Source organism: Pseudomonas sp. Pse1 (assembly GCF_024519635.1).
In the GTDB taxonomy this organism is placed as follows: Bacteria; Pseudomonadota; Gammaproteobacteria; order Pseudomonadales; family Pseudomonadaceae; genus Aquipseudomonas.
Genome location: NZ_JALJRO010000019.1, coordinates 1 through 57,241 on the forward strand (window position 1 = coordinate 1; position 57,241 = coordinate 57,241).

Here is a 57,241-nt window from a genome sequence, read left to right on the forward strand (position 1 = left end):
TGGTGGGTGTGCAGGTGATCAGCCTGGATCAGGCGCCTGAGGGGTATGGCGAGTTCGATGCCGGCGTGCCGAAGAAGTTTGTGATTGATCCGCATAAGATGTTTAGTGCGGCGTAACGCTCAGGCGTAACCGAAAAGGGTGACTTCAAGTCACCCTTTTTGCGTTTTGCGACTTTACTGCGAGGGGCTGGCTTGCAAGCGGCGGCCGATAACGTTGAGCAGGTCACAGCCGTCGCGCAGGGTCACGGCCAGCAATTGGGCGAAGTCGCGGGGGACGATCGTATCGTTGCTGCGATGCGGGTCCGCGGCGAGGTGTTCCAGCCATTGGGTGACGGTGCGGATGCGCTGGGCGGCGTTTTCGTGGAGGACGTCGAGGGGCGCCTGGGTATCGATCAGCAGGGCGGCGGGGGTGCAGTCGATGCTGGTGGTGGGTTGGTAGCGATGCATGGATAAATTCTCCGGTATGGGTCCATTGCAAAAGTGCATGGAGCCTTCTCCGTTGTTTTTCCGAGTCGCCAAACCCGAGTCGCCATGTGGGCGACGGCGGGACTATAGGCGCCCTTGCAGCCAGCAACAATAAGCAGCGGCGCCAAAACCTGTCAGACAAACGCTGAACTCTGTAGGAGCGAGCCTGCTCGCGAAGAACCTGAGGCCGCCGCGTGCATTCAGGATGACCGGGTTATCGTTTTTCGCGAGCAGGCTCGCTCCCACAGAGAAGCGGACATCTGCCTCCAATGACCACCCGGCAGAAATCCTACGTCAATTGCGGAACAATCCCCGCTGTTTTTGAGTCAAAATGCCAGCTTTGCGCCCGTTCCAGGGCATTTTCAGGTTCAGGAGTTTTTGATGAAAATTGCACGCGGTTTTGTTCTGGCTTCGCTGATGACCGTGGCGGCCGGCCCGGTGTTTGCCGGCTTCAGCCTCAACGACGTGGCGGGCGCGGTCGCCGGTATGCAAGGTGGCGACAAGGCGGCAGCCGCTGCACCGACGCCGCAGACCGCCGAACTGTTGGGCGCCCTGACTGCGCTGAACGTCAAGCCGGAACAAGCCATCGGTGGCACCAGCGCGATGCTCGGCCTGGCAAAAAACAAGTTGAGCGCCAATGACTACGCCGAATTGGCGAAGAGCGTACCAGGCATCGACAAGCTCTCCGGTGGTGCCGGCAATCTTGGCGCGCTGGCCGGTATGCTCGGATCGTCGGGCAAGGCCGCCGGCCTGGAAAATGCTCTGGGCAACGTCAAGGATACCAATGACCTGAACACCGCTTTCAGCGCCCTGGGCATGGACAGCGGCATGGTCGGTCAGTTTGCCCCGATCCTCCTGCAATACCTGGGTAACCAAGGCGTCGCCGGCAACCTGTTGACCAGCCTGGGCAGCATCTGGGGCGTGTAATTCGCCTCAGTCACGCTCGGCGCGCAAGGCGTCGATGCGTGCGTCTTTCTCGCTCCAGAGCTGGTTGACCCAGTTCTGGAGGCGCTGGCGAAATGCCGGATCGTTTTCGTAGTTGCCCTGCCACAGCGCCGGGTCCAGCTCACGGGTCTTGATGTCGATGATCACCCGTGGCACCGCGCCGCTGATCAAATCCCAAAACCCCGGAATCTTCGCCTGTGGATAGACCACGGTGACGTCGAGCATGGCGTCCAGTTGTTCACCCATCGCCGCCAACACAAACGCCACGCCACCGGCCTTGGGTTTGAGCAAATGCTTGAACGGCGACTGCTGCTGGTCGCGTTTAGCCAGGGTAAAGCGGGTGCCTTCGAGGTAGTTGACCACGGTCACCGGCTGGCGCTTGAACAGTTCGCAGGCAGCTTTGGTGATTTCCAGGTCCTTGCCTTGCAAGTGCGGGTGCTTTTGCAGGAAGGCCTTGCTGTAGCGCTTCATGAACGGGTAATCCAGCGCCCACCAGGCGAGGCCGAGGAACGGCACCCAGATCAGTTCCTTTTTCAGGAAGAACTTGAAGAACGGCGTGCGCCGGTTGAGGGTCTGGATCAGCGCCGGAATGTCGACCCATGACTGGTGGTTGCTGACCACCAGGTATGAGGTGTCGACCTGCAGGCCTTCGCCGCCACGGATGTCCCATTGGGTGGGGATGCACAGGGCGAAAATCAGCTTGTCGATTTCCGCCCAGGTTTCGGCGATCCACATCACCGCGCCGCTGGCGACATCGCGGCCACGCCCGGGCAGGACCAGTTTGAGTAGGGCAAACAGTAACAGCGGGCCAATCAGGACCAGGGTGTTGAGCAACAGCAGGAGGGTGACGAAACAGCCGGTGAGCAGGCGGCGCATAGGGAACTCTTGCAAGCGGGTGGACGGGGCATGATAAGCAGCTTCGGCGATTAGGCCAAATCAGCGGGCTGACGAATGTTTCACAGGGGCGGGGGTATGTTGGGGTGATGCCATCCAAAGAACGAACCAATCCATTTCAGACGGTCTAAAATCCCGCTGTCCTACTTTCAGGGAATCCACCACGTGAAATCCGTTCTCGCACTGTTATCCCTCCTGGCCCTCCCGGTGATGGCCGCCGAGCCGACCCTGTATGGCCGCTACGAATACATCAAGTTGCCGGAAATCGGCGGCGAGGTGCTTAAGGCCAAGATGGACACCGGCGCCCTGACCGCCTCGCTGTCAGCCAAGGACATCGAAACCTTCACCCGCGATGGCGAGGATTGGGTGCGCTTCCGCCTGGCCACCAAAGATGCGAGCAACAAGGTCTACGAACATAAGATCGCGCGAATCAGCAAGATCAAGACTCGCTCCGAAGAAGACGAGGACGAAGACGTGGCCGCACCGAGCAAACGTCCGGTGGTCGATCTGGAACTGTGCCTGGGCGATGTCAAGCGCACGGTCGAGGTTAATCTCACCGACCGCAGCAGCTTCAACTACCCGCTGTTGATTGGCGCCAAGGCGCTGCGTGAGTTTGGTGCGGCGGTGAATCCGGCTCGGCGGTTTACGGCGGATAAGCCGGATTGTTGATGGGTGTTTTTTCAGCTCAAAAGTTTAATAGTGGCGAATTGTTTTAGAACTATTAATTTTTTTCGGTGCAGATATAGGAATTGCTGGATTAATCGGCCCGTTAGAGAGAAGGCTTTGCGCATATTTAACATCTCTATTGAAGTTAACTGCTTTGGCTAGATCTATGGCGTGCCGATGCTTTGCTACGGGCATTATTTGGCTATGAGTTAATATTTTGTGGTTTGATGTTAGCTCGCGTAGCTGGTTGGATAATGGGGGGCTTACGCTGTCGAAGTTTTGCTTGATGAAGTCGTAGATTGGGCTGCTGTCCGCGTTAATTGTTCCAGTGTATTTGATTATTTTACTGTCGGAGAGTTTTGCCAGGTTAATCGGATTTAGAACGTCGGCGGTCAGCCCCGTTACGAGCGTTTCATTTTTGTAGTTCAGCTGCGCGCCGTCTAAAATACGCTTAATATTCTGTTGATGGAATTTTCCTGGCTTTCTCACTCCGCTAAGATTTTTAATTCCTTTGAATATGCTTCTTACAACGCTGTGTCCTGTGGGATCAGCTCGATTTATCGGTTCACCCTCGCAATACCCATACGCATTCAACCCTCCCCCCCCAAACGGACTCCAACCATCCGGGCTGTTAAACCGCATCAACACCGGATTGAACTGCCGATAGCCATTGCCCAAATGATAATGCCCGGTCATCGGGTCGGGCCGTTCGCCGTTGAACCCGAGCAAACTCAACAAACCGCTATGCGCAGGATGATGACCGTAGGGTGTGTAGGCGAGGGGATGGAGTCGTGCGGTGTCGAGGGCATGGAGCACCGAGCGTTGTTGATCGGTGGCGAGCAAAGTGGTGGTCGAGTGTTCGCCGAGATGAGTGTGCTGGGCCAGCAATTGGTCGTCGTGCTGCAAGAGACTCCACCGTGCAGCTCCCTGGATTTCAGTGGCCAGGTGGTCCTTGCACAGAAAGCGCTGGAGGGCCGGTTGCTGAGCTATCGTGCAGCCGCTCTGGCGATCCAGGGAGTCGTACTGATAGCGGCACAGTGGTGTTTTCGCTGAATTGGGCATGGCAACGCTCTGCGCTGGGAAAGTCCGCAAGGTGTCCAGCATCGGCGCTTTATCAGCCTTTGCCTACTATCAGAACTGCTAGGTATTACAGACCGAGCCACCATTTGAGATTTGTCCGATTGACGCCACCTGCCACCTGGGGCACCGTTCGCCCACCTCACCACCGGGCCCGGATGCCATGCCTCATATCCTGATTGTCGAAGACGAAGCAGCGATTGCCGACACCCTGATTTTCGCTTTGCAGGGCGAAGGCTTTACCACCACCTGGGTCAGCCTGGGCTTGGCGGCGCTTGACCTGCAGCGGGAGACACCGGCTGATTTGATCATCCTCGACATCGGCCTGCCGGACATCAGCGGTTTTGAAACCTGCCGCCAGTTGCGCCGCTTCAGTGAAGTGCCGGTGCTGTTCCTGAGTGCCCGCGATGCCGAGATCGACCGGGTGGTGGGCCTGGAAATCGGTGCCGACGATTACGTGGTCAAGCCCTTCAGCCCACGGGAAGTCGCGGCGCGGGTGCGGGCGATTCTCAAGCGCATGGTGCCGCGTGCGGGGATCGAGTCCAGCAGTGCTTTGTTCGTTATCGACAGCGACCGGGTGCTGATCACCTATCGCGGCCAGTCGCTGAACCTGACCCGTCACGAATTTCGCCTGTTGCAGTGCTTGCTCGAGCAACCCGAACGGGTGTTCAGCCGCGAGCAATTGCTCGATGCGCTGGGGGTCGCCCGCGATGCCGGGTATGAACGCAGCATCGACAGTCACATCAAGAGCGTGCGCGCCAAGCTTCGGTTGGTGGCGGCCACTGCGGAGCCGATCCAGACCCATCGCGGCCTCGGCTACAGCCACAGTCCGAGCCACAGCTGATGCCCCTGGCGATCCGGATTTTTCTGGTCTACCTGCTGTTCGTTGGCCTCACCGGTTACTTCGTGCTGAACACGGTGATGGAAGAAATCCGCCCCGGCGTGCGCCAGTCCACCGAGGAAACCCTGGTGGACACCGCCAACCTGATGGCGGAAATCCTGCGGGACGATTTCAAGACCGGCACCCTTAACCAGAATCGCTGGCCGGAACTGCTCAAGGCTTACGGCGAGCGCCAGCCGGCGGCGAGTATCTGGGGCCTGGCGAAAAACCAGGTTAACCATCGGATCTACGTCACTGACGCCCAGGGCATCGTGGTGCTGGATTCCAGCGCAGCGGCCGTGGGCCAGGATTACTCGCGCTGGAATGATGTGTACCTGACCTTGCGTGGCGAATACGGCGCGCGCTCGACCCGCAGCGATCCTGATGACCCGGCTTCCTCGGTGATGCACGTCGGTGCGCCGATTCGCGACAACGGGCAGATCATTGGTGTCGTCACCGTGGCCAAACCCAACAGCTCGTTGCAGCCCTATGTCGACCGCACCGAGCGGCGCTTGCTGGGCTACGGTGCTGGGTTGATTGGCCTAGGTTTGTTGTTCGGCGCGCTGTTGTCCTGGTGGCTGAGCCGGGCATTACGTCGCTTGACCGCCTACGCCCAGGCGGTCAGTGAGGGCCGTCGCGCCGAGCTGCCGCATTATCGCGGCGGCGAGTTGGAGCAACTGGCGACGGCGGTGGAGCACATGCGCACTCAGCTGGAAGGCAAGGCGTACGTCGAGCGCTACGTGCACACCCTGACCCACGAATTGAAAAGCCCGCTGGCAGCGATTCGCGGTGCTGCCGAATTGCTGCAGGACGAAATGCCGGCTACCCAGCGCCAGCGTTTCGTCAGCAATATCGACAGCGAAAGCGCGCGCATGCAGCAGCTGATCGAACGCCTGCTGAACCTCGCCCAGGTCGAGCAACGTCAGGGTCTGGAAGAGCGAGTGACGGTGCCGCTGGCGGCCCTGGTGGATGAGTTGCTCGACACTCAACATGCGCGCATCGAGCGTAAACAATTGCGCATCGAGCGGCAGATTGCCCCCGACCTCAACTTGCTGGGCGAAGCCTTTCTGCTGCGCCAGGCGCTGGGCAATCTGCTGGAAAACGCCCTGGATTTCAGCCCACCCCATGGTGTGTTGCGCCTCAGTGCGCAGCGGCAGGGCGCGCAGATCGAGTTCAGTCTGTTCAATCAGGCCGAGCCGATTCCCGACTACGCCCTGGCGCGCTTGAGCGAACGCTTCTACTCGCTGCCGCGCCCGGACAGTGGACGCAAAAGCACCGGCCTGGGGCTGAATTTTGTCGAGGAGGTGCTGCAACTGCACGGCGGTAGCTTGCAGATCGGCAACGTCGCAGGCGGCGTCGAAGTGACGCTGCGCCTGCCGGCCTGAGGCTTCTCCACAGACTCTGCACACTGTCTGCATAAAGCCTCCACACAGACCGCCCAGACTCTCCCTCATTCGAACAGGGAGAGCCCACATGAACCGCAGCCTGGCTATAAAACTCGGGGCCATTGCCCTATTGATTCTGTTGTTGCTGATCCCGCTGTTGATGATCGGCGGGGTGATCAGCGACCGGCAGCAACTGCGCGATGGCGTGCTCGACGACATCGCCCGCAGCTCCAGCTACAGCCAGCAACTGAGCGGGCCGTTGCTGGTGGTGCCGTATCGCAAGACCGTGCGTATCTGGAAACTCAACGGAAAAACCAACGAGCGCTATCAGGAGTCGAGCGAGGAAACCGGGCGGCTGTACTTTCTGCCGGAGCGCTTCGAACTCAATGGCAACGTCAGCACCGAACTGCGCGCCCGGGGCATTTATGAGGCGCGGCTGTTCCATGCCGAGAACCGCATCAGTGGGCATTTCATGCTGCCGGAGCGCTTGGGGATCAAGCAGGATTTTGCCGATTACCAATTCGAGCAGCCCTATCTGGCGGTTGGCATCAGCGATATTCGTGGCATCGAAAATGCCTTGCAGCTTGAACTCGGGACCCAGCGTCTGGACTTCGTGCCGGGCAGTCAGGTGGGTTGGCTGGGGGAAGGGGTACACGTCACGTTGCCGGCGCTGGATGCGAGCAAGGTCACAGAATTGCCGTTTGCCTTCGACCTGCGGCTGCAGGGCACCGGGCAATTGCAGGTGACTCCGGTGGGCAAAACCAGCCAGGTAAAGTTGGCCGCCAACTGGCCGCATCCGAGCTTTATCGGCAACTACTTGCCGGCCCAGCGCGAAATCACCGCCGAGGGTTTTAATGCGCAATGGCAGACCTCGTTTTTCTCTACCAACCTGCAAGAGGCGCTGGATAATTGCGTGGCCTTCGCCCGCTGTGAAGCATTCAAGGGCCGCAGTTTTGGCGTGAGCTTTATCGACCCGGTGGACCAGTACCTCAAGAGCGACCGGGCGATCAAATACGCGCTGCTGTTTATCGTCCTGACCTTTGCCGGCTTCTTCCTCTTCGAAGTGCTGAAAAACCTGGCGGTGCACTCGGTGCAATACGCTTTGGTCGGCGTGGCGCTGGCGTTCTTCTACCTGCTGTTGTTGTCGCTGTCCGAGCACTTGGGTTTCGCTCTGGCTTACCTGTTGTCGGCCAGTGCCTGCGTGTCGCTGATCGGCTTTTACGTCTGCCACGTACTGCGCAGCGTGACCCATGGCCTGGGTTTTTCGGCGGGATTGGCGGCGTTGTACGGGCTGTTGTATGGGCTGCTGAGTGCCGAGGATTACGCGCTGTTGATGGGTTCGTTGTTGCTGTTCGGGTTGCTCGGCGTATTCATGGTGCTGACCCGTCGGCTGGATTGGTATGGGGTAGGTAAAACGAGCAAGACGCAGGTGGCGGCATGAGCCGGTCGCTGGGCTTGCGTGAGGAGCGGGTGCAGGTAGCGCGATTGCTGCTGCACATCAGTGGATGGTTGGTGGCGCAGCGCGGCGTGCCGTTGCCCGACACGTCGCGCTGCGACCGGAGAGTTACACCTTCGGTACCGTCGCCAGCATCGACGGGCGCTGGCTGACTTCGAAATACCAAGCCGCCAGTTGCGGTTGGGCGTCGCGCCAGTGCAGGTCGGGGTGGCGCAGGTCGAGGTAGCCCAGGGCGCAGGCGACGCTGATGGCGGCGACGTCAAAGTGGCAGGTCAGTTCGGCGATGGCGTCGGCTTCGAGCACCGCGAGGGCGCGGCGGATTTTTTCGCGCTGGGCGTCGAGCCATTCCGGCCAGTGTTTTTCCGGGGCGCGCAGGGCCAATTCGTAGCGCACCATTACCGCCGCATCCATGATCCCGTCGGCCAGTGCCGCCAGGGTCAGACGCCGCCAGCGGGCTGTGCCTTCGGCGGGGATCAGCGGATTGCCGACGTGTTGCTGGTCGAGGTAGTCGAGGATCACACGGCTGTCGTACAGCACGTTGCCGTCGGCCAGGCGCAGCGCCGGGATCTTGCCCAGCGGGTTGTCCTGGTTCAATACCGGGTCGGGGCTGACCGGGCTCAGTTGGCTGAGCTGCAGCGCGACGCGGTCGGTCTGCCCGGTCTCGTGCAACAGCACCATCACTTTGCGCACGAAGGGCGAGGCGGGGTTGTGGAACAGGGTCATGCTGGGCGTGGACATGGCATTCCTCGGCGGTCATCGGGGAGCAGAGGGGTAGGGTAAACAGTTGCGGGTTGGCTGGCGAGGGGGCGTTCGATCGCGATCAACATTGTAGGGGCGATGGTGGGCCAGGTGGACCTTGGTGTCCGCTTCGCTGGCAAGCCAGCTCCCACAGATCACCTGCGCCGCAACAATCCGCGCAGCCCCAGCATCGCTGGCACGCCCAGGCCCAACCAACTCAGGCCATCCCAAATGCCGTCGCCCAGCAGCGCTGAAAACAGCCCGGCGGCGCTGAGGAGGGCGATTACCAGTGGGGTGGTGAAGACTTTCCAGAAGTTCGACTGGCGCGGTCTCATGCCGGGGCCTGCGCTTTTATCGGCAGCGGTTTCGCCGCCTTGCGCCGCACGATCCACAGGTACAGGCCACTGCCGAGAACAATGATGGTCAGCACATCCAGTGCCGCCCAGAGGATCTTCATCGGCATGCCGCCGTAGTCGCCAAAATGCAGGGGTTGCGACATGCCCATGGCGTCCATGTACCAAGGCCGTTCAGCGATGGCGGTGACGTTGAGGGTGCTGGCGTCGATCAGCACCGGGGTCAGCAGGTGCGAGGTCAGGTGGGTGCTGCCTTTCATGAACACCGCGTAGTGGTGCTCGCTGGAGAAACGGGTGCCGGGGAAGGCGATGAAGTCCGGTGTCATCTCCGGCGTGGCACGCTTGGCGATGTCGAGCAGTTGGCTGGCGGGGGCCAATTGGGTCAGCGTTGGCGCGTCGCGATAGGGTTCGATCATCGCGCTCAGGGCTTCGTTGCGCCAGGCGGCGATCAGCAGGTCGGCGCAGGCGCTGATGACTCCGGTGACGCCCACCACCAAGGCCCAGGTCAGCGTTACCACGCCGATCAGGTTGTGCAGGTCGAGCCAGCGCACGCGGGTGGATTTGTCCTGACGCACGGTGCCGAAGTTCAGGCGGCGCATGAACGGCAGGTACAGCACCGTCCCCGAGATTATCGCGATGACGAACAACAGGCCCATGAACGCCAGCAGCAACTTGCCGGGCAGGCCGGCGAACATGTCGACGTGCAGACGCAGCATGACCATCATCAGGCCGCCATTGGCCGAGGGCATTTCCACGGCCTCGCCGGTGCGCGCGTCGAGCATGAACGTGTGGGACAGATTGGGCTCGGTGCCGGCGGTTTTGGCCATGATCGCGATCACGCCATTGGGGTCTTCCTCATCCCAGCCAAAGTACTGCATGACCTCGCCGGGACGATGAGTCTCGGCCTTGGCCACCAGTTGCTGCAGGTCGAGGTGCGGGGTGTCGGCGGGCATTTGCCGAAGCTCAGGAGCATCGCCGAGCAGGTGATCGATCTCGTGATGAAAGATCAGCGGCAGGCCGGTCAGGGCCAGCAGCAACAGGAACAGAGTGCAGATCAGGCTGGTCCAGGTGTGGATCAGGGACCAGCAGCGGATGGTTTTGCTTTTCATCTCATGGCCTTTGAAAAGACCAAAGCCGCCTAGGGAAGGCGGCTCGGTCGTGACGCTGATGACGTCAGTGGATTACCACTTGTAGGTGGCGCTGGCGACGACGCTGCGCTCGTCACCGTAGTAGCAATAGAAGCTGTCGCAGGTGGAGATGTAGTCCTTGTCGAACACGTTGGTGGCGTTGAGCGCGACCGAGGCACCTTTGAGGCTGTTGTCCAGGCGACCGAGGTCGAAGTGCACGGCGGCATCGAACACGGTGTAGGCGTCGGCCTTGCCCAGCCAGGTGTTGGCCTGGTCGCCGTAGGTGTTGCCGGTGTAGCGCGCACCGCCGCCGACGCCGAAACCGTCGAGCACGCCGCTGTGCCAGGTGTAGTCAGTCCACAACGAGGCTTGCTGGTTCGGCATCAGTTGCAGGCGATTGCCTTTGTAGATGCCCTCTTGGACTTCGGATTTGGCCAGGGTGTAGGCGGCAATCACTTTGAGGTTTTCGGTGACGTCGGAGACCGCTTCCAGCTCCAGGCCCTTCACTTTCACTTCACCGGTCTGGCTGGTGATGTTGACGCCGCCGACGTTGGTGGTGACGTCGACGTTTTTCTGGGTCAGGTCATACACCGCCGCGCTCAGCAGGGTGTTGGTGCCCGGTGGCTGGTACTTGATGCCCAGTTCCCATTGCTTGCCTTCGGTGGGTTTGAACGAGTCGTCCGGCGAAGTGCTGGCGTTGCTCGCCGGCTGGAACGATTCGGCGTAGGACAGGTACGGCACAAAACCATTGTCAAAGACGTAGCTGATCGCCGCGTTGCCGCTGAAGTTCTTGTTGCGATCGGTGTTGGTCGCGTCGTTTTTGTTGAAGTACTTGGTGCCGGTGTGGACCCAGTCTTCACGCCCGCCGAGGGTCAGGCGCCATTGGTCGAGGGCCATCTGGTCCTGGACGTAGAGGCCGGTCTGGTAGGTCTTCTGGTCGTAGTCATAGAACGCACTGGAGCGCGGCGGCCGGGTGATCGGCAGGCCGTGGGCCGGGTCGTTGACGTTGATCGGCGGCGCGCTGCCGAAGATCGAGGTGTAGTTGGTATTGGTGCGCTGGTGGTCGAGGCCGAGCAGCACGGTATGGCGGATTTCGCCGGTGTCGAAGTCGGCCTGGAAGTTGTTGTCGACGGCGAACTGGCTGATGTCTTCGTCAGTGCTGGTGGTGGTGCGCCCGACGTTGCCTGCGTCATCCACCTCGGTGAACGGGTAGGAACCGACAGTGATGGCCTGGAAGGAAAGATCCGACTTGGTGTAGCGCAGGTTCTGACGGAACTGCCAGACGTCGTTCAGGCGGTGCTCGAAGGCATAACCCAGGGCGTAGTAGGTCCGGTCGTAGTATTCCCACTCCGGATCGCCGAGGTTTTTACTGTGGGAGATATCGCCGAACGGCATGTCGATCTTGGTGCCCTGGATCGGCAGAAACTGGCTAGTGATCCCGGTGTCGTCGCGGGTGAACTGCGAGAGGAAGGTCAGCTTGGTGTCGGGGTCGATGTTCCAGGTCAGGCTCGGCGCGATGTTGTAGCGTTTGTCGGGAACGTCGTCGATCTGGGTGTCACTGTCGCGCACCACGCCGCTGAAACCGTAGAGGAACTGACCCTCTTCGTCGATCTTGCCGGTGCTGGCGAAATTGATCTGGCGATGGTTGTCGCTGCCGTACTGGACCTGCACTTCACTGCTGGCTTCTTCACTGGGGCGCCGGCTGACCATGTCCAGCAGGCCGCCCGGTGGGGTCTGGCCGTATACCGAGGAGGCCGGGCCGCGCAGCAGGGCGATGCGGTCGAGGTTCCAGGTTTCCATTTTCGGATTGGCGTAGACGCCCTTGGGCAGCGGCAGGCCGTCGAGGAATTGGGTCGGCTCGAAGCCACGCACACGCAGCCAGTCGGCACGGGTGTCGCTTCCGTAGCTGCTGGCGACGATACCGGGCATGTAGCGCACGGCGTCGTCGAGGTTTTGTACGGCACGATCGTCCATTTGCTGGCGCGTTGCTACAGAGATCGAGCGCGGTGCTTCGAGCAGCGACGTGTCGGTTTTGGTGCCAGCGGCGGTGCGAGTTGCGAGGTAACCGTCGACCGGGCCCCAGGCCGTTTCGCTGTTCTCGACACCAATCACCGCCGTTTCCGGCAACGCCAGCACACCCTCGGGCACCGCCACCAGGCTGTAGGTGCCGGCGCTGCTTTGTTCCAGCTGCAGACCGGTGCCGCGCAGGGCCTGGCTGAGGGCGCCAGCCGCGTCGTACTGGCCATTGACCGGGGCCGAGGTTTTACCGGCCGCCAGCGACGGGTTGAGGCTCAGCGCGAGTCCGGCCTGGCTGGCGATCTGGTTGAGGGTGGTGGCCAAGGGCGCGGCGGGCAGGTTGTAGGCACGCACACTGGACGTCTGCTCGGCGGCCAGCAGCAAGGTGCTGGTCAGCGGGGTACCGAAGGCAATGGCCAGGGCCAGCAGACTGGGGCGTAACAAGGTGTTTAGCGAGCGTGGCATACGGCGGCTCCTGAATGGAAATATTTCTCAATTGCCTGTGTGCCGAACGAAACTGAAAAAGTGATAGGGCAGGATGAAAATAATTTTTATTTCGCAAATAAGAGGCAGCAGATGCGGCGTGGCTGATGGCCTAAGCCGGCTCCTACAGTTCGCTAGCCCGAGCACCGACCGTCACCCACCACGCCGTATGTTTTTCGATCTGCACCGGCAAGGTCGGCAGCAGGGCGGTCAATGCCAAGTCGGTGTTGTGCAGCGGGAAGCTGCCGGTGATGCGCAGGTTGGCGACTTCCGGGGCGACGCCCAGGTGGCCGGGGCGGTAGCGGGCGAGTTCGGCGACCAGGTCTTCCAGGCGTGCGTTGTCCACCACCAGCATGCCGCGGGTCCAGGCGTCCGCGCCTGGGTTAATCGCCAGCAGCGGGCCGAGGCCGTCGGCGTGCATGAGCACTTGCTGCCCTTGTTTGAGAATCTGCTCGTCAGATCGGGTTTCGGGACGCGCAGCCACCGCTGACTGCAACACGCTCAAGCGCGTGCCTTGGTCTTCACGCTTGACCAGGAAGCGGGTGCCGAGGGCGCGCATGTGCCCGTCGCGGGTCTCGACGATGAACGGTCGGGCATCGTTATGCCCGGTTTCGATGAGTATTTCGCCTTCCTGGAGGACGATCCGCCGCTCTTTCTCATCAAAGCGCACGTCCAGTGCGCTGTGCGTATTCAGATTGATCAGCGTGCCGTCCGTCAGGCGCAGGGTGCGCTGTTCACCCGTGGCGGTGCGCTGGTCGGCCAACCAATAGCCGATCGGCAGATAACGCTCGCCGGCGAACAGCGCCACACCCAGCGCCAGCATCACGCTGGCCGCGCCACTGCCGATTTTTCGTACGCGACGTCGGATACTTTCGCGCGATTGCAACAGGGCGACCCGGGCCGGACCGCTGGCCACGCTGAAGCGCTGGTCGAGCATCCCCAGTTGGCGCCAGGCGCGGGCGTGTTCTTCGTGGCTGGCGTACCACTTGGCGAACTCCTCACGCTCCACCGGACTGGCGCTGCCGCCATCGAGGGTCAATTGCCAGGCGATGGCGGCGTCGAGCACCGCGGCCGAGACCGGCCGGGAACTGACCGGGCTCATGTCGGCTCGCCGTACAGCGCCACGTAGCACTGGCGAATGCCCTGGGCCAGATATTGGCGCACGCGGGGCACCGAGACGCCCAGGCGCTCGGCGATTTCACCATGGCTCAGGCCGTCGAGACGGTTATAGAGGAAGGCGGCGCGGGCCTTGCTCGACAGTTTGCCGAGCAGTCGGTCGATGGCCTTGAGGTCTTCGAGGATCATCTGCTGTTCTTCCACCGAGGGGTGTTCCGTTTCGGGGATCAGCATCAATTCATTGAGGTAGGCCTGTTCCAGGGCGGCGCGACGGAAATGGTCGAACAGCAGGCCCTTGGCGATCGCCACCAGGAAGGCCCTGGGTTCGCGAGGAACGGTCACTGCCTCGCGGCCGAGCAGGCGGACGAAAGTGTCCTGGCTCAGGTCCTCGGCTTTGGAAGGGCACGCCACATTGCGCCGCAGCCAGGCCAATAGCCACGTGCGATGGTCGCGATACAACGCACCCACCAACTCACTCTGAGGGCTTGGGACTGACGACACGGCGCATTACCGATTGGGAAGGTTTAACTAACGAGAATAGTTCGCGATTGTCTCAGAGGCGGGGTGTGTAAGCAATTGGCGTTGGTCGGGTAGTTTGGAGGGGCGCTCCTACAAGGAAATTTAGAACGACGGCGCTTGCTGCCGCCTTTTCCACTGGCCAACGCGCTGCTGCAGGTTCAACGGGCTGTGAATCTGCTGGGCTTGGGCGCGGCTGAACAGGATCAAAGCCAGCTCGGCGGTGGCCATGGCGTCGGCGCTGGCGTTGTGGCGTTCGCTGACTTGCAGCTTGAACCAGTCGATCCAGTCATCCAGACCGGCCTCGCGGATATGCGCCTGGGGGCAGACCAGTGGGGCGATCTCGGCAACATCGAGAAACGTATGTTGCAGGCGATACCCCAAGCTGTCTTTCAAGGCGCGTCCGAGCATGTGCTGGTCGAACGCGGCGTGGAACGCCAGCAGCGGGCTGTCACCGACAAACTCCATGAAATCGAGCAAAGCCTCGGCCGGGTCGCAACCGGCGGCAATCGCGCTGGGTCCCAAGCCATGAATCAGCACACTGGGGGCGAGCTTGTGTTCGCGGCGATGCAAGGTGCGTTCGAACTGCTGGCTGAAATCGATCGCTCCGTCTTCGATGACCACGGCGCCGATCGACAGCACCTGATCCTTGTTCAAATTGAGGCCGCTGGTTTCCAGGTCCACCACCACCCAGCGTTGTTCGCGCAGGCTGCAATCGGACAATGGCGCGGTGTCGGGCAATTGCACCAGGCGCTGTTGTTGCTCGACGTTCAGGGTCGGGCAGGGGGCAGGACGCAGCCACGAAAATAGCTTCATAGCTGATACCGCAGGGCCAGGCTGGCTTGCAGGCGCTGGGCCTGGCGCAGGGATTCGCGCAGGATGCGCCGGTCCAAGTGATTCAGGCTGTCCGGATCGACGCGGTTGGAGTAGGGCAGGTTTTCGCGGGTTTGCCGTTGATGTTGCTGCATGCGCGTCTGCTGGATGAAATGGTAGGCCTCTTCATAGGCGGCACCGTCCAGGGGATCGATGACTTCCCTGGCCACCAGTTGGCGAAAACGTTCCAGGGTGTTGTTGCTCTCGATGCCGTTGGCCAGGGCCAGCAGGCGGGCGCCGTCGACAAAGGGGGTGAGGCCCTGGACTTTGAGATCGAGGGTGGCTTTTTCACCGTTTTTCTTTGCCAGCACAAACTCGCGGAAGCGACCCACGGGCGGCCGCTGACGCAAGGCATTCTCGGCCAGCATGCGCTGGAACAGTCGGTTGTCGGCCACTTGGTCGAGGATCGCCCGGCGCAGTTGCTCGCAGCCCTGCTCGTCACCCCAGACCACCCGTAGGTCGAAATAGATACTCGAACCCAGCAAGTTCTCAGGCGTCGCCTCGCGGATAAACGCAGCGAAGCGGCGGGCCCACTCGGCACGGGACAGGCATAGCTCGGGGTTGCCGGCCATGATATTGCCTTTGCACAGGGTGAAGCCGCATAGCGCCAGGCTGTGGTTGATCTGTTGCGCAATGGGCAGCAGCCGGCCGCGGATCTCGGCGGCGTGCGCGGCATCGCGGGCCTCGAACAGCAGGCCATTGTCCTGATCGGTGTGCAGGGTCTGTTCGCGGCGGCCTTCGCTGCCGAAACACAGCCAACTGAAGGGAATCCCCGGGTTGCCTTTTTCCTGCAGGGTCAGTTCGATCACCCGACACACCGTGTGATCGTTGAGCAGGGTGATGATCTGGGTGATCTGGGTCGAGGAGGCGCCGTGGGCCAGCATGCGCTCGACCAGTTGGCCAATCTCGCCGCGAATCGCTACCAGACTGTCGACCCGTGGCGCATTGCGGATGGTCCGTGCCAGGTGCACCAGGTCGACCCGTTGCAGGGAAAACAGATCGCGCTCCGAAACCACGCCGCACAAGCGCTGGTCCTTGACCAGGCAAACGTGGGCGATGTGCCGCTCGGTCATGGCAATCGCAGCGTCGAACGCGCTGTGGTCGGGACTCAAGTAAAACGGCGCCTGAGTCATGTGCCCTGCGATCGGTTGATCGAGGTCGCGGGCGCCGTCGGCCACCACCTGACGCAGGTCGCGCAGGGTGAAAATGCCGACCGGCGCCTTCAGATCATCAACCACCACAATGCTGCCCACCTGTTGTTCATGCATCAGGGTCACGGCATCGCGCAAGGGTGTGGTCGGGCCACAGGTCACCGGGTGGCGCATGGCCAATTCACCGAGCCGGGTATTGAGTGAGTACTGAGTGCCGAGGGTTTCCACGGCTTTTTGCTGGACCTGCTGATTCACCTGATCCAGCAGGCTGCTGACGCCGCGCAGGGCGAAGTCGCGGAAGGTGCTGGACAGCGCAAACAGCTTGATGAAGGCGAGTTTGTTCAGTTGCAGGCAGAAGGTGTCTTCAGCGGCCAGGTGCTCGGTGCGGGTGGCGCGTTCGCCGAGCAGTGCTGCCAGTGGAAAACATTCGCCGGTGGTGATCTCGAAGGTGGTCTCGGTGCCGCCCTTGGCCGTGTGCGGACGCTCGCCGACCACCCGACCCTGCTTGACGATATAGAAGTGCTGCACGGCGCCGTCGGCGGGTTTGATGATGCTCTCGCCAGGCCCGTAGAAACGCAGTTGGCACTGCTCCACCAGATAGGCCAGGTGTCCGTGCTCCATCTGATTGAACGGCGGAAACCGCTGCAGGAATTGCAGGGTGCCCTGGATGTTTTGCAGCACCGCAGTTTTCCCTGCCTGGGTGAAGGCGTCCGTCTTGCTCATGACCGTTTTTCGATTTTGTTGTTGTGGGTAGCGGCCATGGTCGTCCCACGCAGGCAGGGTGCCCATTGGACGTAAGTCTAGGTCGGTGGATATCCACAGGCGTTTCAGTGCCATTGAAGGGGAGAAAACCTTTTCTGCGCCCTATTGGAAAAGTATCCGACGAAGCGCACATTTAAGCTCTGCCCAGCGATGTCTGACTTTTGTGCCAAGGGAACGAATCGAACCTTTAGAGAGAGCCATGTCCGACCACGATATTTTGAGCGACGCCGAGCGTGAAGCGCTGAGTGCGGTTATGCAGGAGTCGGATCTGCCGCCACAACTGCAACGGGTGCTGATTGTCGATGATGACCAGGACGCCCGAGAGTTGCTCGCGGAGGTCCTGGCCCTTGAGGGCATCCATTGTCTGACGGCGGAAAGTGGCGAGCGTGCGTTGAATCTACTGGAAATCACTCCCTCAATCGGGCTGCTGATCACGGATTTGCGCATGGGCCATGTCGATGGTCTGGATCTGATCCGGCAGATTCGTGAGTCAGTTAGGGCCGCGCTGCCCGTGATCATCGTTTCCGGCGATGCCAATGTTAAGGACGCCATTGCGGCAATGCATTTGAGCGTGGTGGATTTTCTGCTTAAACCCTTCGATACCGGCAAGTTGCTGGAGTTAGTCCGGCATGAGCTTGGGTTGACGCCGGCGCCATGAAAAAAGGCCCTGATCGAAAGATCAGGGCCTTTTGCTTACCGCATCAGCGTTGGATCAGAGGCCGTTGGCCGCCTTGAACTCGCGACGACGACGGTGCAGGACCGGCTCAGTGTAGCCGTTGGGCTGTTTGGTGCCTTCGATCACCAGTTCAACCGCGGCCTGGAAGGCGATGTTGCTGTCGAAGTTCGGCGCCAATGGACGGTACAGCGGGTCGTTGGCGTTCTGGCGGTCAACCACCGGCGCCATGCGCTTGAGGCTTTCCATGACCTGCTCTTCAGTGACGATGCCGTGGCGCAGCCAGTTGGCGATGTGCTGGCTGGAAATACGCAGCGTGGCACGGTCTTCCATCAGGCCGACGTCGTTGATGTCCGGCACTTTCGAGCAGCCGACACCCTGGTCGATCCAGCGCACCACATAACCGAGAATGCCCTGGGCGTTGTTGTCCAGTTCGTTCTTGATCTGCTCGGCGCTCCACTGCGGGTTGACCGCCAGCGGGATGGTCAGGATGTCGTCGACCGAGGCGCGCGCACGCTTGGCCAGTTCGGCCTGGCGAGCGAACACGTCGACCTTGTGGTAGTGCAGCGCGTGCAGGGCGGCTGCGGTTGGCGACGGGACCCAGGCGGTGTTGGCGCCAGCCAGTGGGTGAGCGACTTTCTGCTCGAGCATGGCGGCCATCAGGTCAGGCATTGCCCACATCCCTTTGCCGATTTGCGCGCGACCTTGCAGGCCGGTGCTCAGACCGATGTCGACGTTCCAGTTCTCGTAGGCGCCGATCCATTTCTCGGCTTTCATGTCAGCCTTGCGCACCATCGGCCCGGCTTCCATGGAGGTGTGGATTTCGTCGCCGGTGCGGTCGAGGAAGCCGGTGTTGATGAACACCACACGCTCGCTGGCGGCCTTGATGCAGGCCTTGAGGTTGATCGTGGTACGACGCTCCTCGTCCATGATCCCGACTTTGAGGGTGTTGCGTGGCAACTGCAGAACGTCTTCGATGCGGCCGAACAGTTCATTGGTGAACGCCGCTTCTTCCGGGCCGTGCATTTTCGGTTTAACGATGTAGACCGACCCGGTACGGCTGTTCTTGCGCGTCGTGTTGCCGTTCAGGCTGTGGATCGCCGCGAGGTTGGTCACCAGACCGTCGAGGATGCCTTCAGGGACTTCATTGCCGTCCTTGTCGAGGATCGCATCGATGGTCATCAGGTGCCCGACGTTACGCACGAACAGCAACGACCGACCGTGCAGGCTCAGCTCGCTGCCATCCGGCGCGGTGTAGGTGCGGTCGGGGTTCATGGTGCGGGTGAACGACTGGCCGCCCTTGCTGACTTCTTCCGACAGATCGCCCTTCATCAGGCCGAGCCAGTTACGGTAGATCACCACCTTGTCATCGGCATCGACAGCGGCGACCGAGTCTTCGCAGTCCATGATGGTGGTCAGTGCGGCTTCCATCAGCAGGTCTTTGACGCCGGCTGCGTCGGTCTGGCCGACCGGGGTGCTGGCGTCGATCTGGATTTCGAAGTGCAGGCCGTTGTGCTTGAGCAGCACGGCAGTCGGTGCCTTGGCAGTGCCGTGGAAGCCGATCAGTTGTGCGTCGTTGCGCAGGCCGCTGTTGCTGCCGCCTTTGAGCGCGACTACCAGTTTGCCATCAACGATGCTGTAGCCGGTGGAGTCGACATGGGAGCCGGCAGCCAGTGGCGCGGCTTCGTCGAGGAAGGCACGGGCGAAGGCGATGACTTTGTCGCCACGCACCTTGTTGTAGCCTTTGCCTTTTTCCGCGCCATCGGCTTCGCTGATGGCGTCGGTGCCGTAGAGCGCGTCGTACAACGAACCCCAGCGGGCGTTCGAGGCATTGAGAGCGAAGCGGGCGTTCATCACCGGGACCACCAGTTGTGGGCCGGCCATGCGGGCGATTTCTTCATCGACGTTTTGCGTCGTAGCCTGGAAATCGGCCGCTTCTGGCAGCAGATAACCGATGTCTTGCAGGAAGGCTTTGTAGGCCACGGCGTCGTGCGCCTGGCCTGCACGCTCCTGGTGCCAGGCGTCGATACGGGCCTGGAAATCATCGCGTTTGGCGAGTAGGGCTTTGTTCTTCGGCGCCAGGTCATGAATGACCTTGTCGGCACCGGCCCAGAATTGTTCGGCGGTGAGGCCGGTTCCGGGAATGGCTTCGTTGTTCACGAAGTCGAACAGGACTTTGGCGACCTGCAGGCCACCGACTTGAACGTGTTCAGTCATTGCTTGCCTCACTCTGCTCAGCTATTTCGCTTTTCAGCTCTTCAATTTTGACCATCAAGCCCCTGGCCATTTAAACCACAAACCCGTCTACCAGTACATGCCATTGCGGGCGGCTGGGGTTGGCTCGATCAACGGCTTGGAGGCCTTGCTGACAGGGCTTTCAGGGTTGCGATCAGGCCCGCGGCAGGCATCGATCGAGGATTATGTAGTGCGCGCTGCGGCATACTACATGATGAACTGCGGTTGTGAAAATTAGACTAATTACGTCGTTCTGCGACCCCATGACGCATTGCAGTCACGACGGGGCACAGGATGTTCTCAAAAAACCAGTGGATTGTTCCAGTTAAATATAAAAAGTTGTACACGATTTGTGCTTCGCCCGGATCGGCGGTGTCGCCATCGCGAGCAGGCTCGCTCCTACACGGGGAGTACAATTCCCCTGTAGGAGCGAGCCTGCTCGCGATGGGGCCTTCTCATTCAACGCAGCAATCCCTGTTGCCTATACTTGCCTCTCGACCAAAAAAAATCATGACCAGAGGGCTGCGCCATGGATCATCTCGTACTCACCGTATTCGCCCCGGACAAAGCCGGTCAGGTCGAGCGCATCGCCCAATGCATTGCCGAGCATGGCGGCAACTGGCTGGAAAGCCGCATGTCGCGGATGGCCGGGCAATTCGCCGGGATTCTGCGGGTGGGGGTTCCGGCCGAGGCTTACGACGAATTGGTGGATGCGCTGCAGGCGTTATCCAGCCAGGGGATCCGGGTGCTGATTGCCGAAAGCGGCATTGAACAGGCCTGTACCTGGAAGCCAATCGCCATGGAGTTGGTGGGCAACGATCGGCCAGGGATTGTGCGTGACATCACGCGTCTACTCAGTGAGCAGGGAGTGAGTCTGGAACGTCTGGTCACCGAAGTACGGCCGGCGCCGATGAGCAGTGAGCCGCTGTTTCATGCCGAGGCCATTCTGGCGGTGCCCTTGACCCTGTCGCTGGATGTCTTGCAGTCACGCCTGGAGACCCTGGCAGACGATTTGATGGTGGAACTGGTGCTGCGCAGCGACCCTTGAGCGTTATCCAAGGAAATCCTGCACCTGCCTGTGGATAAGCTGTAGAGACCGCTCTGCAGCCCCGGCGGGCCGGGCCTCTGCGGAAGTTGATCAAAAAACCAGCAATTTCAAGCGCTTGTGCACAAACGGCGGGGATCACGCTGTGGATAACCTTGGGAAGGATGCTTGCAGGCCATGGTTGCCATGGCCTGCAAGGCTTTGTGCAGTTTTTGATCAGCGACGTCGACGCAAACTCAGCCATGCATCGACGCTGTACACCGCCAGGCCTGCCCAGATAAACATGAAGGCGATCAGGGTACTGGACGAGAGGTGCTCGCCAAACAGCAGCACCGCCTGCAACAGCACCAGGGTCGGCGCCAGGTATTGCAGGAAGCCCAGGGTGGTGTAGGGCAGGTCGCGCGCGGCGGCGTTGAAGCAGACCAGCGGCACCAGGGTGACCGGCCCGGCGGCGATCAGCCACCAGGCTTCGCTGGTCGTCCAGAACTCGGGTTGGGCGGTCATTGCGGTTTGGTTGAACAACAGCCAGGCGATGGCCAGCGGCACCAGCATCCAGGTTTCCACCACCAGGCCGGGCAGCGCCTTGACGGGGGCCTGCTTGCGGATCAAGCCGTAGAAGCCGAACGTCAACGCCAGCACCAGCGATACCCATGGCAAGCTGCCGACTTGCCACACCTGCTGCGCCACACCGACCGCCGCCAGTCCCACGGCAACCCACTGCATGCGCCGCAACCGTTCGCCGAGGATCAGCATGCCCAGCAACACGTTGACCAGCGGGTTGATGTAATAACCCAGGCTGGCTTCGAGCATGCGCCCGTTGTTCACCGACCAGACGTAGGTCAGCCAGTTGGCGGCGATCAGCGTGCCGCTCAGGGCGAGGATCGCCAGGCGTTTGGGGTTGTCTCTCAATTCCCGCCACCAGCCGGGATGCTTCCAGACCATGAGCAACAGGCCACCGAACAGCGCTGACCAGATCGCCCGGTGAATGATGATCTCCACGGCGGGCACGCTGGCGATGGCTTTGAAATAGAGCGGGAACAAGCCCCAGATGATGTAGGCGGTCAGGCCCAGAACGTAACCGCGACGCAGGTTGGCGGCTGGCATGCAGAATCCTTGCTTAGGTAGCTAACAAAGCAAGGATTGTAAGGAGATTTGTCTGCAAATGTCCTGCTGTATTGGTTGGGTATTTGTGAACAACAGAACCTGTAGGAGCAGCCCGGGCGGCGTTCCTACAGTGATTAGTTTTCCACAGTGGAATTCGGGGTGATTCAAAACAACTTCAACGGTTCTTCATTCAGCGCCGCCAACTGCTCACGCAGGGCCAGTACCTGATCGCCCCAGTACCGTTCGCTGCCAAACCACGGGAAGCTGCGCGGGAACGCCGGGTCGTCCCAGCGGCGTGCCAGCCAGGCGCTGTAGTGCATCAGGCGCAAGGCGCGCAGGGGTTCGATCAAGGCCAGTTCGCGAGGGTTGAAGTCGTGGAATTCGCTGTAGCCGTCCATCAGCTCCGAGAGTTGGCCCAGACAATCCTGGCGATCGCCGGCGAGCATCATCCACAAGTCCTGCACCGCCGGGCCCATGCGGCAGTCATCGAGGTCGACGATGTGGAACATCTCGTCGCGGCACATCATGTTGCCCGGGTGGCAATCGCCGTGCATGCGGATGTTCTGGTGCGGGGTGTCGTTGTAGACCTCTTGCACACGCTTGAGCAGGTCGCGGGCCACCGATTCGTAGGCCGGCAGCAGGCTGCGCGGTACGAAATTGCCTTCGAGCAAGGTGTTCAGTGAATCTTCGCCGAAGTTTTTCACTCCCAGCGCTTCGCGGTGCTCGAACGGGCGGGTCGAGCCCACGGCGTGCAAGCGCCCGAGCAACTGGCCGAGGCGATACAGCTGGTCGAGATTGCCAGGCTCCGGCGCCCGTCCGCCACGACGAGGAAACAGGGTGAAGCGAAAGCCGTTGTGTTCGTGCAGGGTTTCGCCGTTGTGAATCAGCGGTGCGACCACCGGCACCTCGACCTCGGCCAGCTCGAAAGTGAACCGGTGCTCTTCGAGGATCGCTTCGTTGCTCCAGCGCTGCGGGCGATAGAACTTGGCGATCAGCGGTTCGCTGTCTTCGATGCCGACTTGATAGACGCGGTTCTCGTAGCTGTTGAGCGCCAGGATGCGCGCGTCGCTGAGAAAACCGATGCTTTCAACGGCATCGAGTACGAGGTCTGGGGTAAGGGTTTCAAACGGGTGGGCCATGCTGACTCCTGCGCGCAGCAGGCTGCTGCGTCCGGCCAGACATGGTAGCGCAGACAATGCGGTTGTAGGAACGAGCGCCCGCTTGCGGCCTGCTCGCGATGGCGGCCTTGAACCTTGCGATATCAGTGCCTGGGCCATCGCGGGCAAGCCCCGGGCGGCGTTCCTACGATGATGGCGCGATCAGGCGCCGACGATCCCGCCATCTTCACGCCGAATCGCCATCACCGACGAGCGCGGCTTGCCATTGGGTAAATGCTCGGGGAAGGTCGAACCGCCGTTTTCACCAGGATGCTGAATCCCGACGAACAGGGTTTTCTGGTCAGGAGAGAAGCTGATCCCGGTCACTTCACAGCCGACCGGACCGACCATGAAACGGCGGATTTCACCGCTGGCCGGGTCGGCGCAGAGCATCTGGTTGTTGCCCATGCCGGCGAAGTCGCCGCTGTTGCTGGAGTCGCCATCAGTGAGGATCCACAGGCGCCCGGCCTTGTCGAAACCCAGGCCATCAGGACTGTTGAACAAATTCTGCGGAGTGATGTTCGCGGAGCCCGCCTTGGCCGTGCCCGCATGCACCGTCGGGTTGCCGGCGACCACGAACAGGTCCCAGGCGAAGGTCATGGATGCATGATCGTCGCCAGCGGTGTGCCAGCGCAGAATCTGCCCGTAGACGTTCTTCTCCCGTGGGTTGGGGCCGCCCACCGGCTGCCCGTCTTCGCCACGTTTGACGTTGTTGGTCAGGGTGCAATAGACCTGGCCATCGGTAGGGCTGACAACAATCCATTCCGGGCGGTCCATGCGCGTGGCGCCGACCACAGTGGCCGCCAGTCGCGCATGAATCAGCACTTCGGCCTGGTCGGCGAAACCGCTGCTGGCGTCGATGCCGTTTTTGCCATGGCTCAACTCGATCCACTGGCCCTGGCCCTTGGGGCGATCAGGATTGCTGTCGCCAGCGTCGAAGCGGGCGACGTACAGGGTGCCGTGGTCGAGCAGATTGTGATTGGCCTTGGGGTTCTTGTGGTCGATCTTGTCGCGGCTGACGAACTTGTAGATGAACTCACCGCGTTCGTCGTCGCCCATGTAGACCACGGCGCGGCCGTCATGGGTTTCGGCAAGGGCGGCGTTTTCGTGCTTGAAACGGCCCAGGGCGGTGCGCTTGACCGGCGTCGATTGCGGGTCGAACGGATCGATTTCCACCACCCAGCCATGGCGGTTGAGTTCGTTGGGGTTCTTTGCCATGTCAAAGCGCGGGTCGTGAGGGTGCCAGTTGATTTCCTTGCTGGCGGCCACCACGCCGTAGCGTTTTTGCGCGGCGTCGAACTTCTGCTCCGGGTTGCTGCTGCCGAAACAGTCGGTGAAATTCTCTTCGCACGTCAGATAAGTGCCCCACGGGGTCTTGCCGTTGGCGCAGTTCTGGAACGTGCCCAGTACCCGTTCACCCTTGGGGTCGGCAGCGGTCTTGAGCAGCGCGTGACCGGCGGCCGGACCACCGACGCGGATCGGCGCATTGCCGTGGATGCGGCGGTTGTAGCGCGAGCCCTGGACGAAGTGCCACTGGCCGTCCTTGCGCTGCACTTCGATCACCGACACCCCTTCGCACGCCTGGGCCTTGTGCACTTCTTCCGCCGACTGCGGCATGCCGCCATGGGGGTAGAGGTAGCGGTAGTTGGTGTATTCGTTGTTGATGGCCATCAGCGCACGGTTGTCGTCACCGGGAAACGGGAACAGGCTCATGCCGTCATTGTTGTCGCCGAACTGGACTTCCTGCTGCAGCGCCGTGCCGTTGCCCGAAGGGTCGAACGCAGGGCCGTCTTTCTGCAGGGGCTGGCCCCAGCTGATCAGCACCGAGGCGGTGTAGCCGGTCGGCAGGCTGAGGGTGTCGCTGGTGGCGGCGGCAATGCTTTCAAAGCCGAGCAGTTTGCTCGAAGCGGCGCTGACGCTGGCAGCCAATACGCTGCGACTGAGCAGGTTGCCGCCCAGGAACAAGGCCGCTGCACTGAGTGCGCCGGCACTGATAAAGCCGCGGCGGCTGAGGCCAACGATCTGTTCGAGGTCGGTGGCTTGGTTTTCTTCTAATAGGCTCACATCAGGCTCCCTGCTGGTTTTGGCAGTCACCTTAATGTCGAATCATGACGTAATTGTTTCAGTCGGCCCGTTAGAGCGGCGTGCCGATCAGCACATTGGACGGCGAGAATTGCACCTGCACCGGTTGGCCGGGCAAAAGACCCTTGGTGCGCAGGTACATGGGCTCGGCCAGCGCGCAGAGGGTCTGGCCGTTAGCCAGGCTGATGCGCACTTCGCTGGGGCCATCGTCTGCGTCGAGGATTTGTTCAAGCGTCCCGGTCAAGTGGTTGTAGCCCGGGGTTGGCGCTTGGTCGAGGGGCAGCAACTCCAGCCAGCCGGCCTTGATCAGCGCCACCACTTCGGTGCCGGTTTGCAGGTCCAGGCGCTGGGTGCTGTCGTGGGTAATTTGTGCATGCAATGTCAGACCTTCGGCCAGGATCAAGGTGATCAGGTCGTTGCGGCCTTGGGCCTCGATGCCCGCGACGGTGCCGTGCAACTGGTTGCGCGCGCTGGTGCGCAGCATCAGGCGTCCGAGCAGGTCGAGATCGCTGGCATCTTCGGCGGCTTCCAGAACTTGCGCCTGCAAGGTTTGCAAGCGCTGGTACAGGCGCAGCACTCGCTCACCTTCACGGGAAAGTCGCGCACCGCCGCCGCCCTTGCCGCCGACGCTGCGCTCCACCAGTGGCTTTTGCGCCAGGTTGTTCATTTCATCGATGGCATCCCACGCCGCCTTATAGCTGAGCCCGGCGCTTTTCGCGGCGCGGGTGATCGAACCCTGTTCAGCAATGTGCTGCAGCAGCGCTATGCGTTGCGGGCGACGGACGATGTGTTGGGACAACAAGCTGGGTAGGGACATGAATTGGACTACGGGCGCGGGTAATAAGACAGGACGTTGGCCGCTCGACGCCTCGCCGTCAAGCCGGATCGCCGGGTTTCGCGGTGCGCGCCAGGCAATACACATCGACCCGGCTGGCGCCGGCGTCCATCAATAACCGCGCCAGAGTGCGTGCGGTGGCGCCTGTGGTCAGGACGTCGTCGACCAACGCCAGGTGTCGCCCGCGAATCGTCGCCTGCGGGTGCAGGGCAAAGGCTCTGCGCAAGTTGTGCTGGCGGGCCTTGGCGTTCAGGTCCTGCTGGGCGCTGGTGTCCTGGGTGCGAATGACCAGTTGCTCATCACAGGCGATCTCAAGGTTGTCACTGAGCCATCGAGCCAGCATCGCGGCCTGGTTGAACCCTCGTCGACGCAAGCGCTTGCGTGACAGCGGCACGGGGATCAGCGCGCAAGGACGTGGTAGATCCTCAGAGAAGCGAAAATGCAGTGATTGAACGAAAAGTTCGGCCAACAGGTGGCCATAGGGCCAGTTGGCGGAGTGCTTGAAGCGGGTGATCAGGCTGTCGATGGGAAACCCGTAAGTCCAGGGTGCCACGACCTGGGTAAAGGCCGGCGGGACCTTTAGGCATTGGCCGCAGGTGAGGCCATTTATCGGCAAGGGCAGGGCACAGATTTGGCAGGCGTCGCCCAGCCAAGGCAATTCGCTTTCGCACGGCGTACAAATGGGAAGTTGGGTGTCGGAAGCTTCGCCGCATAGCAAACAGAGCTGATTGTTTTTTAGCCAGATGTAAACCTGTCCTTTGTGATGAGGTTGACAGTGCATGACTCTTCCTTAAATATGCTGAAACATCCGTGTTGTGTCTGTGGGTTTCGTCTTGTTGCCCGGACACGTTTCAAGCATCAAGCATAAGAAAGGAAATGAACCGATGAGCGCCAGCATCACCGCCAAATTGCGTCACGATTGGTCCTTGGCCGAAGTCAAAGCGCTGTTCGTTCAGCCTTTCAATGACTTGTTGTTCCAGGCGCAGACGGTGCACCGCGCGCATTTCGATGCCAACCGCGTCCAGGTTTCGACCCTGTTGTCGATCAAGACCGGTGCCTGCCCGGAAGATTGCAAATACTGTCCGCAGTCCGGTCACTACAACACCGGCCTGGAAAAAGAAAAACTGATGGAAGTGCAGAAGGTCCTCGAAGAGGCCGCTCGCGCCAAGGCCATTGGCTCTACCCGTTTCTGCATGGGTGCGGCGTGGAAGCATCCGTCGGCCAAGGACATGCCGTACGTGTTGAAAATGGTCGAAGGCGTCAAGGCCATGGGCCTGGAAACCTGCATGACCCTCGGCCGTCTCGATCAGGAGCAGACCGCTGCCCTTGCCAAGGCCGGTCTCGACTACTACAACCACAACCTCGACACCTCGCCGGATTTCTACACCAGCATCATCACCACCCGTACCTACAGCGAGCGCCTGCAAACCCTGGCGTACGTGCGTGATTCGGGGATGAAGATCTGCTCCGGCGGGATTCTCGGCATGGGCGAGTCGCTGGATGACCGCGCCAATCTGCTGATCCAGTTGGCCAACCTGCCTGAGCATCCGGAGTCGGTGCCGATCAACATGTTGGTGAAGGTGGCCGGTACGCCGCTGGAAAACGCGGACGACGTCGACCCGTTCGATTTCATTCGCATGCTCGCCGTGGCCCGCATCCTGATGCCGCAATCCCATGTGCGGTTGTCGGCCGGTCGTGAAGCGATGAACGAGCAGATGCAGGCCCTGGCATTCCTTGCCGGCGCCAACTCGATTTTCTACGGCGACAAATTGCTGACCACCGCCAACCCGCAAGCCGACAAGGACATGCAACTGTTCTCACGCCTGGGCATCCTCCCCGAAGCCCGCGAAGAGCACGCCGACGAGGTGCACCAGGCGGCCATCGAACAGGCGCTGGTGGAGCAGAAGAGCAGCGAGCAGTTTTATAACGCTGCGGTTTGACCGGGCCTGACCGACCCCTTGTAGGAGCGAGCCTGCTCGCGATTGCGGACTGACATTCAAAAAAGATGTCGGCTGATCCATTGCCATCGCGAGCAGGCTCGCTCCTACAGGGGCTGCGTCCGTTCTGATTCATGTGATTCAACTGTCGAGGCCTGCATGTCTTTCGATCTCGCCGCACGCCTGGCTGCCCGTCGCGCGGACAATCTTTATCGCCAGCGTCCACTGCTTGAATCCCCCCAGGGGCCGCAGGTAGTGGTCGATGGCCAGCCTTTGTTGGCCTTCTGCAACAACGACTACCTGGGCCTGGCCAATCACCCGCAGGTGATCGAAGCCTGGCGTGCCGGAGCCGAACGCTGGGGCGTGGGCGGCGGCGCGTCGCATCTGGTGATCGGTCACAGCACCCCGCATCACGCCCTCGAAGAAGCCTTGGCCGATTTGACCGGACGTCCGCGGGCGCTGCTGTTTACCACCGGTTACATGGCCAACCTCGGCGCGGTCACCGCGTTGGTGGGACAGGGCGATACGGTGCTGGAGGATCGCCTCAACCATGCCTCGCTGCTGGACGCGGGACTGTTGTCTGGTGCGCGTTTCAACCGCTATCTGCACAACGACGCCGACAGCCTGGCCAAACGCCTGGAAAAGGCCACCGGCAACACCCTGGTGGTCACCGATGGCGTGTTCAGCATGGATGGCGATATTGCCGATCTGCCAGCGCTGGTCCGAGAAACCCGGGCCAAGGGCGCGTGGCTGATGGTCGACGACGCCCACGGTTTTGGTCCTTTGGGTGCCAATGGCGGCGGCATTGTCGAGCATTTCGGCTTGAGCCAGGAGGATGTGCCGGTGCTGGTCGGTACCCTCGGCAAGGCGTTCGGCACGGCGGGTGCGTTTGTCGCGGGCAGTGAAGAGCTGATCGAAAGTCTGATCCAGTTCGCCCGGCCCTACATCTACACCACCAGTCAGCCGCCGGCGCTGGCCTGCGCGACCCTCAAGAGCCTCGAGCTTCTGCGCAGCGAGCATTGGCGGCGTGAGCATCTGCAGGTATTGATCAAACAGTTCCGCCGGGGTGCCGAGCAGATCGGATTGCAACTGATGGACAGTGCGACGCCGATCCAGCCGATCATGATTGGTGATGCCGGACGGGCGATGCTTTTTTCGCAACTGCTGCGTCAACGCGGATTGCTGGTCACGGCAATTCGTCCACCGACCGTGCCCGCCGGCAGTGCGCGCTTGCGCGTGACCCTGACCGCCGCCCACAGCGAAGCCCAGGTCGAGCTATTGTTACAAGGTCTTGCCGATTGTGTTGAGCAACTGGGAGCGACCTCGGACTATGCGTGATCGACTGATTCTGTTGCCCGGTTGGGGCCTCGGTATCTCCCCGATGGAGCCGCTGGCGGCTGCCCTGCAGGGATTGGACGAACACCTGCGAGTGGAGATTGAGCCGCTGCCGGAGCTGGACGCCAGCGATCTTGAGGAATGGCTGGAGGAACTCGATGCCAGCGTGCCACAGGATGCCTGGCTGGGTGGCTGGTCGCTGGGCGGCATGCTCGCCAGTGAGTTGGCGGCGCGCCGTGGCGACCGCTGTTGCGGCCTGCTGACCCTGGCGAGCAATCCGGCGTTTGTCGCCCATGAGCGATGGCCGACCGCGATGCCCGGTGAAACCTTCGATCAGTTTCTCGCTGGCTGCAGCGCCGATCCGCGCAGCACCCTCAAGCGCTTCAGCCTGCTGTGTGTCCAGGGCGCCGAAGATCCTCGCGGTCTGTCGCGGCTGCTGTCGGGCGGCGCACCGAGCACCTCGGGCACGGTGTTGATGGCCGGGCTGGAGTTGTTGGCGCAACTGGACACGCGTAAGGCGCTGCAGGCCTTTCGCGGGCCGCAGTTGCATCTGTTTGCCGGGCTCGATGGGCTGGTCCCGGCCGAGGCGGCCAGCGCGTTGTTGGCGCTACTTCCGGATGTCGAAATTGGTCTGATTGAACAGGCCAGTCACGCGTTCCTTCTGGAGGATCCCCACGGAGTGGCGGGGGCGATCCTGGCCTTTTTGCATGAGAGCGGTGATGACTGATTTGGCTTTCCCCAAACTGCCCGGTGGCCTGCCCGACAAACGTCAGGTGGCTGCGTCCTTTTCCCGCGCCGCGGCCAGTTATGACAGCGTCGCCGAGTTGCAGCGCGACGTTGGCAGTGAATTGCTCAGGCGCCTGCCCACCGATCACGCTCCGCAGCGGTGGTTGGACCTGGGCTGCGGCACCGGTTACTTCAGCCGCGCACTGGCCGAGCGCTTCAGCCTGGGAGAAGGGCTGGCGCTGGACATCGCCGAAGGCATGCTCAATCACGCCCGGCCGCTGGGTGGCGCGCAGTATTTCATTGCTGGCGATGCCGAGCGCCTGCCCCTGCAGGACGCCAGTTGCGACCTCGTGTTCTCCAGCCTGGCGGTGCAGTGGTGCGCCGATTTCGCGGCGGTGCTGAACGAGGCGTATCGGGTGCTCAAGCCGGGCGGTGTGTTGGCCTTTGCCAGCCTGTGTGTCGGCACCTTGTACGAATTGCGCGACAGCTGGCGTCAGGTGGATGGCATGGTCCACGTCAACCGTTTCCGTGAGTTCAGTCGCTATCAGCAAATGTGTGCCGACAGCAGTTTTAGCCTGCTGAGCCTGCAAAGTTGCCCACATGTGCTGCACTACCCCGATGTGCGCAGCCTGACCCATGAACTCAAGGCCCTGGGCGCGCATAATCTCAATCCCGGGCGACCGGGCGGACTGACCGGAAGGGCGCGGATCAGTGGCTTGATTGGCGCCTACGAGCACTTTCGTCAGGCGCAAGGACTGCCCGCGACCTATCAGGTGGTTTACGCCGTACTGGAGAAACCTCGATGAGCGCTGCCTATTTCATCACCGGCACCGACACCGATGTCGGCAAAACCACCGTCGCCGCCGGCTTGCTGCACGCTGCACGCCAGGCTGGCTTGAGCACGGCGGCGGGCAAACCGGTGGCCTCCGGCTGCGAGGTGACCCCCAAAGGCCTGCGCAATGCCGATGCCTTGGCGTTACTGGCAGAATGCTCGTTGCCGCTGACCTACGCCGAAGTCAATCCGTTGGCCTTCGAACCGGCCATCGCTCCGCACCTGGCAGCCCGCGAGGCAGGCGTGGCATTGACGGTGCAGGCGCTGAAGGCGCCGATGCGGCACATCCTCGAGAAACAAGCCGACTTCACCCTGATCGAGGGCGCGGGAGGCTGGCGGGTGCCCTTGGCTGGCCAGGACAATTTGTCGGACCTGGCCATGGCTCTGGACCTGCCGGTGATCCTCGTGGTCGGGGTGCGCCTGGGCTGCATCAGCCATGCCCTGCTGACCGCCGAGGCGATTGCCAATGATGGCCTGCAACTGGCGGGCTGGGTGGCGAATATCATCGATGCGAAGACTTCTCGGCTTGAAGAAAACCTCGCCACCCTAGCCGAGCGCCTGCCCGCGCCATGCCTGGGGCGGGTGCCGAAGCTCAAGGTAGTGACGGCAGAAGCGGTAGCGCAACACCTGCAACTGGACCTGCTGGACTAGTTTCGGCCTATCGCAAGGCACTTTGCCATTAGTGTTTTTGTCGGGCGTTTCCCGCCCGGCTCTGCTTCAATGATGGTTGGTTTGAAGATGGAGTAATCCCATGGACATTTCGGGAAGCACGGCTTATTACCCTGGCCTGAGCGCGATCAGCGCAGGCCAGAACCGCGTCGATCAGGCCGCCAGCCAGATCGCCACCACCTACGTTGAACGGGCTGCCGGCAGCCAGTCTTCGGAGGCCCAGGTCGACCGCCTGCGTGGGGTGGACCGCAGTCAGCAGTCTGACGTCGCCAGCCAGCGCGTGGAAATGGCCCAAGGTAAATTGCAGGTGGAACTGGGCGTCAACGTGGCCAAGGCCGCGGATGAAATGCTTGGCACATTGATCGATACCTACGCTTGATTCCTTTCTGATCCCTACCCGGCGACGCCATTCTCCCGGCAGTCGCTCGGGCGTCTCCCTCGCGTTCAACTAATCTTTCCTACAGTCTCTGCCGCGATCTACAGCGGTTGCGCGGCTGTGTGCCCGTGCATTTGAGGAAGTGGATGACAGACGGCAAAAGATCGACGCTTGACAAGATTTCGGCGTAAACGTATGTTTCAAACAACTGTTTGACCGTCACAACAAATCATCGCGGTCGTTCATTCCCGGTTACATCAGCAGAGGTTTATCGCTATGCCTGACTACAAGGCCCCCTTGCGTGATATTCGCTTCGTTCGTGACGAGCTGCTCGGCTACGAGGCGCACTATCAGAGCCTTCCGGCTTGCCAGGACGCTACCCCGGACATGGTTAACGCCATTCTCGAGGAAGGCGCCAAGTTTTGTGAGCAGGTGCTGGCGCCGCTGAACCGCGTGGGTGACACCGAAGGCTGCACCTGGAGCGAGTCGGGCGTGAAGACGCCGACTGGTTTCAAGGAAGCCTACAAGCAATTCGTAGAAGGCGGCTGGCCGAGCCTGGCGCATGACGTCGAGCACGGCGGTCAGGGCCTGCCGGAGTCGCTGGGTCTGGCAGTCAGTGAAATGGTCGGCGAGTCCAACTGGTCGTGGGGCATGTACCCAGGCCTGTCCCATGGCGCGATGAACACCATTTCCGAGCACGGTACGCCAGAGCAGCAAGAGGCTTACCTGACCAAGCTGGTGTCCGGCGAATGGACCGGCACCATGTGCCTGACCGAACCGCACTGCGGCACCGACCTGGGCATGCTGCGCACCAAGGCCGAACCTCAGGCCGACGGTTCCTACAAAGTTTCCGGCACCAAGATCTTCATCTCGGCCGGTGAACACGACATGGCCGACAACATCGTCCACATCGTCCTGGCGCGCCTGCCGGATGCACCGGCTGGCACCAAAGGCATTTCGCTGTTTATCGTGCCGAAATTCCTGCCTAACGCCGACGGCACCGTGGGTGCGCGCAACGCGGTGTCCTGTGGTTCCCTGGAACACAAAATGGGTATCCACGGCAACGCTACCTGCGTGATGAACTTCGACGAGGCCACCGGTTTCCTGATCGGCCCGGCGAACAAAGGCCTGAACTGCATGTTCACCTTCATGAACACCGCTCGCCTGGGCACCGCGTTGCAAGGCCTGGCCCACGCCGAAATCGGTTTCCAGGGCGGCCTGAAGTACGCTCGCGATCGCCTGCAAATGCGCTCCCTGACTGGCCCGAAAGCGCCAGACAAAGCTGCTGATCCGATCATCGTGCACCCTGATGTACGCCGCATGTTGTTGACCATGAAGGCATTCGCCGAAGGCAACCGCGCCATGGTGTACTTCACCGCCAAGCAAGTGGACATCGTCAAATACGGTGTCGACGAAGAAGAGAAAAAGAAAGCCGACGCCCTGCTGGCTTTCATGACGCCGATCGCCAAGGCCTTCATGACCGAAGTCGGCTTCGAGTCGGCCAACCACGGCGTACAGATCTATGGTGGCCACGGTTTCATCGCCGAGTGGGGCATGGAGCAGAACGTTCGCGACAGCCGTATTTCCATGCTGTACGAAGGCACCACTGGCATCCAGGCACTCGACCTGCTGGGCCGTAAAGTGCTGATGACTCAAGGCGAAGCCCTCAAAGGCTTCACCAAGATCGTGCACAAGTTCTGCCAGACCAACGAAGGCAACGAAGCAGTCAAAGAGTTCGTCGCACCACTGGCAGCACTGAACAAGGAGTGGGGTGAGTTGACCATGAAGGTCGGCATGGCCGCCATGAAGGACCGCGAAGAAGTCGGCGCGGCTTCCGTGGACTACCTGATGTACTCCGGTTATGCCTGCCTGGCTTACTTCTGGGCCGACATGGCGCGCCTGGCTGCCGAGAAACTGGCTGCCGGCACCACCGATGAGGCGTTCTACACCGCCAAGTTGCAGACTGCGCGTTTCTACTTCCAGCGCATCCTGCCGCGGACCCGCACTCACGTTGCAACCATGCTGTCGGGCGCCAACAACCTGATGGACATGAAAGAAGAAGACTTCGCCCTGGGTTACTAAGCCCTACGCAGTCCTTCGACAAGCCGCTGCTTCTTCGGGAGCAGCGGCTTTTTTTTACCTGAAATAACGCGATACAGATCTGCGGGTAAAACCCTTCAATCCCGGGTTCGGTCGGCCGCTAAACAAAAGTGACATCACTTTCATGTACTGTCGTGCCAAGAATGACGGCATAATGCCACTATTCGATTTGCCGGGCCGGAGCTTTACCTTTGCCGCGTTCCTCTGCTGTACGTTTCAGTCACTTTCTGCCCTCGGTGCTGTTACTGCTGGCGGGGCTGGCGGCGGCTTACGTCAGGGACCTCAACGTATTCTTTACGTCGCTGTTCAATGTCCTGCCGACCCTGGTGCTGTTGCTCGGCGGTGCCTACTGCGCGGTGTATCGGCGCCAGCGGGAGTTGTTCCTGATGGTCACGGTGTATATCGCCTACTTCCTGCTCGACACCCAGACCGATTACTACCGTGACTTCGGTCAGGTGCGGGTGGATGCGGCGGTGGTGTTTCATCTCTGCTGCCTGCTCTTGCCCTTGATGTACGGCACTTTCGCTGCGTGGCAGGAGCGCACTCACTTGTTCCAGGACATGGTGGCGCGTTTCGCCGTGCTGTTTGCCGTCGGCGGTGTGGCTCTGGGGTTGGAGCAAAGTTATCCCCAGGCGCTGCAAAGCTGGCTCGCCGAAATCCGCTGGCCGGCGCTGCACGGTGCCTGGATGAGTCTGATCCAGCTGTCGTATCCGGCGTTCATCGCCGCCTTCCTGTTGCTGGCATTCCAGTACTGGCGCCATCCACGGCCGCTGCACGCGGCGCAACTGGTGGGCTTGCTCGGGTTGTTCTGGATGCTGCCCAAGACCTTCATCCTGCCCTTCACCCTGAACATCATGTGCAGCCAGGTGATGCTGATGATCGCTGCGGCGGTTGCGCATGAGGCTTATCAGATGGCGTTTCGCGATGAGCTGACCGGCTTGCCCGGACGGCGGGCGCTGAATGAACGTTTGCAGCGCCTGGGCCGTAACTATGTATTGGCCATGAGCGACGTCGATCACTTCAAGAAATTCAACGACACCCACGGCCACGACGTCGGTGACCAGGTCCTGCGCCTGGTGGCCAGCAAGCTGTCGAAAATTGGTGGCGGCGGCCGTGCCTATCGTTATGGCGGGGGAGAGTTTGCTCTGGTGTTCGCGGCGCGTTCGCTCGAAGAATGCCTGCCGCACCTGGAGGAAATCCGCGAGTCGATTGCCAGCTACCAGATGCACCTGCGCAATCAGGACAGTCGCCCCAAGGACGATCAGCAGGGTCGCCAGCGGCGCTCCGGTGCCAGCGCCTCGGTGGTCTCGGTGACGGTCAGCATTGGCGTGGCCGAACGCCTCGAGCAGCGCACGCCGGACCAGGTGCTGAAAAGCGCCGACCAGGCGCTCTACAGTGCCAAGGGCGCGGGGCGAAATTGTGTCATGGCCTTCGGTCAGAACCGCCGTGGCGCGGTGCGCAGCGCCGAGGCTGTGGATTGAGTGATGATGACGCATTCAGCGTCTGCACGGTGATTGTCCAGGGTGATGCGGGGCAGTAGTTTGGTCTGATCTGCTGACTGAGGAATGACCATGCCTGAGTACAAAGCTCCCCTGCGTGACATGCGTTTTCTGATCGACCACGTGTTTGATTTCCACGCCAACTACGCTGCGCTGGGCGCCGTTGACGCCAGCCCGGACATGATCAGCGCGATTCTCGAGGAGGGCGCGCGGTTCTGCGAAAACGTGCTGGCGCCGTTGAATCGCTCGGGTGACGAAGAGGGCTGTCATTTCGACAATGGCGTGGTGACCACGCCCAAGGGTTTCAAGCAGGCCTTCGCCCAGTATGTCGAAGGTGGCTGGCACGGTCTGGCGGCGGATCCGGTCTATGGCGGCCAGGGCTTGCCGAGTTCGCTGGGGCTGGTGATCAGTGAAATGGTCGGCTCCAGCAACACCTCCTGGGGCATGTACCCGGGGCTGACCCACGGTGCGATGTCGGCGATCCACGCTCACGGCACCGAGCAGCAGAAAAGCATCTACCTGAGCAAACTCACGGCCGGGCAATGGACCGGCACCATGTGCCTGACCGAGGCCCATTGCGGCACCGACCTGGGCATTATCAAAACCCGCGCGGTACCACAGGCCGACGGCAGTTACGCGATCTCCGGCAGCAAGATTTTCATCTCTGCCGGCGAGCACGACATGAGCGACAACATCATTCATCTGGTGCTGGCCAAGTTGCCGGATGCACCGGCCGGGACCAAGGGCATCTCGCTGTTTATCGTGCCTAAGTTTTTGCCCGATGCAGCGGGTGAGGCCGGAGTGCGTAACGGCGTGTCCTGTGGCTCGATTGAACACAAGATGGGCATCAAGGCGTCGGCCACTTGCGTGCTGAACTTCGATGGCGCCACCGGGTTCCTGATTGGCGAGGCGAACAAGGGCCTCAATTGCATGTTCACCATGATGAACCACGCTCGGCTCGGCACCGGCATGCAGGGCTTGTGTCTGGGTGAAGCGAGCTTCCAGGGGGCGATCAAATACGCCAACGAGCGCCTGCAGATGCGCGCGTTGACCGGACCCAAGGCGCCGGAAAAGGCCGCCGATCCGATCATCGTCCACCCCGATGTGCGACGCATGCTGTTGACCATGAAAGCCTTCAACGAAGGCAATCGGGCGCTGACCTATTTCACCGCACAACTGCTCGATGCCGCGCATCTGTCGGCCGACCCCGGCCAGCGCCAGGACGCCGAGGACCTGTTGGCGTTCCTCACGCCGATCTGCAAAGCGTTCATGACCGAGACCGGCCTGGAGGTGACCAACCATGGCATGCAGGTGTTTGGCGGCCACGGGTTTATCCGCGAGTGGGGCATGGAACAGCTTGTGCGCGACTGCCGCATTGCACCGATCTATGAGGGCACCAACGGCATTCAGGCACTGGATCTGCTGGGGCGCAAAGTGCTGGGCAGCCAGGGCAAGCTGCTGCGGGGCTTTACTAAGATTGTCCACAAATTCTGCGAAGCCAACGCCGAGCATCCACAACTCAAGGCATATGTGGCACAGCTCGATGGACTCAATCGGCAGTGGGGCGAGTTGACCACGCAGGTCGGCATGGCGGCGATGAAGAATCCCGACGAGGTCGGTGCTGCCGCGCTGGATTACCTGATGTACAGCGGTTACATCGTCCTGGCTTACCTGTGGTTGCGCATGGCCCTGGTGGCCCAGGCGCAATTGCAGGAAGGCGAGGGTGATGAAGAGCTTTGCCAGGGCAAGCTGGCCGCCTGTGAGTTCTACTTCAAGCGTCTGCTGCCGCGCACTGCCACCCATCGCGCCGCCGTGGAGGCGGGCAGCGATTGCCTGATGAAGTTGCCGGCCGAGTTGTTCGCGCTCTAAAAGCAGCGGCGAATCGCCAAGGCCGCCGTCTGCAGTAAACCTGCCGCTATGCTGGTAGTCGTTGCTGCGGGCGGCGGCTTTTTTGTTGATGACTAAAAATTACAAACAAGTCACGAGTTGACCCTATGTGTCGCAAAAGTTGTTCGGGTACACTCGGGGACTTGTTTGAATCCCGATCCTGGGACTCACTTTTCATGTTCTTGCGAGGTTTGCCATGGCTGACTACAAAGCGCCCCTGCGCGATATGCGCTTCGTCCTCAATGAAGTGTTCGAGGTCGCCAAGCTGTGGGCTGAACTCCCGGCGCTGGCCGACACCGTCGATGCTGAAACCGTCGAGGCGATCCTCGAGGAAGCCGGCAAAGTCACCAGCAAAAGTATCGCGCCGCTGAGCCGTTCTGCTGACGAAGAAGGTTGCCACTGGAGCGACGGTGCCGTGACCACTCCGGCCGGTTTCCCACAGGCCTATCAGACTTATGCTGAAGGTGGTTGGGTCGGCGTCGGCGGTGATCCTGCCTTCGGTGGCATGGGCATGCCCAAGGCGGTCTCGGCCCAAGTCGAGGAAATGGTCAACTCCGCCAGCCTGTCATTCGGCCTGTATCCGATGCTCACCGCCGGCGCTTGCCTGTCGATCAATGCCCACGCCAGCGAAGAGCTGAAAGCCGCTTACCTGCCGAACATGTACGCCGGAGTCTGGGCCGGCTCCATGTGCCTGACCGAGCCCCACGCCGGTACCGACCTGGGGATCATCCGCACCAAGGCCGAACCGCAGGCCGATGGTTCGTACAAGGTCAGCGGCACCAAGATTTTCATCACCGGCGGTGAGCACGACCTGACCGAAAACATCATTCACCTGGTGTTGGCCAAACTGCCGGATGCGCCGGCGGGGCCGAAAGGCATTTCGCTGTTCCTGGTGCCGAAATTCATGGTCAACGCCGATGGCAGCCTGGGTGCGCGCAACCCGGCCAACTGCGGTTCGATTGAACACAAGATGGGCATCCAGGCGTCCGCCACCTGTGTCATGAACTTTGACGAAGCCGTTGGTTACCTGGTCGGCGAGCCGAACAAAGGGCTGGCGGCGATGTTCACCATGATGAACTACGAGCGCCTGGGTGTCGGCATTCAGGGCCTGGCTACGGGCGAGCGGTCGTACCAGAACGCCGTCGAGTACGCCCGTGATCGTCTGCAAAGCCGTGCGCCAACCGGCGCGCAGAACAAGGACAAGGTCGCCGACCCGATCATCGTCCATCCGGACGTACGCCGCATGCTGTTGACCATGAAAGCCTCGAACGAAGGCGGTCGCGCGTTCTCCACCTATGTCGCCATGCAACTCGACACCGCCAAGTTCAGCGAAGACGCGGCCACCCGCAAGCGCGCCGAGGACCTGGTGGCGTTGCTGACGCCTGTGGCTAAGGCTTTCCTCACCGACCTCGGCCTGGAAACCACGGTGCACGGCCAGCAAGTGTTCGGCGGCCATGGCTACATCCGCGAGTGGGGCCAGGAGCAACTGGTGCGCGACGTGCGTATCACCCAGATCTACGAAGGCACCAACGGTATTCAGGCGCTGGACCTGGTGGGGCGCAAGGTGGTCGGCAGCGGCGGTGCTTTCTATAAGTTGTTTGCCGATGAAATCCGTCACTTCACTGCAGCCGCCAATGCTGACCTCAGCGAATTCATCCAGCCGTTGAACGCGGCAGTGGACACTCTCGACGAGTTGACGGCGTGGTTGCTGGATCGGGTAAAAAACAACCCGAACGAAATCGGTGCGGCCTCGGTCGAATACTTGCAGGTGTTCGGTTATGTCGCTTATGCCTACATGTGGGCGCTGATGGCCAAGGCCGCTTTCGGAAAGGAGACAGAGGACGATTTCTATGCCAGCAAACTGGGCACCGCACGCTTCTACTTTGCCCGCCTGCTACCACGGATTCACTCGCTGAGCGCCTCGGTCAAGGCCGGTAGCGAGTCGTTGTACCTGCTGGATGCAGGGCAATTCTGAGGTATGTAACCGCATGTAAGCATTTGCTTACGTGACGTGCTGCTGTTCTCCCCTGTTCGCAGATTGGATCCGAAGCTAATCTAGCTCACATGGACGTCGCGCAGGAAGCGCAAAGCAACAACACGGACACGTAGGATTCTGCCAGGACGGCGGAGTGAAATGGATGTCAGGGAAACAGTCTGCAAAGCCCCGCTTCGGCGGGGTTTTCTTTGGTCTCAAGAAAAGTTGCCTTCGTTTTTCACCCCTGTACGTCGAGCACGCCAGGGTTCGCCAAGCGCCCGTCCGGGCCATGCATCACCTCCTCCAGCAGATTGCGTAACAACTCCAGCGTCGCTTGCTGGCGTTGCACATCGCGACAGACCAGGCCGATCTTCAGCGGCACTCGCGGCTCACTCAAAGGTTTCCACAGCAGCGCCCGATTGGCGTGTTCCTGTTGCGAACGCCCGGGTAGGACGGTTGCCAACCGGGTGTGCGGCAAGCTGTCGAGAATCCCCGCCATATTGTTCAGTTCGGCCTGCACTTGCGGGCGGCGTCCGAGGCTGGCCAGTTGCCCCTGCCAGATCTGGCGGATCTGGAATTCTTCGCCCAACAGCAGCATCGGCAGTTCGGCCGCCTGACTCATGGAGACTTTCTTGAATTCCCGCAGTGGATGGTCGTTGGGGATGACCAGGGTCAGTTCATCTTCGTACAGCAACACCCCATGCAGACCCGGCTGGCGCGGCGGCAGATAGCTGATGCCAATGTCCAGCGAGCCGTTGAGCAGGCGCCTTTCGATTTCCAGCCCGGTCAATTCGTAGATCTGCACCACCAGATGAGGTTGCGCGGTGCGCACCCGTTCGAGCATTTTCGGCACCAGGCTGGTATGCACGGTCTGCAGCACGCCGATGGCCAGGGTGCGCAGGGCTTGGCCCTTGAAATTGCCCAACGCCTCGCGGGCCCGCTGCAAGCCGTCAAGCAGGGGCAGGGCGTGGTTGTACAGGGTGTGCGCGGCCAGGGTCGGTAGCAGGCGTTTGCTGCTGCGCTCGAACAGACTGACGTCGAGGTTCTGTTCCAGTTGGCGGATCTGCTGCGAAAGCGCCGGCTGGGAGATCGACAGGCGTTCGGCGGCCCGCCCGACATGGCCTTCTTCGTACACCGCGACGAAATAACGCAGTTGTTTAAAATCCATAAGTATTTCTTATCGATAAAGCTGGGAAATCGAAATGGCTCAGTGCCTTGCAGAAGTCTAGTCTAACCGTATTCACAAGGCTTACAGGTCCAGATAGGGCGATGAATACCGTTTACGTTGATGGTGTTTACATAGGCAAGGCAAAAAATCTTGGTCAGGGTTTGATCAGCGATACCGACAAACAGCTGATTGCCAATCGACTCTGGTTGTGGCCACAGGGCCTGGGCAGCGACGAGCACGGCGATCCGCGCTTTCACACCGGGCCTGAGCGCGCACTGCACCACTACCCGGCCGAGCACTACGCCTATTGGCGCAGACGTTATCCACAGATCGATTGGTGCGCCCCGGCGTTCGGCGAAAACCTTTCGACCCACGGCCTGACCGAAGAGCATGTGTGCCTGGGCGATTTGTTTCGCTGGGGCGGCGCCTTGTTACAGGTGAGCCAGCCGCGCTCGCCGTGCTATCGCCTGAGCCATCGCTGGGGTCTGCCGATCCTGCCGCAACTGGCCCAGGACACCGGGCGTTGTGGCTGGTTCTACCGTGTGCTCAAGCCTGGCTTCGTCAGCGCCGAGCAACCTTTTGAACTGATCCAGCGCAGTTATCCCGGCCTGAGCGTGGCCGCGGCGTTGCGAAGTTTCTATCGCGAACCGCTGGAGCATGGCGGCTTGAAAAAACTGATCGATTGTCCGGCGCTGTCTTCGCGCTGGCGTGACATGGCGATCAAGCGCTTGCGCACTGGTCGTGTCGAGGACTGGTCGGCCCGCTTGCTCGGCCTGCCCCTGGAGGGCTTGAGTGCATGAACCTGTTCAATCTGCGTCGCTCGCCGCCAAGCCTCGATGACCTGGCGGCCGAGGGTTTTCAATCTGCCGCCAGCCATAGTCCTTCGCGCGAGTATCTGATGACGAGTGTCGAGCACGCTGCGCAAGTCTTTATTCGTGGCCAGGGTTCCTGGCTGTGGGACAGCGACGACCGCGCCTATCTGGATTTCACTCAGGGTGGGGGCGCCAATAGCCTCGGTCACAGCCCGACGGTTTTGGTCAAAGCTCTGGCGGGGCAGGCTCAGGCCTTGATCAATCCGGGCTGCGGACTGCTCAACCGCAGTCAGTTGAACCTGGCCGAGCGCTTGTGCACCAGCACTGGCAGCGATCAGGTTTATCTGCTCAACACCGGCAGTGAAGCCTGCGAAGCAGCGATGCACCTGGCGCGTAAATGGGGCCAGTTGCATCGTGGCGGTGCCTCGCGAATCATTACCGCCTGCGGTAGCCGTCACGCTAAACACCTGCCGGCCTCTGACTGCGTGCCCTTCAATGACTTGCCGGCGCTGCATGCGGCGGTGGACGCGCAAACGGTGGCGATCATGCTGGAGCCGATCCAGACCGCCGCTGGTGTCGTGCCCGCTACCGAGCATTACCTCAAGGGTGTCGAGCGTTTGTGTCGTGAGTTGGGGATCCTGTTGATTCTTGACGAAGTGCAGACGGGTGTCGGCCGTTGCGGGCATGTCCTGGCTGAGCAGTATTACGGGGTGCGAGCTGACATCGTAGCCCTGGGCAACGGCCTCGGTGGCGGCGTGCCGGTCGCGGCCTTGCTGGCCCGTGGCAATGCCTGTTGTTTCGAACCAGGCGATCTGGATGGCGGCCCTCACGGCAACGCCCTGATGGCCGTGGCGGGCGTGGCAGTGCTCGACAGCGTGCTCGATCACGGCTTCGTCGAACACCTGCGCGACAGTGCCCAGCACCTGCGCGAAGGCCTGAGTCGCCTGGCTAATCGTTATGGGCATGGCGAACTGCGTGGTCAAGGGCTGCTCTGGGGCCTGACCCTCAGCGATGACTGCGCCGAAGCGGTGGTCAAGGCGGCGTTGTTCGAGGGCTTGCTGATCAGCGCTCCGACCGCCGATTGCCTGCGCTTCACCCCAGCCCTGAGTGTGAGCAAGGGCAACATCGACGAAATGCTCCTGCGCCTCGCGCGGGCCTTTTCCCGGGTGCGTACCGCGCAACTGCAATGCCGCAAAGGCATCGCCGTCTGAGTCGATCGCGCTCCCGAATTCCCGAACCGTCTCGCGGTTTAACGCAACGCCCCATGCCTGATCCCTTTGGCATGGGGCGTTTTTTTTGTGCGGCTTTCTCCAGGCTTTGTAGGCGCGAGCTTGCTTGCGAGAAATCCGAGGGCGCCGTGTATGTTTCGCGATACTACTGTTTGAATCGCACCACGGAACCCCGGCGAGCGCCATTGGTCGATTAGTTGTGTGGCTGATCGCAGCCCACCTGACCAAGGAGCCGCTCTATGGATTTCATTCGCATCATCATCGCCATTCTGTTGCCGCCACTGGGCGTGTTTCTGCAAGTGGGATTTGGCGGCGCGTTCTGGTTGAACATTCTGCTGACCCTGTGCGGCTACATCCCGGGTATCGTCCACGCGGTGTACATCATCGCCAAACGCTGAACCTATGGATCGCAGCGCCAACCCGCGCTGCGATCAATCTTTGCCGCGCTGCATCACCTCGCGATAAAACAGCCACTCCTGCTCCAGCGCATGGGCCTGGTTGCTGGCCTTGCGAAAGCCGTGACGCTCATCCGCGTAGTAGTGGGCCTGGGCCGCGATGCCATTGTCCTGCAGGGCCTTGAGCATGTCGCGGGTCTGTTGCGGCACGACCACGGCGTCTAGTTCACCCTGAAAGAAAATCACCGGCACCCGAATATTTCCGGCGTGCAGCAGCGGCGTGCGGGCGGCGTAGCGTTTGGCGTCGACCTGCGGGTCGCCGATCAGCCAGTCCAGGTAATCGCCCTCGAATTTGTGAGTCGCGCGCCCCAGCGCCACCGGATCACTGACCCCGTAGAGGCTGGCGCCGGCACTGAAAACCTGGTGAAAGGCCAGGGCGCACAGGGTGGTGTAGCCTCCGGCACTGCCACCGCGAATGAACGCCTGCTCGCCATCGATCAAGCCCTGTCCGGCGAGGTAGCTGACCACCGCGCAGGCGTCTTCGACATCCACCTCACCCCAGCGCAAATGCAACGCCTGCCGATACGCCCGGCCGTAGCCACTGCTACCGCGATAGTTGAGGTCGGCCACGGCGAACCCGCGCTGTGCCCAATACTGGATACGCGGATCGAGCATCGGATAGCAGGCCGAGGTCGGTCCGCCATGGATGAATACCACCAGCGGCGGTTTCGTTGAGCCGCCCATGGCCGGATAAAAGAACCCGTGGGCTTCACCCTCGCCGCTGGGATAGCGCAGGGTTTGCGGGTGGCTGATCTGCTCGGCGGGCAGTAACGCAACGCCGCCAGCCAGCACCTTGACCTGATGACTGCGCCGGTCGATGGCGACCACCGCCGAAGGGCTGACCGGCGACGCGGCGATGGCGTAGATGTGTTGCTCATCCAGCGCCAGGTTGCGAAAGCGGCTGAAGCGCCCGGTGTAGTCGTCGAGCTGCTCGCCATCGCGGATACCCAGGCGGCCAAAGCCTTCAAGGGTCCAACTCGCCAGGTAGTGCTCTGGTCCCAGCGCCAGCCAACTGCTGCCCCCCAGTTGCCAGGGCGCCGGCGCGTGGTCCGCCGCGCTGCTGGTGAGCGGCTGCAAACCTGATTCAGTCTCGACCCACGGTTGCCAGAAGCCGTCCCGGTCGGTCAGACAATACAGGCGCCCGGCGGCATCGAAGCGCGGTTGTTGCAGCGACTCCTCGAACGTTGCGCCGGCCACGCAGCGCGGTGCGGCGAAGTCGCCAGCGGCATTGCGTTCGGCGAGCATCAAGCGTGTCGCGGTCCAAGGCTGGTGTGGACGGCTCCACTCGATCCAGGCCAGTTGTCGAGCGTCGGCACTCAAGGTCGGTGCGGCGTAAAAATCAGCGCCTTCTGCCAACAGGTGGCGTTGCCCTCCTTGCAGGTCGATGGCCACCAGCCGGTGCTGTTTGCCCTGTTCCTCGACGGCCAAGACCTGGCCGTTGCTGTATTGCAGATCGCCGTAGCGACAGTCACCGCAGGTCAGCGCGTTCGGAGCTTCACCGGCCAGGGATTGGCAATACAATTGCTGGTCGGTCTCGTTGACGAACACCACGCCGCCATCGCTCAGGCAGAACGAACCGCCGCCGTACTCATAGACCCGACTGCGCACGCTGAACCCGGTGGGTGTCAGGCAAACGGCGCGACCATTCTGCCAGTGCCAGATTCGGCAGGCCGCGTCTTCGGGTCGGTATTCGTTCCAGAACACGCCCTGGCTGCCGACCCGCAAGTCGGCAAAATCGACACCGGCGGACACGGCTTGCAGGGCGCTCAAGGCGTCAGCCTTTAACGATGAGGCGAGAGTTTCGTTCATTGCGAAAGGCCAGTTGTTCGATGGTCTGGGTGGCGTGCTCGGCTTCTTCGCGGGCCTTGAGGATCACGCCGTGCTGAGGGGATTTGCTGCACACCGGATCGGCATTGCTGGCGTCGCCGGTGAGCATGAACGCCTGGCAGCGGCAGCCGCCGAAGTCTTTTTCCTTCTCATCGCAGGAGCGGCAGGGTTCCGGCATCCAGTCGTATCCACGGAAGCGGTTGAAGCCGAACGAGTCGTACCAGATGTGCTGCATGCTGTGTTCGCGCACGTTGGGAAATTGCACTGGCAACTGTCGGGCGCCATGACAAGGCAGGGCGGTGCCGTCTGGAGTCACGGTCAGAAAAATACTGCCCCAACCGTTCATGCAGGCCTTGGGGCGTTCTTCGTAGTAATCCGGTGTGACGAAAATCAGCTTGCAGGGATGGCCCTCGGCCTCGAGTTTCGCCCGGTATTCATTGGTGATCCGTTCGGCCCGTACCAGTTGTTCGCGGGTTGGCAGCAGGCCCACGCGGTTGAGCTGGGCCCAGCCGTAGAACTGGCAGGTGGCGAGTTCGACGAAGTCCGCTTCGAGTGCGATGCACAGCTCGATGATGCGGTCGATCTTGTCGATGTTGTGCCGGTGGGTGACGAAGTTCAGCACCATCGGATAGCCGTGGGCTTTCACCGCGCGGGCCATTTCCAGCTTCTGCGCGAAGGCTTTTTTCGAGCCGGCGAGGAGGTTGTTCACCTGCTCGTCGCTGGCCTGGAAACTGATCTGAATGTGGTCGAGACCAGCCTTCTTGAAGTCGCTGATTTTTTGTTCGGTGAGGCCAATGCCGGAGGTGATCAGGTTGGTGTAGAAGCCCAGCTTGCGTGCCTCGCCGATCAGTTCGGCGAGGTCCTGGCGCACCAGCGGCTCGCCGCCGGAAAAGCCCAGTTGGGCGGCGCCCATCTCCCGCGCTTCGCGAAACACCTTGAGCCATTGCTCGGTGGTCAGCTCTTTGCCCTGCTCGGCGAAGTCCAGCGGGTTGGAGCAGTAAGGGCATTGCAAGGGGCAGCGGTAGGTCAGCTCGGCGAGCAGCCACAACGGCAGGCCGATCTCGGGCTTGGCCGGCAGGGCCGATGGCTCAGCCGAGTTCGATCCAGTGCTGTGCACGGGCGACCTCCATGAATTGCTCGATGTCCTCGCCGAGCTCCGGCACACCGGGGAACTGCTGGTCGAGTTCCGCAATGATAGCGGCGACATCACGCTGGCCGTCGATCAGCCCACCAATCAGCGCAGCGCTGTCGTTGAGTTTGATCATGCCTTCGGGGTAAAGCAGCACGTGGCCTTTTTGCGCCGGCTCGTACTGGAAGCGGTAGCCAGGACGCCAGGTCGGGGTTTTGCTGCGGTCGAAACTCATAGGGCGATCCCTTTATGCCAGACCCGTTGTCCGGTCACGCTGTGATAAGGCGGGCGATTCAGTTCGTAGGCCATGCTCATGGCATCGAGCATGCTCCAAAGTATGTCCAGTTTGAATTGAAGAATTTCCAGCATGCGCTGCTGGCCTTCGTAAGTGGTGTAGTGCTGCAGGGTAATCGCCAGCCCATGCTCGACATCGCGCCGCGCCTGGCCCAGGCGCGTACGGAAATACTCATAGCCGGCCGGGTCGATCCACGGGTAGTGCTGTGGCCAGCTGTCGAGGCGCGATTGGTGGATCTGCGGGGCGAACAGTTCGGTCAGTGAGCTGCTGGCGGCTTCCTGCCAATTGGCGCGGCGGGCGAAGTTGACGTAAGCGTCCACGGCGAAACGCACCCCGGGCAACACCAGTTCCTGGGAGCGCAGTTGGTCCGGGTCGAGCCCGACGGCCTGGCCCAGGCGCAACCAGGCTTCGATGCCGCCGTCCTCGCCGGGGGCGCCATCGTGGTCGAGCAGGCGCTGAATCCATTCGCGGCGGATTTCGCGGTCCGGGCAATTGGCGAGGATCGCCGCGTCCTTCAGGGGGATGTTCACCTGATAGTAGAAGCGGTTGGCGACCCAGCCCTGGATCTGCTCGCGGGTGGCCCGGCCTTCATACATCGCCACGTGGTACGGGTGGTGGATGTGGTAATAGGCGCCCTTGGTACGCAGGGCGGCTTCGAAATCTGCGGGGGATAGGGGGAGGTTGGTCATTGCGGGGCTCCGGGGTATGGCCGGTGGATTCTGGGTGTCTGGTCGGGCGCCCGTGATAGGGCCATCCGCTACAACTCGATACTCATGCCGTCATACGCCACTTCGACATTGCGCCGCACCAGCTCCGCGCGCTCGGGCGAATCCTCGTCAAGGATCGGGTTGGTGTTGTTGATGTGGATCAGCACCTTGCGCTGGCGAGGCAATTGTTCGAGCACTTCGAGCATGCCGCCCGGGCCGTTCTGCGCCAGATGGCCCATCTCCCGACCGGTGCGGGTGCCGACGCCGCGACGCTGCATTTCGTCGTCGTCCCACAGGGTGCCGTCTACCAGCAGGCAATTGCTGTCGCTCATGATCTCCAGCAAGGGACCGTCGACCTTGCCCAGGCCCGGGGCGTAGAACAATTTACCGCCGGTGCGCAGGTCCTCGACGATCAGGCCGATGTTGTCGCCCGGGTGCGGGTCGAAGCGGTGCGGGGAGTACGGCGGCGCGGCACTGCGCAGGGGCAGCGGGGTGAAACGCAGATTCGGGCAGGCCGGGATGCTGAAGCTCTGGTCCAGCTCGATGCGGTTCCAGTTCAAACCGCCATTCCAGTGGCTGAGCATGGTGAACAGCGGGAAGCCGCTGCTCAGGTCTTCATGGACCATGTCGGTGCACCAGACCTGATGCGGGCACCCTTCGCGCAGCATCAGCAGGCCGGTGGTGTGATCGATCTGGCTGTCCATCAGGATGATCGCGCCGATTCCGGTATCACGCAGGGCGCGGCCGGGCTGCATCGGCGCAAAACCCTGGAGTTGCGCGCGGATATCCGGAGAGGCGTTGCACAGGACCCAGTTCAGGCCATCATCGGAAATCGCGATGGACGATTGGCTGCGCGCCTGTGCCCGCAAGCTGCCGTCGCGAAAGCCGGCGCAGTTGGCGCAGTTGCAGTTCCATTGGGGGAAGCCGCCGCCAGCCGCGGAGCCGAGGATCTGGATAAACATGGGTGCTCCAAGACATCAACGCTAAAAATGAAAACGCCCCGGGTTGGCCGAGGCGTGATACCGCATGTTCTACCCGAAGGCAGGATCAACGGCTGGCGAAGTACATGGTGACTTCAAAGCCGATACGCAGATCGGTGTAAGCAGGTTTTGACCAAGTCATGAGAAAGCTCCTTCAAGCGGGTAGTACGACTGAACCTATACATATAGTCCACCTCCAGCGGGAGATGTTCAGATGCTTAGGTGCCTATCTTACTGAAACGTTTCTTCTTATTGCAGTCCTCTCTTGAAGAAAAGCCGTTACACCTGCGGTAAGGATCGCGGGTTTGGTTGCCAATCCGGCGAGCAAGCCGCATTCGCCAGGCCTCTCCAGCCGCCCTCGGCCTGATTCAGGCGCCGAGCCGCGTCCAGCAGCTCACTGCGTTGCAGCTGCAAAATGGACTGATGCAGTTGCACCAGGTATTCCGACGAGTGGTTGGCCAGTTTGCCCTGCCACAGCAGCTCGAATGCCTGGGGCAATGTCAGGTTGCTGCGCTCAAGTTGTCCCGCGAGGCTCTGCAATTGATCCTGGAGCGCCTGGTCAGAGAGGCTATCGATCAACTGGGGCAGGCTCTGCGAGAAGGTCAGGATGTGCTCGAGAAGATCCGTTGCGCTGACATTTGGCGACTGCACACCGAACAACAGTCCGGTTTGGCCGTTGATTTGCCGCACCCCGCTGAACACTGCATAGCCCAGTTGCAACTCGACGCGAAGGCGCTGGTAGTAGGGCGTCTGGCAGAGGTGGGCAAGCATTCGCCAGGCGGCTTCGTCAGCCAATGACTGAGTAGGTGTGGGACAAAACAGCAGGATAGCCTGCTCGGTGCCGTGGTCCGGAAACTCACTCCACAGGCGTTGTCCGTTAATCGACATCGATGAAGGCAGCTCATTGGCGGGTGTCCCGGGCACTTGAGCGAGCACGCGGGTCACCGCCGTTTGCACGCTGGCGGGCAGGCCTGCCGCCAGGCCATGCCACTGTGCGCTGGCCCAGAATGAATGCAGATCATTGAGAGCGGGGGCGGCCGGGGCGTCGAGGCAAACCTGTGGCAACGCCTTGAGCAGTTGTCGAATCGCGATTAACGGGACGGGCGTCGCAGCGGCTGAGCGGGATGCTGCGGCGGGGTTTGTCAGGCGTTGGAGTGCCTGTTCGAGGATCGCCGGCAGCGGCTCGAGCCAGCCGCTAAGTTTCAGCTGCCATTGATTGCCGATTTCGCTGAACGACAACTCGACGCCCGCCTGGCTCGCGTCCTCGATCAGCGACTGCAGGCTGTGTACCAGGGTGGCATGCAACTCGCCCGCAGGCGCTGCATCGAAATGCCAGCTTAGACACAACGCGCCTTCGCCGCTGCTATCGGGCAGGGCCTGGCTGAACTGCATGGACGAACGCTCGCGGCGGCCACGGGTTCGGTCCTGGGCGAAGGTACGCAGGCCGCGGTGAGCGCTGGTCTGCCCACGAATCAGCCCGGCCGATGGTGGTTCTTCGGCGCTGCGCAGAAATCCATTGGGGGGCGGCAACTGCCAATGGCTGGCCGGGTTATCCACAGGTGCGGGATTGAGTTGCTGCACGATCGTGTTGAGCGTTGGCACCAGGTTCTCGGGCGCGAAGCTCTGCAGCGCCTGGTTGTCCAGGCGGGCGAGGGCCAGGGCGTTGCTTGATTGGCGCTTGCGCTGTTGCAGCAGGGCGTACTCTTCGCGCAACGCCGGCCAGTCCGCTTGTCGGGCAAAAAAACTCAGCCAATCGTTGAGCAGATCACGGATGCTCTCGGTGTGCTTTCGGCCAGCGTCACTGAGATCGAACTCAACGTGCAGCAAGGCTTGGCCGGTAAAGTGGTAGAGCGGTTTGGCGCTCAGACTGTCGACCCATTGACGATTACGTAATTCGGCCAGCAGGCCACCGGGCTTCGAGGCGTTGAGCCAGGTGCAGAGGAAATCCAGTGCCTGCTCGGCCCCGTCCGGCAACCCATGCAGGACGAACAGCAGATTGAGCCGGTGTCCGTCAGTCTGTTGATAATGCTGCTCGGTCGTCGTCATCAAGGCTGGAGGAGGCGTTTGCCCCTGGCGCTCACCGTTGGGGAGCGGGGCGCTGAGGCTTTGCGCCAGTTGGCGCAATTCATCCACAGGCTGAGGGCCGACCAGGCTCAGGGTCATCTGCCCGGTCTGGTAAAAGTGTCGATACCAGTGGTTCAGGGCCTGTTGGAACTGCGGCTGTTGGACCGCCAGGCTGTCCCGGTTGCCGGCGTGGAAGCCACGCAGTGGATGATCCTCCGCCAATCCGGCAAACAAGGCCTGGCGTTGTTGGGCCGTGGCATCCCGCGACCAGGCGATAAATTCCGCCTCCAGCACTTCTCGCTCACGCAGTTGATCTTCGGGGTCGAGGCGGGCGTGGGCCAGCATGTCGCACAAACGCTCCAGTCCGCCGGCAAAGGTCTGCGGCGGTAACTCGAAGAAGTAGTCGGTGTGGCGATCGTTGGTCCGCGCGTTCAATTGGCCACCGTGACGTTGCACGTAAGCCATCAACCCGTCAGCGGCGGGGAAGCGTTCAGTCCCGAGAAACAACAGGTGCTCAAGAAAATGCGCCAGTCCTGGCCAGGCCGAGGGTGCATCGTGGCTGCCGGCAGCGACACGCAAGACTGCGGCGCAGCGTTGCAAGCCGGGGGCGTGACGAAGCGATACCCGCAAGCCATTGGCCAGGGTTTCGCTATGGGGGAGAAGGTGGATCGGCGCAGGCATGAGCACTTCCGCAACTGGGTAAGTGCTCATGCTAGCGAAAAGCCCGGGTCAGTGCTTGTCCGGCTCGCCGTACAGCTCGGGACGCCGGTCGAGGAAATAGCGGTTTTCGGAGCGTGATTTGACCATCAACGGCCGATCGAGGGTGCCAACAATCAGGGCTTCATCCAGTCCGGCCTGGGCGATGCGGCTGCCATCCGGAGCGGCAATGCTGCTTTGACCGCAGTAGTGAATTTGCTCCTCACTGCCGCAGTAATTGGCATAGGCCACGTAGCATTGATTCTCGTAGGCCCGCGAACGCACGGTGACGTCGGCGATGAAGTCAAAGGGCGTCATGTTGGCGGTCGGTACCAGGATCAGCTCGGCTCCGGCCAGGGCCAGGCGCCGGGCATTTTCCGGGAACTCGAGGTCGTAGCAGATCAGGAAGCCGAGCTTCCAGCCGTTGAGCTGGACAATCGGCAACTGATCCTGCCCGGCGCTGAACATCGAGTGATCGAGGTCGCCAAACAGGTGCGTCTTGCGGTAGTTGCACAGGCGCTCGCCTTTCGCGTCGATCAGTTGCACGGCGTTGTAGATCTGCCCGTCCTCGGCCCGTTCGGGATAGCCATAGACAATGGCCATCCCGGCAGCCTTGGCGATGCTGGCGATCTGCTGTGCGGAATCGCCGTTGCTGACCTCCGCCAATGCACCCACCGCTTCGGCGCCGATGTTGTAGCCGGTCAGGAACATTTCCGGCAACACCAGCAAATCGGCGCCGCTGGCTTCATTGGCAACCTGCTTCAAGCGTCGCAGATTGCCGGCGACGTCGAGCGGCAGCGGCGGGCATTGGTAAAGGGCTACGCGCATTTCGGACTCCTCTTACTCGGGCAGTGCGATCGGACCGATCTCGCTGAATACATCACCCGGTCCCGGGTTCTCGGCATGGGTCTGCCCGCCAAAGTGGTTCATGATGCCCCACACCGCGTTGAGCGAGGTCTGTACCGCGCCTTCGACCCAGGCCGGGGTCCAGGATACGTCGTCGCCGGCAATAAAAATCCCGCGCTGTTCGGCCGGCATGTCCTGCTGCATGAAGTGCGCATACATCCGCTGGTTGTAGCGGTAGTGGCCCGGCAGCGCGCCTTTGAATGCACCGAGAAAATGCGGATCGGCTTCCCAGGACACGGTAATCGGGTCGCCGATGATCCGCGCGGCGATGTCGACTTTCGGGTAGATCTTCTTCAGGGCATCCAGCGCCAGTTTCACCCGCTTGTCGATCGGTTGCGGGAGCATTTTCAGGGCATCGCTCATCCATGAGTACGACAGGCAGATGACGCCAGGCTTGTCGTCGCCATTGTCGAACAGATAGGTGCCACGGGTCAGGCGATCGGTGAGGGTCATGCTCATCAGGTCGCGGCCGGTTTCCGGGTCTTTGTCTTTCCAGAACGGCCGGTCGACCATGACGAAGGTCTTCGACGATTGCATGTAGCGGGTGCGGTCCAGGGCCATCCACATCTTTTGCGAGAACAGCGATTCTTCACACTCGATCTGGGTGGTCAGCAGCCAGCTCTGGCAGGTGGTCAGCACAGCCGCGTATTCGCGGGTGTCACCCCAGTTATCGGTGACACTGAAGCGGCCATCGGCGGCGCGGGCGATGCGCTTGACCCCGGTGCGTGGCGCGCCGTTGTGCAGCGAACTGAGGCTGGTGCCTTCCGGCCAGTGGGCGCAGCGCTGCGGCACATGGCGCCAGATGCCCAGCGGCACCTGCTCGACGCCGCCGACCACCAGGTGCTGGTGGTCATCGCAGTTGGTCATTACCACCCGGAAGATTTCCAGCATCGAGTTGGGGAAGTCCGAGTCCCAGCCGCCGGTGCCGAAGCCTACCTGACCGAACACTTCGCGGTGATGGAACGACAGCTTGGCGAACGCTTTTGAGGTGGCGACGAAGTCGTAGAAGGTGCGGTCGTCCCACAGCGGCACCAGGGTGTTCCACAGCTCTTTGAGGCGCGGTACGTCGCGGTCGCGGATCGCCTGCTGGATCTCGCCAAAGCGCGAGCCGTCCTCCAGGGCATCGGCCCACGCGTCGGCGACTTCCTGGAACAGCGCTGGCAGATCGGCAAGCTTCTGCGCGTAGTGGGTCTGACCTTCGAGGTCGATCACCGTGCTGCCGGACGCCGGGGTCAGTGGGTTGGGAAACGGCTTGGTTTGCAAACCGAGTTTGTCGACGTAGTGGTAGAAGGCGGTGGACGACACCGGGAAACGCATGCCACCGAGTTCGGCGACGATGCCTTCGGTCCCTTCAAACGCCTGGGAGCGCAGACGCCCGCCCATTTTCGAGGCTTCGTAGACGACCGGTTTCAAGCCTAGTTTCATCAGCTCGTACGCGGCCACCAGGCCCGCGATTCCGGCACCGACAATCGCCACTTCGGCGCCATGGTTGTGCGCAGGGATGCTGCCCAGGCCGGCCGGGTGTTCGATCCAGTCGTCGAAGGCGAAGGGAAAGTCCGGGCCGAAGATGGTGATCGGTTTCTTACCGTCTGCAGGATGGCGATTGTTCTTGTTCATGGCTGACCTTGCTGGCGACTCGCACGGGAGGCTGAGTATAGGAAAAGACTGTCGCCATTCTAGGGAGCGTAGCGCACGTTAATAAGACGCAAAGTGTCGTCGTTTTGCATATCTGTGATGCATTGTGACGAAGATGTTGGTCAGATTGGTTGTGCGCGATCGATCTTGCTGCTGAGGATGATCGACGTGGTGGTCTTCTCGACGCCGTCGACACTGCCAATCTGGTCGAGCAACTGGTCGAGTTGCTCGGGCGAGTCAGTGCGCAGCCAGGCCACGTAATCGAATTCGCCACTCACCGCACAGAGTTGCTGGACCTGAGCCATGCTGCTTAGGCGTCGCAGCACTTCCTTGCCGGAACGGGGCTGCACGGTGATGCCGACGTAAGCCTGCAACCCGCCGTCGACGACCCGTTGGCCGAGACGAACGCCATAACCGGTGATCACCTTGGCTTTTTCCAGGCGTGCCAGCCGTGAGGTCACCGTGGTGCGGGCGATGCCCAATTGCCGGGCGAGCATGGCCACGCTTTCGCGCGCGTTGATTTGCAGGGCGGCAATCAGTTGGCGGTCGATCTCATCGAGCGCAGGCGGGCGTGGGACAGGCAAGGTGTTCTCCGACACGGGTAGCGATGGACGAGCATGGTACATGCCTGCCCCGGCAGCGTCATGGCGGGTCTGTCGGCGGTTTCAGCCAAGCAGCGTGTGCAGCGCCTGCAAGTCGATTTTCGGAATGATGGTGGTTGGAATACGCGAGTTCTGCGAGAGGTTGTACACCGCAAAGCGCTCGCCCATGACTTTCTTCTTCATCAATTTCAGCGAAGGCAGTATGCGCGTGGGGTAGTGCTGGTCGAGACCGCAAGGGGAGAGCACCGAGCCGGGTTTTTCATAGAAACGCCCGCTGGACTGGTCAAGGTCGACGCCCACCAGGATGACCTTGTCGAAGCCCAGGTGATAGGTCAGTTGCAGCGCCAGGTAGGCGACAGTGCGGGCATCGTAGAAGCCTTGGCTGAGGTTCTTGCTGAAACCGATGCTTTTCGCCCGGTGCCCGAGCAAAGACTGACTCTGCACCAGGTTCTTGTTGCTCCTGAGAAAGTAGTCGAGCCAGGTCTGTTTCGGTGCGCGCTTGAGGGTATACAGCTGGCCTTTGGGCCGCGCGTTGGTGCGCCGAGCGAACTCCGCCCACAGCGCGACCCGCTGGCTGATGCGCATCGCGTGCTCGAAAAACTCAGGTTGCTGGCTGGGAAAGCTCATGTCGGTACAGATGTAGAAGTACGGCTTGATATCCGTGCCACTGAACAGCGAAATCGCCCCGTTCATGGTAATCATCGGGACGTGGGCGAAGTCTTCCAGCGGGAAGTCTTTGGCCGAGTTGCCGGACGCAATAATGAACACCGCACCGGACTCGGTGTTGCGACACTCGTTGAAATCACGCGCATGACTCAATCTGGAGTCAACGAATGGCTGTACCTGAACTGCATCCATGTTCGGTGTCCGATAGTTGTACGGCTGGCTGATCGTGGTTGTTTTTGTTTCCTGAAAGCTGATGTGTTGCGGTGTGGGCTGTGCCCGAATCTAACAAAACATTGCAGATGCGACCAACCCTAACGTGCACGAATGGTCGGGCGGTCGCAAATTTGGGAAAAAGTTGCTGGTGTCTACTCGGCGTCGAGCCCCGATCGACTGATCTGATATCGGGTGCTGCGCCCGCCGCCAGGTAAGCGTATCAGGCACTGCTTCTCTAATAGCTCGCTCAAATGACCGGTGGCGGTGGCTTTGGATACCTTCGCTGCGGCTTGGCATTGCGCCGCGCAGATACCTTATTTAAACCTTTCTCACGATCATCCAGAAGTCGATTGAGCACCTTGACCTGCTCGGAGCGCGCGCTGGTGCGACCCGCTTCAACAATACCCAGGCGCCTGGCCAGCGAGGTGATGATGTTCGGCAGCATGGCATCCAGACTGCTCTGCTCCTCGGAATCGCGCCCGACTGCGTCGAGCATGCCCAGCTAACGCCCCTGGGAGCAGTTGCGCAGCAAAACCGTGAGCCGATTATTTCGGTTATTTGGCTCACTGTCTGATTTCGGCGTCGATTCGGATCTCCAGGCTGTTGCGAGGAACTGCTCGTGGACCTCCAGTTTCATTTCGAGCAGACACGAAAAAGCCGCGCAATGCGCGGCTTTTTCAAAGGTGGTGGGCCCACACGGACTTGAACCGTGGACCAAAGGATTATGAGTCCTCTGCTCTAACCAACTGAGCTATAGGCCCTCAGTAGGCCGCGGATTATAACGGTGGTTTCTCGGCTGTGCTATCCGAAAAGTCGGAAACTGCGATACGAAGAAAGGTCGCGGCGAATTCGTCGGCGGGCAGGGGCAGGCTGACGATGTAGCCCTGGATCTGTTCGCAGCCTTCGCCGGCGAGGAATTGCTGCTGGGACTGGGTTTCGACGCCTTCGGCGATGATGGTGAATTGCATGCTGCGTCCCAGGGCAATGATTGCACGGACGATCGCCACGTCGTGGGTGTCGTCCGGCAGGCCGCGGACGAATGACTGGTCGATTTTCAGGTAATCCAGGGGCAGGCGTTTGAGGTAGCTGAGGGAGGAATAGCCGGTGCCGAAGTCGTCGATAGCGATTTGCACGCCCAGGCGTTTGAGTTGATGCAGGACCTCGAGGGCTTCTTCGGCCTGGCTCATGATGAAGTTTTCGGTGATCTCCAATTGCAGCAGGTCGGGCTTGAGCCGGTATTCCTTGAGCAGTTGTTCGATGCGCCCGAGCAGGGTGGGTTGGCGTAGCTGGGCGCCGGCCAGGTTGACCGATAACGAGCCGAAGCCTTCATAGCGCTTGTTCCACTCGTGCATCTGCAGGCAGGCCTGTTCCAGCACCCAATCGCCTATCTGCAGAATCATGCCGTTTTCTTCGGCGAGGGAGATGAAGTGCTCGGGTGGCACGTCGCCAAAGGTCGGGTGACGCCAGCGGATCAGGGCTTCGGCGCCTACCAGGCGTGGGTGGTGCAGGCTGATCTTGGGTTGGTAGTACAGCGACAGCTCGTTGCGTTCAATGGCGCGGCGCAGTTCATGCTCCAGGGCAATGCGCTCGCTGGCCTGTGCGGTGAGGTCGCGGGTGTAGCTTTCGACCCGGTTGCGGCCCTTGGCCTTGGAACGGTACATGGCGGCGTCGGCATTCTTCACCAGAGTGGCGACGTCGTTGCCGTCCTTGGGATAGAGGCTGGTGCCGATGCTGGCACTGATAAAGAATTCGTGTTCGCCGGCCTGGAATGGAGCACCGAAGCAATTCAGTAGCTTGTTGGCAATGTGTTCGGCGTCACTGGATTGCTGCAGGCCGGGTAACAGGATGATGAATTCGTCACCGCCAAGGCGTGCCACGGTATCGATATCGCGCAGCTGTTCCTTAAGGCGCACGGCGATGCCTTTCAACAGAAGGTCGCCGACCGGGTGTCCGAGGCTGTCGTTGATGTGTTTGAAGCGGTCCAGGTCGAGGAACAGCACGGCGCCCTGGCCGCCCTGTTCGCGCTGATTGTTGAGGGCCGTCAGCAAGCGGCTTTCGAACAGCGTGCGGTTGGGCAGGCCGGTCAATGGATCGTGGTGGGCCTGGTAGTCGAGTTTTGCCTGGGCGTGCTTGAGGCTGGAAATATCAGCGAACACCGCGACGAAGTGAGTAATGAAGCGGTCCTTGTTGCGCACGGCGCTGATGGTCAGCCAGCTGGGGTACAGCTCGCCGTTCTTGCGCCGATTGGAGATTTCGCCTTGCCAATGGCCCTCGGCGGTCAGTTGGTGCCACATGGCTGCATAGAAGGCGCTGTCGTGCAGGCCGGAGGCCAACAACCGTGGTGTATGGCCGAGGGCCTCGGTTTCGCTATAGCCGGTAATTTCAGTGAATGCGCGGTTAACGGCACTGATGTGCTGTTGGGTGTCGGTAATCAGCACGCCCTCGGCGGTGCTTTCGAATACGGTCGCTGCCTGCTGCAGTTTTTCCT

51 protein-coding genes, 1 tRNA gene and 1 pseudogene (1 of these 53 cut by a window edge) are annotated in these 57,241 nt (G+C 61.3%); 21 read left to right on the forward strand and 32 right to left on the reverse strand.

What is annotated here, in order from left to right; translation table 11 throughout:
- Positions 1-116 (forward strand): hypothetical protein (locus tag NR126_RS22600; protein ID WP_256831648.1); only part of this gene is annotated, 116 nt, incomplete at its 5' end.
- A 57-nt stretch (positions 117-173) separates the two neighbouring features.
- Here NR126_RS22600 and NR126_RS22605 read toward each other — a convergent pair.
- Positions 174-446, reverse strand: coding sequence for a hypothetical protein (locus tag NR126_RS22605; protein WP_027617108.1), 273 nt, complete (start codon positions 444-446; stop codon positions 174-176).
- Positions 447-845: 399 nt separating this feature from the next.
- On the opposite strand from NR126_RS22605, the gene NR126_RS22610 reads away from it, so the two are divergent.
- Entirely contained in the window at positions 846-1,391 is a 546-nt protein-coding gene (locus tag NR126_RS22610) for a DUF2780 domain-containing protein (RefSeq protein ID WP_027617109.1), read from the forward strand.
- Positions 1,392-1,397: 6 nt separating this feature from the next.
- Here NR126_RS22610 and NR126_RS22615 read toward each other — a convergent pair whose 3' ends face one another.
- Positions 1,398-2,285, reverse strand: a complete 888-nt coding sequence (locus NR126_RS22615) for an acyltransferase (RefSeq protein WP_105755185.1) — start codon at positions 2,283-2,285, stop codon at positions 1,398-1,400.
- Positions 2,286-2,468: 183 nt separating this feature from the next.
- Between NR126_RS22615 and NR126_RS22620 the strand changes: the two genes are divergently transcribed.
- Positions 2,469-2,972: an ATP-dependent zinc protease gene (locus NR126_RS22620; RefSeq protein WP_256831569.1), complete on the forward strand. Its 504-nt coding sequence runs from the start codon at positions 2,469-2,471 to the stop codon at positions 2,970-2,972.
- Between the two features lie 24 nt (positions 2,973-2,996).
- Here NR126_RS22620 and NR126_RS22625 read toward each other — a convergent pair whose 3' ends face one another.
- Positions 2,997-4,031 (reverse strand): RHS repeat-associated core domain-containing protein, encoded by a 1,035-nt coding sequence (locus NR126_RS22625; protein WP_256831571.1) that lies wholly within the window; start codon positions 4,029-4,031, stop codon positions 2,997-2,999.
- A 178-nt stretch (positions 4,032-4,209) separates the two neighbouring features.
- Between NR126_RS22625 and creB the strand changes: the two genes are divergently transcribed.
- The 3 genes from creB to creD all read left to right on the forward strand — a co-directional run bounded on the left by creB (position 4,210) and on the right by creD (position 7,752).
- A complete protein-coding gene (creB, locus tag NR126_RS22630) occupies positions 4,210-4,890 on the forward strand; it encodes a two-component system response regulator CreB (RefSeq protein ID WP_256831573.1) in 681 nt (226 codons plus the stop codon).
- Positions 4,890-6,311 carry a two-component system sensor histidine kinase CreC gene (gene creC / locus NR126_RS22635; RefSeq protein WP_027617114.1) on the forward strand — a complete coding sequence of 474 codons (1,422 nt, stop codon included), beginning with the start codon at positions 4,890-4,892 and terminating at the stop codon, positions 6,309-6,311. Before creB ends, creC begins: the two co-directional genes overlap by 1 nt.
- Positions 6,312-6,399: 88 nt before the next feature.
- The gene (creD, locus tag NR126_RS22640; protein WP_256831578.1) at positions 6,400-7,752 is read left to right on the forward strand and encodes a cell envelope integrity protein CreD; all 1,353 of its coding nucleotides are present in this window, start codon (positions 6,400-6,402) and stop codon (positions 7,750-7,752) included.
- Between the two features lie 123 nt (positions 7,753-7,875).
- Here the strand turns inward: creD and NR126_RS22645 are convergent, their stop codons facing one another.
- The 8 genes from NR126_RS22645 to NR126_RS22680 form a co-directional block, all read right to left on the reverse strand.
- Positions 7,876-8,505 (reverse strand): glutathione S-transferase, encoded by a 630-nt coding sequence (locus tag NR126_RS22645; protein WP_105755182.1) that lies wholly within the window; start codon positions 8,503-8,505, stop codon positions 7,876-7,878.
- 155 nt (positions 8,506-8,660) lie between these two features.
- Positions 8,661-8,840: a hypothetical protein gene (locus NR126_RS22650; RefSeq protein ID WP_256831580.1), complete on the reverse strand. Its 180-nt coding sequence runs from the start codon at positions 8,838-8,840 to the stop codon at positions 8,661-8,663.
- Complete coding sequence (locus tag NR126_RS22655; RefSeq protein ID WP_256831582.1) at positions 8,837-9,967, reverse strand: PepSY domain-containing protein; 1,131 nt, start codon at positions 9,965-9,967, stop codon at positions 8,837-8,839. Before NR126_RS22655 ends, NR126_RS22650 begins: the two co-directional genes overlap by 4 nt.
- A gap of 72 nt (positions 9,968-10,039) precedes the next feature.
- Complete coding sequence (locus tag NR126_RS22660) at positions 10,040-12,466, reverse strand: TonB-dependent siderophore receptor (protein ID WP_105755180.1); 2,427 nt, start codon at positions 12,464-12,466, stop codon at positions 10,040-10,042.
- Between the two features lie 142 nt (positions 12,467-12,608).
- Positions 12,609-13,586: a FecR domain-containing protein gene (locus NR126_RS22665; protein ID WP_256831584.1), complete on the reverse strand. Its 978-nt coding sequence runs from the start codon at positions 13,584-13,586 to the stop codon at positions 12,609-12,611.
- Positions 13,583-14,101: an RNA polymerase sigma factor gene (locus tag NR126_RS22670; RefSeq protein ID WP_256831585.1), complete on the reverse strand. Its 519-nt coding sequence runs from the start codon at positions 14,099-14,101 to the stop codon at positions 13,583-13,585. Before NR126_RS22670 ends, NR126_RS22665 begins: the two co-directional genes overlap by 4 nt.
- 120 nt (positions 14,102-14,221) lie before the next feature.
- Positions 14,222-14,932: a PolC-type DNA polymerase III gene (locus tag NR126_RS22675; RefSeq protein ID WP_256831586.1), complete on the reverse strand. Its 711-nt coding sequence runs from the start codon at positions 14,930-14,932 to the stop codon at positions 14,222-14,224.
- Entirely contained in the window at positions 14,929-16,863 is a 1,935-nt protein-coding gene (locus NR126_RS22680) for a putative nucleotidyltransferase substrate binding domain-containing protein (RefSeq protein WP_027617123.1), read from the reverse strand. The genes NR126_RS22675 and NR126_RS22680 overlap by 4 nt, the downstream gene beginning before the upstream one ends.
- Positions 16,864-17,101: 238 nt before the next feature.
- Here NR126_RS22680 and NR126_RS22685 point away from each other — a divergent pair, with 238 nt between their 5' ends.
- Positions 17,102-17,560 carry a response regulator gene (locus NR126_RS22685; RefSeq protein WP_027617124.1) on the forward strand — a complete coding sequence of 153 codons (459 nt, stop codon included), beginning with the start codon at positions 17,102-17,104 and terminating at the stop codon, positions 17,558-17,560.
- Between the two features lie 54 nt (positions 17,561-17,614).
- On the opposite strand, the gene NR126_RS22690 is transcribed toward NR126_RS22685, so the two are convergent.
- Positions 17,615-19,792: a malate synthase G gene (locus tag NR126_RS22690; protein WP_256831588.1), complete on the reverse strand. Its 2,178-nt coding sequence runs from the start codon at positions 19,790-19,792 to the stop codon at positions 17,615-17,617.
- 547 nt (positions 19,793-20,339) lie between these two features.
- Between NR126_RS22690 and NR126_RS22695 the strand changes: the two genes are divergently transcribed.
- The gene (locus NR126_RS22695) at positions 20,340-20,858 is read left to right on the forward strand and encodes a glycine cleavage system protein R (protein WP_256831590.1); all 519 of its coding nucleotides are present in this window, start codon (positions 20,340-20,342) and stop codon (positions 20,856-20,858) included.
- 213 nt (positions 20,859-21,071) lie between these two features.
- Here NR126_RS22695 and rarD read toward each other — a convergent pair whose 3' ends face one another.
- The 5 genes from rarD to NR126_RS22720 all read right to left on the reverse strand — a co-directional run bounded on the left by rarD (position 21,072) and on the right by NR126_RS22720 (position 26,814).
- A complete protein-coding gene (rarD, locus tag NR126_RS22700) occupies positions 21,072-21,959 on the reverse strand; it encodes an EamA family transporter RarD (protein WP_027617127.1) in 888 nt (295 codons plus the stop codon).
- A gap of 164 nt (positions 21,960-22,123) precedes the next feature.
- Positions 22,124-23,098, reverse strand: coding sequence for a serine/threonine protein kinase (locus NR126_RS22705; RefSeq protein WP_027617128.1), 975 nt, complete (start codon positions 23,096-23,098; stop codon positions 22,124-22,126).
- Positions 23,099-23,278: 180 nt separating this feature from the next.
- Positions 23,279-25,180: a PhoX family phosphatase gene (locus tag NR126_RS22710; RefSeq protein ID WP_256831593.1), complete on the reverse strand. Its 1,902-nt coding sequence runs from the start codon at positions 25,178-25,180 to the stop codon at positions 23,279-23,281.
- 70 nt (positions 25,181-25,250) lie between these two features.
- Complete coding sequence (locus NR126_RS22715; protein ID WP_256831596.1) at positions 25,251-26,015, reverse strand: TOBE domain-containing protein; 765 nt, start codon at positions 26,013-26,015, stop codon at positions 25,251-25,253.
- A gap of 58 nt (positions 26,016-26,073) precedes the next feature.
- Positions 26,074-26,814 (reverse strand): ComF family protein, encoded by a 741-nt coding sequence (locus NR126_RS22720; RefSeq protein ID WP_256831597.1) that lies wholly within the window; start codon positions 26,812-26,814, stop codon positions 26,074-26,076.
- A 103-nt stretch (positions 26,815-26,917) separates the two neighbouring features.
- Between NR126_RS22720 and bioB the strand changes: the two genes are divergently transcribed.
- From bioB to NR126_RS22770, 10 genes are all read left to right on the forward strand, one after another.
- Positions 26,918-27,973 (forward strand): biotin synthase BioB, encoded by a 1,056-nt coding sequence (gene bioB, locus NR126_RS22725; protein WP_027617132.1) that lies wholly within the window; start codon positions 26,918-26,920, stop codon positions 27,971-27,973.
- 156 nt (positions 27,974-28,129) lie between these two features.
- Positions 28,130-29,308, forward strand: a complete 1,179-nt coding sequence (gene bioF / locus NR126_RS22730) for an 8-amino-7-oxononanoate synthase (RefSeq protein WP_256831598.1) — start codon at positions 28,130-28,132, stop codon at positions 29,306-29,308.
- Positions 29,301-30,032, forward strand: a complete 732-nt coding sequence (locus NR126_RS22735) for an alpha/beta fold hydrolase (RefSeq protein ID WP_256831599.1) — start codon at positions 29,301-29,303, stop codon at positions 30,030-30,032. The genes bioF and NR126_RS22735 overlap by 8 nt, the downstream gene beginning before the upstream one ends.
- Complete coding sequence (gene bioC, locus NR126_RS22740; protein WP_256831600.1) at positions 30,025-30,837, forward strand: malonyl-ACP O-methyltransferase BioC; 813 nt, start codon at positions 30,025-30,027, stop codon at positions 30,835-30,837. Before NR126_RS22735 ends, bioC begins: the two co-directional genes overlap by 8 nt.
- Entirely contained in the window at positions 30,834-31,514 is a 681-nt protein-coding gene (gene bioD, locus NR126_RS22745; RefSeq protein WP_027617136.1) for a dethiobiotin synthase, read from the forward strand. The genes bioC and bioD overlap by 4 nt, the downstream gene beginning before the upstream one ends.
- A 100-nt stretch (positions 31,515-31,614) precedes the next feature.
- Entirely contained in the window at positions 31,615-31,911 is a 297-nt protein-coding gene (locus NR126_RS22750; protein ID WP_027617137.1) for a hypothetical protein, read from the forward strand.
- A 273-nt stretch (positions 31,912-32,184) separates the two neighbouring features.
- Positions 32,185-33,990 (forward strand): phenylacyl-CoA dehydrogenase, encoded by a 1,806-nt coding sequence (locus NR126_RS22755; protein ID WP_105755176.1) that lies wholly within the window; start codon positions 32,185-32,187, stop codon positions 33,988-33,990.
- 209 nt (positions 33,991-34,199) lie between these two features.
- Positions 34,200-35,489, forward strand: a complete 1,290-nt coding sequence (locus NR126_RS22760; protein ID WP_256831602.1) for a GGDEF domain-containing protein — start codon at positions 34,200-34,202, stop codon at positions 35,487-35,489.
- Between the two features lie 90 nt (positions 35,490-35,579).
- The gene (locus NR126_RS22765) at positions 35,580-37,376 is read left to right on the forward strand and encodes an acyl-CoA dehydrogenase C-terminal domain-containing protein (protein ID WP_256831603.1); all 1,797 of its coding nucleotides are present in this window, start codon (positions 35,580-35,582) and stop codon (positions 37,374-37,376) included.
- 214 nt (positions 37,377-37,590) lie between these two features.
- Entirely contained in the window at positions 37,591-39,369 is a 1,779-nt protein-coding gene (locus NR126_RS22770; protein ID WP_256831604.1) for an acyl-CoA dehydrogenase C-terminal domain-containing protein, read from the forward strand.
- A 238-nt stretch (positions 39,370-39,607) separates the two neighbouring features.
- Here NR126_RS22770 and NR126_RS22775 read toward each other — a convergent pair whose 3' ends face one another.
- Positions 39,608-40,537, reverse strand: coding sequence for a LysR family transcriptional regulator (locus tag NR126_RS22775; protein WP_027617142.1), 930 nt, complete (start codon positions 40,535-40,537; stop codon positions 39,608-39,610).
- Positions 40,538-40,638: 101 nt separating this feature from the next.
- Between NR126_RS22775 and NR126_RS22780 the strand changes: the two genes are divergently transcribed.
- The 3 genes from NR126_RS22780 to NR126_RS22790 all read left to right on the forward strand — a co-directional run bounded on the left by NR126_RS22780 (position 40,639) and on the right by NR126_RS22790 (position 42,976).
- Positions 40,639-41,337 (forward strand): MOSC domain-containing protein, encoded by a 699-nt coding sequence (locus NR126_RS22780; RefSeq protein WP_027617143.1) that lies wholly within the window; start codon positions 40,639-40,641, stop codon positions 41,335-41,337.
- Positions 41,334-42,560, forward strand: a complete 1,227-nt coding sequence (locus NR126_RS22785; RefSeq protein ID WP_027617144.1) for an aspartate aminotransferase family protein — start codon at positions 41,334-41,336, stop codon at positions 42,558-42,560. The genes NR126_RS22780 and NR126_RS22785 overlap by 4 nt, the downstream gene beginning before the upstream one ends.
- Positions 42,561-42,817: 257 nt before the next feature.
- Positions 42,818-42,976: a YqaE/Pmp3 family membrane protein gene (locus tag NR126_RS22790; RefSeq protein ID WP_003228885.1), complete on the forward strand. Its 159-nt coding sequence runs from the start codon at positions 42,818-42,820 to the stop codon at positions 42,974-42,976.
- 33 nt (positions 42,977-43,009) lie between these two features.
- Here the strand turns inward: NR126_RS22790 and NR126_RS22795 are convergent, their stop codons facing one another.
- The 14 genes and pseudogenes from NR126_RS22795 to NR126_RS22860 form a co-directional block, all read right to left on the reverse strand.
- A complete protein-coding gene (locus NR126_RS22795; protein WP_256831610.1) occupies positions 43,010-44,842 on the reverse strand; it encodes a S9 family peptidase in 1,833 nt (610 codons plus the stop codon).
- The gene (pqqE, locus tag NR126_RS22800; protein WP_256831612.1) at positions 44,808-45,977 is read right to left on the reverse strand and encodes a pyrroloquinoline quinone biosynthesis protein PqqE; all 1,170 of its coding nucleotides are present in this window, start codon (positions 45,975-45,977) and stop codon (positions 44,808-44,810) included. Before pqqE ends, NR126_RS22795 begins: the two co-directional genes overlap by 35 nt.
- Positions 45,949-46,224, reverse strand: a complete 276-nt coding sequence (pqqD, locus tag NR126_RS22805; RefSeq protein ID WP_027617147.1) for a pyrroloquinoline quinone biosynthesis peptide chaperone PqqD — start codon at positions 46,222-46,224, stop codon at positions 45,949-45,951. Before pqqD ends, pqqE begins: the two co-directional genes overlap by 29 nt.
- Positions 46,221-46,973: a pyrroloquinoline-quinone synthase PqqC gene (gene pqqC, locus NR126_RS22810; protein ID WP_256831614.1), complete on the reverse strand. Its 753-nt coding sequence runs from the start codon at positions 46,971-46,973 to the stop codon at positions 46,221-46,223. Before pqqC ends, pqqD begins: the two co-directional genes overlap by 4 nt.
- A 68-nt stretch (positions 46,974-47,041) precedes the next feature.
- A complete protein-coding gene (pqqB, locus tag NR126_RS22815) occupies positions 47,042-47,953 on the reverse strand; it encodes a pyrroloquinoline quinone biosynthesis protein PqqB (protein WP_027617149.1) in 912 nt (303 codons plus the stop codon).
- An 85-nt stretch (positions 47,954-48,038) separates the two neighbouring features.
- On the reverse strand, positions 48,039-48,113 hold the full coding sequence (pqqA, locus tag NR126_RS22820) for a pyrroloquinoline quinone precursor peptide PqqA (RefSeq protein ID WP_003194766.1): 75 nt from the start codon (positions 48,111-48,113) through the stop codon (positions 48,039-48,041).
- 137 nt (positions 48,114-48,250) lie between these two features.
- Entirely contained in the window at positions 48,251-50,716 is a 2,466-nt protein-coding gene (gene pqqF, locus NR126_RS22825; RefSeq protein WP_256831619.1) for a pyrroloquinoline quinone biosynthesis protein PqqF, read from the reverse strand.
- 48 nt (positions 50,717-50,764) lie between these two features.
- Positions 50,765-51,559, reverse strand: a complete 795-nt coding sequence (locus NR126_RS22830; RefSeq protein ID WP_027617151.1) for a carbon-nitrogen hydrolase family protein — start codon at positions 51,557-51,559, stop codon at positions 50,765-50,767.
- A 12-nt stretch (positions 51,560-51,571) separates the two neighbouring features.
- Complete coding sequence (locus NR126_RS22835; RefSeq protein ID WP_256831621.1) at positions 51,572-53,254, reverse strand: NAD(P)/FAD-dependent oxidoreductase; 1,683 nt, start codon at positions 53,252-53,254, stop codon at positions 51,572-51,574.
- Positions 53,255-53,394: 140 nt separating this feature from the next.
- Positions 53,395-53,856: an Lrp/AsnC family transcriptional regulator gene (locus NR126_RS22840; protein WP_027617153.1), complete on the reverse strand. Its 462-nt coding sequence runs from the start codon at positions 53,854-53,856 to the stop codon at positions 53,395-53,397.
- Between the two features lie 81 nt (positions 53,857-53,937).
- Positions 53,938-54,732 carry an LPS biosynthesis protein gene (locus NR126_RS22845; protein WP_027617154.1) on the reverse strand — a complete coding sequence of 265 codons (795 nt, stop codon included), beginning with the start codon at positions 54,730-54,732 and terminating at the stop codon, positions 53,938-53,940.
- A 173-nt stretch (positions 54,733-54,905) separates the two neighbouring features.
- A pseudogene (locus NR126_RS22850) lies at positions 54,906-55,126 on the reverse strand (DUF4172 domain-containing protein); the annotation flags it as partial.
- Between the two features lie 311 nt (positions 55,127-55,437).
- Positions 55,438-55,514 (reverse strand) — tRNA-Ile (locus NR126_RS22855).
- A 15-nt stretch (positions 55,515-55,529) separates the two neighbouring features.
- Positions 55,530-57,241, reverse strand: partial view of an EAL domain-containing protein gene (locus NR126_RS22860; protein WP_027617156.1) — the final stretch only. The gene runs 2,032 nt beyond the window's last position; the window shows 1,712 of its 3,744 coding nt (coding positions 2,033-3,744); its start codon lies beyond the right edge, outside the window; its stop codon occupies positions 55,530-55,532.

Bases quoted from the DNA above. Each gene is read 5' to 3' on its own strand.
- NR126_RS22605 (WP_027617108.1), bottom strand. From the start codon at position 446: ATGCATCGCTACCAACCCACCACCAGCATCGACTGCACCCCCGCCGCC.
- NR126_RS22610 (WP_027617109.1), top strand. From the start codon at position 846: ATGAAAATTGCACGCGGTTTTGTTCTGGCTTCGCTGATGACCGTGGCG.
- NR126_RS22615 (WP_105755185.1), bottom strand. From the start codon at position 2,285: ATGCGCCGCCTGCTCACCGGCTGTTTCGTCACCCTCCTGCTGTTGCTC.
- NR126_RS22625 (WP_256831571.1), bottom strand. From the start codon at position 4,031: ATGCCCAATTCAGCGAAAACACCACTGTGCCGCTATCAGTACGACTCC.
- creB (WP_256831573.1), top strand. From the start codon at position 4,210: ATGCCTCATATCCTGATTGTCGAAGACGAAGCAGCGATTGCCGACACC.
- creC (WP_027617114.1), top strand. From the start codon at position 4,890: ATGCCCCTGGCGATCCGGATTTTTCTGGTCTACCTGCTGTTCGTTGGC.
- creD (WP_256831578.1), top strand. From the start codon at position 6,400: ATGAACCGCAGCCTGGCTATAAAACTCGGGGCCATTGCCCTATTGATT.
- NR126_RS22645 (WP_105755182.1), bottom strand. From the start codon at position 8,505: ATGTCCACGCCCAGCATGACCCTGTTCCACAACCCCGCCTCGCCCTTC.
- NR126_RS22650 (WP_256831580.1), bottom strand. From the start codon at position 8,840: ATGAGACCGCGCCAGTCGAACTTCTGGAAAGTCTTCACCACCCCACTG.
- NR126_RS22655 (WP_256831582.1), bottom strand. From the start codon at position 9,967: ATGAAAAGCAAAACCATCCGCTGCTGGTCCCTGATCCACACCTGGACC.
- NR126_RS22660 (WP_105755180.1), bottom strand. From the start codon at position 12,466: ATGCCACGCTCGCTAAACACCTTGTTACGCCCCAGTCTGCTGGCCCTG.
- NR126_RS22665 (WP_256831584.1), bottom strand. From the start codon at position 13,586: ATGAGCCCGGTCAGTTCCCGGCCGGTCTCGGCCGCGGTGCTCGACGCC.
- NR126_RS22675 (WP_256831586.1), bottom strand. From the start codon at position 14,932: ATGAAGCTATTTTCGTGGCTGCGTCCTGCCCCCTGCCCGACCCTGAAC.
- NR126_RS22680 (WP_027617123.1), bottom strand. From the start codon at position 16,863: ATGAGCAAGACGGACGCCTTCACCCAGGCAGGGAAAACTGCGGTGCTG.
- NR126_RS22685 (WP_027617124.1), top strand. From the start codon at position 17,102: ATGTCCGACCACGATATTTTGAGCGACGCCGAGCGTGAAGCGCTGAGT.
- NR126_RS22690 (WP_256831588.1), bottom strand. From the start codon at position 19,792: ATGACTGAACACGTTCAAGTCGGTGGCCTGCAGGTCGCCAAAGTCCTG.
- NR126_RS22695 (WP_256831590.1), top strand. From the start codon at position 20,340: ATGGATCATCTCGTACTCACCGTATTCGCCCCGGACAAAGCCGGTCAG.
- rarD (WP_027617127.1), bottom strand. From the start codon at position 21,959: ATGCCAGCCGCCAACCTGCGTCGCGGTTACGTTCTGGGCCTGACCGCC.
- NR126_RS22705 (WP_027617128.1), bottom strand. From the start codon at position 23,098: ATGGCCCACCCGTTTGAAACCCTTACCCCAGACCTCGTACTCGATGCC.
- NR126_RS22715 (WP_256831596.1), bottom strand. From the start codon at position 26,015: ATGTCCCTACCCAGCTTGTTGTCCCAACACATCGTCCGTCGCCCGCAA.
- NR126_RS22720 (WP_256831597.1), bottom strand. From the start codon at position 26,814: ATGCACTGTCAACCTCATCACAAAGGACAGGTTTACATCTGGCTAAAA.
- bioB (WP_027617132.1), top strand. From the start codon at position 26,918: ATGAGCGCCAGCATCACCGCCAAATTGCGTCACGATTGGTCCTTGGCC.
- bioF (WP_256831598.1), top strand. From the start codon at position 28,130: ATGTCTTTCGATCTCGCCGCACGCCTGGCTGCCCGTCGCGCGGACAAT.
- NR126_RS22735 (WP_256831599.1), top strand. From the start codon at position 29,301: ATGCGTGATCGACTGATTCTGTTGCCCGGTTGGGGCCTCGGTATCTCC.
- bioC (WP_256831600.1), top strand. From the start codon at position 30,025: ATGACTGATTTGGCTTTCCCCAAACTGCCCGGTGGCCTGCCCGACAAA.
- bioD (WP_027617136.1), top strand. From the start codon at position 30,834: ATGAGCGCTGCCTATTTCATCACCGGCACCGACACCGATGTCGGCAAA.
- NR126_RS22750 (WP_027617137.1), top strand. From the start codon at position 31,615: ATGGACATTTCGGGAAGCACGGCTTATTACCCTGGCCTGAGCGCGATC.
- NR126_RS22755 (WP_105755176.1), top strand. From the start codon at position 32,185: ATGCCTGACTACAAGGCCCCCTTGCGTGATATTCGCTTCGTTCGTGAC.
- NR126_RS22765 (WP_256831603.1), top strand. From the start codon at position 35,580: ATGCCTGAGTACAAAGCTCCCCTGCGTGACATGCGTTTTCTGATCGAC.
- NR126_RS22770 (WP_256831604.1), top strand. From the start codon at position 37,591: ATGGCTGACTACAAAGCGCCCCTGCGCGATATGCGCTTCGTCCTCAAT.
- NR126_RS22775 (WP_027617142.1), bottom strand. From the start codon at position 40,537: ATGGATTTTAAACAACTGCGTTATTTCGTCGCGGTGTACGAAGAAGGC.
- NR126_RS22780 (WP_027617143.1), top strand. From the start codon at position 40,639: ATGAATACCGTTTACGTTGATGGTGTTTACATAGGCAAGGCAAAAAAT.
- NR126_RS22785 (WP_027617144.1), top strand. From the start codon at position 41,334: ATGAACCTGTTCAATCTGCGTCGCTCGCCGCCAAGCCTCGATGACCTG.
- NR126_RS22790 (WP_003228885.1), top strand. From the start codon at position 42,818: ATGGATTTCATTCGCATCATCATCGCCATTCTGTTGCCGCCACTGGGC.
- NR126_RS22795 (WP_256831610.1), bottom strand. From the start codon at position 44,842: ATGAACGAAACTCTCGCCTCATCGTTAAAGGCTGACGCCTTGAGCGCC.
- pqqD (WP_027617147.1), bottom strand. From the start codon at position 46,224: ATGAGTTTCGACCGCAGCAAAACCCCGACCTGGCGTCCTGGCTACCGC.
- pqqC (WP_256831614.1), bottom strand. From the start codon at position 46,973: ATGACCAACCTCCCCCTATCCCCCGCAGATTTCGAAGCCGCCCTGCGT.
- pqqB (WP_027617149.1), bottom strand. From the start codon at position 47,953: ATGTTTATCCAGATCCTCGGCTCCGCGGCTGGCGGCGGCTTCCCCCAA.
- pqqF (WP_256831619.1), bottom strand. From the start codon at position 50,716: ATGCCTGCGCCGATCCACCTTCTCCCCCATAGCGAAACCCTGGCCAAT.
- NR126_RS22830 (WP_027617151.1), bottom strand. From the start codon at position 51,559: ATGCGCGTAGCCCTTTACCAATGCCCGCCGCTGCCGCTCGACGTCGCC.
- NR126_RS22835 (WP_256831621.1), bottom strand. From the start codon at position 53,254: ATGAACAAGAACAATCGCCATCCTGCAGACGGTAAGAAACCGATCACC.
- NR126_RS22845 (WP_027617154.1), bottom strand. From the start codon at position 54,732: ATGGATGCAGTTCAGGTACAGCCATTCGTTGACTCCAGATTGAGTCAT.